Source organism: Massilia sp. BGA-UO-ETr-WB1 (assembly GCF_059567845.1).
Genome location: NZ_JCAQOT010000013.1, coordinates 1 through 55,529, shown reverse-complemented (window position 1 = coordinate 55,529; position 55,529 = coordinate 1). Strand labels below are relative to the sequence as shown.

At 67.4% G+C, this 55,529-nt stretch carries 51 protein-coding genes and 1 pseudogene (1 of these 52 running past the window's edge); 19 read left to right on the top strand and 33 right to left on the bottom strand.

Annotated features, from left to right (window positions below; all coding sequences use genetic code 11):
• The 3 genes from AC56DV_RS01650 to AC56DV_RS01640 form a co-directional block, all read right to left on the bottom strand.
• Positions 1-390: the beginning of a GGDEF domain-containing protein gene (locus tag AC56DV_RS01650; protein ID WP_496312567.1), read on the bottom strand. Its footprint begins 1,206 nt before the window's first position; 390 of the gene's 1,596 nt are visible here — the first part of the coding sequence; the start codon lies at positions 388-390; its stop codon lies off the left edge, out of view.
• Between the two features lie 148 nt (positions 391-538).
• Complete coding sequence (locus AC56DV_RS01645; protein ID WP_057157571.1) at positions 539-1,186, bottom strand: response regulator; 648 nt, start codon at positions 1,184-1,186, stop codon at positions 539-541.
• 43 nt (positions 1,187-1,229) lie between these two features.
• On the bottom strand, positions 1,230-2,348 hold the full coding sequence (locus AC56DV_RS01640) for a sensor histidine kinase (protein ID WP_496312566.1): 1,119 nt from the start codon (positions 2,346-2,348) through the stop codon (positions 1,230-1,232).
• An 81-nt stretch (positions 2,349-2,429) separates the two neighbouring features.
• Here AC56DV_RS01640 and greB point away from each other — a divergent pair, with 81 nt between their 5' ends.
• A complete protein-coding gene (gene greB / locus AC56DV_RS01635) occupies positions 2,430-2,996 on the top strand; it encodes a transcription elongation factor GreB (RefSeq protein WP_496312565.1) in 567 nt (188 codons plus the stop codon).
• A gap of 34 nt (positions 2,997-3,030) precedes the next feature.
• On the top strand, positions 3,031-3,882 hold the full coding sequence (locus tag AC56DV_RS01630) for a transporter substrate-binding domain-containing protein (protein WP_496312564.1): 852 nt from the start codon (positions 3,031-3,033) through the stop codon (positions 3,880-3,882).
• 1 nt (position 3,883) lies between these two features.
• On the opposite strand, the gene AC56DV_RS01625 is transcribed toward AC56DV_RS01630, so the two are convergent.
• On the bottom strand, positions 3,884-4,699 hold the full coding sequence (locus AC56DV_RS01625; RefSeq protein ID WP_496312563.1) for an aminotransferase class IV family protein: 816 nt from the start codon (positions 4,697-4,699) through the stop codon (positions 3,884-3,886).
• Positions 4,700-4,769: 70 nt separating this feature from the next.
• Here AC56DV_RS01625 and AC56DV_RS01620 point away from each other — a divergent pair, with 70 nt between their 5' ends.
• On the top strand, positions 4,770-5,120 hold the full coding sequence (locus AC56DV_RS01620; protein WP_496312562.1) for a MerR family transcriptional regulator: 351 nt from the start codon (positions 4,770-4,772) through the stop codon (positions 5,118-5,120).
• A 51-nt stretch (positions 5,121-5,171) separates the two neighbouring features.
• On the opposite strand, the gene AC56DV_RS01615 is transcribed toward AC56DV_RS01620, so the two are convergent.
• The 4 genes from AC56DV_RS01615 to AC56DV_RS01600 all read right to left on the bottom strand — a co-directional run bounded on the left by AC56DV_RS01615 (position 5,172) and on the right by AC56DV_RS01600 (position 9,325).
• Complete coding sequence (locus tag AC56DV_RS01615; protein WP_496312561.1) at positions 5,172-7,457, bottom strand: RelA/SpoT family protein; 2,286 nt, start codon at positions 7,455-7,457, stop codon at positions 5,172-5,174.
• Positions 7,458-7,527: 70 nt separating this feature from the next.
• Positions 7,528-7,731 carry a DNA-directed RNA polymerase subunit omega gene (gene rpoZ / locus AC56DV_RS01610; RefSeq protein ID WP_093557479.1) on the bottom strand — a complete coding sequence of 68 codons (204 nt, stop codon included), beginning with the start codon at positions 7,729-7,731 and terminating at the stop codon, positions 7,528-7,530.
• Positions 7,732-7,770: 39 nt separating this feature from the next.
• Positions 7,771-8,418 (bottom strand): guanylate kinase, encoded by a 648-nt coding sequence (gene gmk, locus AC56DV_RS01605; RefSeq protein WP_496312560.1) that lies wholly within the window; start codon positions 8,416-8,418, stop codon positions 7,771-7,773.
• Positions 8,419-8,500: 82 nt separating this feature from the next.
• Entirely contained in the window at positions 8,501-9,325 is an 825-nt protein-coding gene (locus tag AC56DV_RS01600) for a DUF72 domain-containing protein (protein ID WP_496312559.1), read from the bottom strand.
• Between the two features lie 74 nt (positions 9,326-9,399).
• Here AC56DV_RS01600 and AC56DV_RS01595 point away from each other — a divergent pair, with 74 nt between their 5' ends.
• From AC56DV_RS01595 to AC56DV_RS01585, 3 genes are all read left to right on the top strand, one after another.
• Positions 9,400-9,990 (top strand): TetR/AcrR family transcriptional regulator, encoded by a 591-nt coding sequence (locus tag AC56DV_RS01595; RefSeq protein WP_496312558.1) that lies wholly within the window; start codon positions 9,400-9,402, stop codon positions 9,988-9,990.
• Positions 9,991-10,007: 17 nt separating this feature from the next.
• Complete coding sequence (locus AC56DV_RS01590; RefSeq protein ID WP_496312557.1) at positions 10,008-10,997, top strand: alpha/beta hydrolase family protein; 990 nt, start codon at positions 10,008-10,010, stop codon at positions 10,995-10,997.
• Positions 10,998-11,090: 93 nt separating this feature from the next.
• Positions 11,091-12,101, top strand: coding sequence for a Fe(3+) ABC transporter substrate-binding protein (locus tag AC56DV_RS01585; RefSeq protein ID WP_496312556.1), 1,011 nt, complete (start codon positions 11,091-11,093; stop codon positions 12,099-12,101).
• Between the two features lie 17 nt (positions 12,102-12,118).
• On the opposite strand, the gene AC56DV_RS01580 is transcribed toward AC56DV_RS01585, so the two are convergent.
• Positions 12,119-13,780, bottom strand: coding sequence for an ABC transporter permease (locus AC56DV_RS01580; RefSeq protein WP_496312555.1), 1,662 nt, complete (start codon positions 13,778-13,780; stop codon positions 12,119-12,121).
• 68 nt (positions 13,781-13,848) lie between these two features.
• Between AC56DV_RS01580 and AC56DV_RS01575 the strand changes: the two genes are divergently transcribed.
• Both AC56DV_RS01575 and AC56DV_RS01570 read left to right on the top strand, forming a co-directional pair.
• Entirely contained in the window at positions 13,849-14,898 is a 1,050-nt protein-coding gene (locus tag AC56DV_RS01575; RefSeq protein ID WP_496312554.1) for an ABC transporter ATP-binding protein, read from the top strand.
• A 2-nt stretch (positions 14,899-14,900) separates the two neighbouring features.
• Entirely contained in the window at positions 14,901-16,076 is a 1,176-nt protein-coding gene (locus tag AC56DV_RS01570; RefSeq protein ID WP_496312553.1) for a serine hydrolase domain-containing protein, read from the top strand.
• A 52-nt stretch (positions 16,077-16,128) separates the two neighbouring features.
• On the opposite strand, the gene AC56DV_RS01565 is transcribed toward AC56DV_RS01570, so the two are convergent.
• The 10 genes and pseudogenes from AC56DV_RS01565 to AC56DV_RS01520 all read right to left on the bottom strand — a co-directional run bounded on the left by AC56DV_RS01565 (position 16,129) and on the right by AC56DV_RS01520 (position 27,575).
• Positions 16,129-16,497, bottom strand: a complete 369-nt coding sequence (locus tag AC56DV_RS01565) for a DUF3325 domain-containing protein (RefSeq protein ID WP_496312552.1) — start codon at positions 16,495-16,497, stop codon at positions 16,129-16,131.
• Positions 16,494-18,245: a PepSY-associated TM helix domain-containing protein gene (locus AC56DV_RS01560; RefSeq protein ID WP_496312551.1), complete on the bottom strand. Its 1,752-nt coding sequence runs from the start codon at positions 18,243-18,245 to the stop codon at positions 16,494-16,496. The genes AC56DV_RS01565 and AC56DV_RS01560 overlap by 4 nt, the downstream gene beginning before the upstream one ends.
• Positions 18,245-20,737 (bottom strand): TonB-dependent siderophore receptor, encoded by a 2,493-nt coding sequence (locus AC56DV_RS01555; RefSeq protein ID WP_496312550.1) that lies wholly within the window; start codon positions 20,735-20,737, stop codon positions 18,245-18,247. The genes AC56DV_RS01560 and AC56DV_RS01555 overlap by 1 nt, the downstream gene beginning before the upstream one ends.
• Before the next feature lie 100 nt (positions 20,738-20,837).
• Positions 20,838-21,821, bottom strand: coding sequence for a FecR domain-containing protein (locus AC56DV_RS01550; protein ID WP_496312549.1), 984 nt, complete (start codon positions 21,819-21,821; stop codon positions 20,838-20,840).
• A gap of 21 nt (positions 21,822-21,842) precedes the next feature.
• Entirely contained in the window at positions 21,843-22,373 is a 531-nt protein-coding gene (locus tag AC56DV_RS01545; protein ID WP_496312548.1) for a sigma-70 family RNA polymerase sigma factor, read from the bottom strand.
• A 25-nt stretch (positions 22,374-22,398) separates the two neighbouring features.
• Positions 22,399-24,498, bottom strand: coding sequence for a TonB-dependent receptor family protein (locus AC56DV_RS01540; RefSeq protein ID WP_496312547.1), 2,100 nt, complete (start codon positions 24,496-24,498; stop codon positions 22,399-22,401).
• 115 nt (positions 24,499-24,613) lie between these two features.
• Positions 24,614-26,107: a ComEC/Rec2 family competence protein gene (locus AC56DV_RS01535; protein ID WP_496312546.1), complete on the bottom strand. Its 1,494-nt coding sequence runs from the start codon at positions 26,105-26,107 to the stop codon at positions 24,614-24,616.
• A gap of 142 nt (positions 26,108-26,249) precedes the next feature.
• The gene (locus AC56DV_RS01530) at positions 26,250-26,381 is read right to left on the bottom strand and encodes a hypothetical protein (RefSeq protein ID WP_496312545.1); all 132 of its coding nucleotides are present in this window, start codon (positions 26,379-26,381) and stop codon (positions 26,250-26,252) included.
• Complete coding sequence (locus AC56DV_RS01525; RefSeq protein WP_496312950.1) at positions 26,369-26,893, bottom strand: alpha-L-rhamnosidase-related protein; 525 nt, start codon at positions 26,891-26,893, stop codon at positions 26,369-26,371. The genes AC56DV_RS01530 and AC56DV_RS01525 overlap by 13 nt, the downstream gene beginning before the upstream one ends.
• Positions 26,836-27,575, bottom strand: a pseudogene (locus AC56DV_RS01520) (family 78 glycoside hydrolase catalytic domain). The gene AC56DV_RS01525 and the pseudogene AC56DV_RS01520 overlap by 58 nt, the downstream one beginning before the upstream one ends.
• Between AC56DV_RS01520 and AC56DV_RS01515 the strand changes: the two are divergent.
• Entirely contained in the window at positions 27,459-28,010 is a 552-nt protein-coding gene (locus tag AC56DV_RS01515; protein WP_496312960.1) for a hypothetical protein, read from the top strand. The pseudogene AC56DV_RS01520 and the gene AC56DV_RS01515 sit on opposite strands and share 117 nt — an antisense overlap.
• On the opposite strand, the gene AC56DV_RS01510 is transcribed toward AC56DV_RS01515, so the two are convergent.
• Positions 27,970-28,860, bottom strand: coding sequence for a YicC/YloC family endoribonuclease (locus AC56DV_RS01510; RefSeq protein WP_496312949.1), 891 nt, complete (start codon positions 28,858-28,860; stop codon positions 27,970-27,972). The two genes, AC56DV_RS01515 and AC56DV_RS01510, sit on opposite strands and share 41 nt — an antisense overlap.
• 89 nt (positions 28,861-28,949) lie before the next feature.
• Here AC56DV_RS01510 and AC56DV_RS01505 point away from each other — a divergent pair, with 89 nt between their 5' ends.
• The 6 genes from AC56DV_RS01505 (at position 28,950) to hemW (ending at position 34,598) form a co-directional block, all read left to right on the top strand.
• Positions 28,950-29,951: a serine/threonine protein kinase gene (locus AC56DV_RS01505; RefSeq protein ID WP_496312544.1), complete on the top strand. Its 1,002-nt coding sequence runs from the start codon at positions 28,950-28,952 to the stop codon at positions 29,949-29,951.
• 26 nt (positions 29,952-29,977) lie between these two features.
• Positions 29,978-30,964 carry a PP2C family protein-serine/threonine phosphatase gene (locus AC56DV_RS01500; RefSeq protein ID WP_496312543.1) on the top strand — a complete coding sequence of 329 codons (987 nt, stop codon included), beginning with the start codon at positions 29,978-29,980 and terminating at the stop codon, positions 30,962-30,964.
• Positions 30,961-31,695, top strand: a complete 735-nt coding sequence (rph, locus tag AC56DV_RS01495) for a ribonuclease PH (RefSeq protein ID WP_496312542.1) — start codon at positions 30,961-30,963, stop codon at positions 31,693-31,695. Before AC56DV_RS01500 ends, rph begins: the two co-directional genes overlap by 4 nt.
• Before the next feature lie 59 nt (positions 31,696-31,754).
• Positions 31,755-32,684 (top strand): ABC transporter substrate-binding protein, encoded by a 930-nt coding sequence (locus tag AC56DV_RS01490; RefSeq protein ID WP_496312541.1) that lies wholly within the window; start codon positions 31,755-31,757, stop codon positions 32,682-32,684.
• A 64-nt stretch (positions 32,685-32,748) separates the two neighbouring features.
• Complete coding sequence (gene rdgB, locus AC56DV_RS01485) at positions 32,749-33,333, top strand: RdgB/HAM1 family non-canonical purine NTP pyrophosphatase (protein WP_496312540.1); 585 nt, start codon at positions 32,749-32,751, stop codon at positions 33,331-33,333.
• Positions 33,330-34,598 (top strand): radical SAM family heme chaperone HemW, encoded by a 1,269-nt coding sequence (gene hemW, locus AC56DV_RS01480; protein ID WP_496312539.1) that lies wholly within the window; start codon positions 33,330-33,332, stop codon positions 34,596-34,598. Before rdgB ends, hemW begins: the two co-directional genes overlap by 4 nt.
• On the opposite strand, the gene AC56DV_RS01475 is transcribed toward hemW, so the two are convergent.
• From AC56DV_RS01475 to AC56DV_RS01445, 7 genes are all read right to left on the bottom strand, one after another.
• Positions 34,534-36,162 carry a methyl-accepting chemotaxis protein gene (locus AC56DV_RS01475; RefSeq protein WP_496312538.1) on the bottom strand — a complete coding sequence of 543 codons (1,629 nt, stop codon included), beginning with the start codon at positions 36,160-36,162 and terminating at the stop codon, positions 34,534-34,536. The two genes, hemW and AC56DV_RS01475, sit on opposite strands and share 65 nt — an antisense overlap.
• A gap of 117 nt (positions 36,163-36,279) precedes the next feature.
• Positions 36,280-37,353, bottom strand: coding sequence for a patatin-like phospholipase family protein (locus AC56DV_RS01470; protein ID WP_496312537.1), 1,074 nt, complete (start codon positions 37,351-37,353; stop codon positions 36,280-36,282).
• Complete coding sequence (locus tag AC56DV_RS01465; RefSeq protein WP_496312536.1) at positions 37,353-38,798, bottom strand: efflux transporter outer membrane subunit; 1,446 nt, start codon at positions 38,796-38,798, stop codon at positions 37,353-37,355. Before AC56DV_RS01465 ends, AC56DV_RS01470 begins: the two co-directional genes overlap by 1 nt.
• The gene (locus tag AC56DV_RS01460) at positions 38,795-41,941 is read right to left on the bottom strand and encodes an efflux RND transporter permease subunit (RefSeq protein ID WP_496312535.1); all 3,147 of its coding nucleotides are present in this window, start codon (positions 41,939-41,941) and stop codon (positions 38,795-38,797) included. The genes AC56DV_RS01465 and AC56DV_RS01460 overlap by 4 nt, the downstream gene beginning before the upstream one ends.
• 12 nt (positions 41,942-41,953) lie before the next feature.
• Positions 41,954-43,237, bottom strand: a complete 1,284-nt coding sequence (locus AC56DV_RS01455) for an efflux RND transporter periplasmic adaptor subunit (protein WP_496312534.1) — start codon at positions 43,235-43,237, stop codon at positions 41,954-41,956.
• A gap of 189 nt (positions 43,238-43,426) precedes the next feature.
• On the bottom strand, positions 43,427-44,362 hold the full coding sequence (gene tal / locus AC56DV_RS01450) for a transaldolase (protein WP_496312533.1): 936 nt from the start codon (positions 44,360-44,362) through the stop codon (positions 43,427-43,429).
• Between the two features lie 99 nt (positions 44,363-44,461).
• Positions 44,462-45,109: a PEP-CTERM sorting domain-containing protein gene (locus AC56DV_RS01445; RefSeq protein WP_496312532.1), complete on the bottom strand. Its 648-nt coding sequence runs from the start codon at positions 45,107-45,109 to the stop codon at positions 44,462-44,464.
• 428 nt (positions 45,110-45,537) lie between these two features.
• On the opposite strand from AC56DV_RS01445, the gene AC56DV_RS01440 reads away from it, so the two are divergent.
• Complete coding sequence (locus AC56DV_RS01440) at positions 45,538-46,731, top strand: RNA ligase RtcB family protein (RefSeq protein ID WP_496312531.1); 1,194 nt, start codon at positions 45,538-45,540, stop codon at positions 46,729-46,731.
• Positions 46,732-46,819: 88 nt separating this feature from the next.
• Positions 46,820-47,269, top strand: a complete 450-nt coding sequence (locus tag AC56DV_RS01435) for a hypothetical protein (RefSeq protein ID WP_496312530.1) — start codon at positions 46,820-46,822, stop codon at positions 47,267-47,269.
• A gap of 5 nt (positions 47,270-47,274) precedes the next feature.
• Here the strand turns inward: AC56DV_RS01435 and AC56DV_RS01430 are convergent, their stop codons facing one another.
• The 4 genes from AC56DV_RS01430 to pgi all read right to left on the bottom strand — a co-directional run bounded on the left by AC56DV_RS01430 (position 47,275) and on the right by pgi (position 52,259).
• Positions 47,275-48,129 (bottom strand): SIS domain-containing protein, encoded by an 855-nt coding sequence (locus tag AC56DV_RS01430; protein ID WP_056394058.1) that lies wholly within the window; start codon positions 48,127-48,129, stop codon positions 47,275-47,277.
• A gap of 13 nt (positions 48,130-48,142) precedes the next feature.
• On the bottom strand, positions 48,143-49,615 hold the full coding sequence (zwf, locus tag AC56DV_RS01425) for a glucose-6-phosphate dehydrogenase (protein WP_496312529.1): 1,473 nt from the start codon (positions 49,613-49,615) through the stop codon (positions 48,143-48,145).
• Between the two features lie 93 nt (positions 49,616-49,708).
• Positions 49,709-50,596 carry an SMP-30/gluconolactonase/LRE family protein gene (locus tag AC56DV_RS01420; RefSeq protein ID WP_496312528.1) on the bottom strand — a complete coding sequence of 296 codons (888 nt, stop codon included), beginning with the start codon at positions 50,594-50,596 and terminating at the stop codon, positions 49,709-49,711.
• Positions 50,597-50,606: 10 nt separating this feature from the next.
• A complete protein-coding gene (pgi, locus tag AC56DV_RS01415; protein WP_496312527.1) occupies positions 50,607-52,259 on the bottom strand; it encodes a glucose-6-phosphate isomerase in 1,653 nt (550 codons plus the stop codon).
• Between the two features lie 203 nt (positions 52,260-52,462).
• On the opposite strand from pgi, the gene edd reads away from it, so the two are divergent.
• Both edd and eda read left to right on the top strand, forming a co-directional pair.
• The gene (gene edd, locus AC56DV_RS01410; protein ID WP_496312526.1) at positions 52,463-54,379 is read left to right on the top strand and encodes a phosphogluconate dehydratase; all 1,917 of its coding nucleotides are present in this window, start codon (positions 52,463-52,465) and stop codon (positions 54,377-54,379) included.
• 2 nt (positions 54,380-54,381) lie between these two features.
• Positions 54,382-54,999 carry a bifunctional 4-hydroxy-2-oxoglutarate aldolase/2-dehydro-3-deoxy-phosphogluconate aldolase gene (eda, locus tag AC56DV_RS01405; RefSeq protein ID WP_496312525.1) on the top strand — a complete coding sequence of 206 codons (618 nt, stop codon included), beginning with the start codon at positions 54,382-54,384 and terminating at the stop codon, positions 54,997-54,999.
• Here eda and AC56DV_RS01400 read toward each other — a convergent pair.
• Together AC56DV_RS01400 and AC56DV_RS01395 are read right to left on the bottom strand one after the other, a co-directional pair.
• Positions 54,996-55,337, bottom strand: coding sequence for a BrnA antitoxin family protein (locus AC56DV_RS01400; RefSeq protein ID WP_496312524.1), 342 nt, complete (start codon positions 55,335-55,337; stop codon positions 54,996-54,998). The two genes, eda and AC56DV_RS01400, sit on opposite strands and share 4 nt — an antisense overlap.
• Before the next feature lie 12 nt (positions 55,338-55,349).
• The coding region (locus AC56DV_RS01395) for a hypothetical protein (RefSeq protein ID WP_496312523.1) at positions 55,350-55,529 on the bottom strand (180 nt) is incomplete at its 5' end.

Below are 55,529 nucleotides of genomic sequence, written 5' to 3'. Positions count from 1 at the left end.
GTCCGGGATGTCGGCCACGTCGATGCCGCGCTTGACCGTGGCGGGCCGCTCGGCCAGCTGGGTCAGGGTTCGGGCGTAGCCTTCCCAGTCGCGCGCCTTGACGGCGCGGCTCAGGCGGCGGCCGTAGTCGGCCAGGTCGCCGGGCTGGTCGCCCAGGCGGGCGGCGAACTGGTACAGCATCAATTCGGGGCCGGGATCGGCCGGCGCGGCGGTGCCGGCCAGCACCGGGGCGGGCGTGGGCACGGGAATCCCGGCGATCTCGTGGTAAATGTCGCGGTAAGCCTCCGGCGTGGGCGCGATGCGGCGCGTGGCCAGGCGGCGGAATGCTTCGCGCGCAATGTCGGCCGGGTTCTGCACGGTCGCTGCGGGAGGGGACGATTTGCTGGGCATGACGCACGGCCTTTTTATCTAGTTTACTGACTGGCTCCATGATAGTTTAGGCCAGCGTCCCCTTATGCGCCAATAAGCGGGCAGAACAGCACTTACTTTTCGGCATGAACCGATAATGAACCAGCAACAACGCCATCGAGCTGTGCTGCTATTCGATCAGCTGGTTCTTGATCGCATAGTGCGTCAGTTCCGCGCTGTTCTTGAGCTTCATTTTGGCCAGCAGGCGGGCGCGGTACTCGCTGACGGTCTTGACCGACAGCGACAGTTCCTTGGCGATGGTGCCCACGGTCTTGCCGGAGGCGATCATGGTCAGGGTCTGGTATTCGCGGTCGGACAGCGTTTCGTGCGGCGGCGCCTCGTGGTCCTCGCCCACGTGGTTGGCCAATTCCTGGGCCAGCGCCGGACTAATGTATTTTAACCCACCGGCGACCTGGCGGATCGCAGTGACTAGCTCTTTAGGAGCGCTTTGCTTGGTCAGGTAGCCGGCCGCGCCCGCCTTGAGCGAGCGGATCGCGTACTGGTCCTCGCGGTGCATGGACAGCATCAGCACGGCCAGCTCGGGCTTGTCCTTTTTCACCTGCTTGAGCACCTCGATGCCGCTGCGGTCGGGCATGGAAATATCGAGCAGCATCACGTGGCAACCCGATTTGCGGAACAGCTTGACGGCGTCGAGGCCGTTTTCCGCTTCGCCGGCCACCACGATGTCGCGGGTGTCGGCCAGGATTTGCTTCAAGCCTTCACGCACAATGGCGTGATCGTCGGCGATGAAGACTTTGATGAGGGCTTTGTCTGTCATTGGGCGTTAGCGCGGCCGAACTATTTCATTGCGGCAATAAGTGTCATTTCCCTATTGTAGCGCCGGCGTGCACATTTTCGCGTTTTATCTTGATGGCGACCACGGTGCCGCCGCCGGGCGCGTGGCCCAGGGTCAAGGTGCCGCCCAGCGCGCGGGCCCGTTCGGCCATGCCGCGCAGGCCGAACGACTGCGGCTTGGCGCGGTCGGCCGGGGCGATGCCGCGCCCGTTGTCGCTGATCTTCAGGCTGATGTACTGGCGCGTGCGGCTCAGGTGCAGCGCCACCTTGCTGGCGCGCGCGTGCTTGGCGATATTGTTGAGCGCCTCCTGCACGATGCGGAACAGGGCGCTGGCGCGGTCCGGGTCCAGTTCGATCTCGCGCAGCGCGCTGTCGAACGTCACCTCGATGCCGGCCTGGGTGCCGAATTCCTTGGCCTGCCATTCCAGCGCCGCCACCAGGCCGAAGTCCAGGATAGACGGGCGCAGGTCGAGCGAAATGCGGTGCACCGCGTCGATGGTGCGGTCCACCAGCGAGTCGACGTAGGCGGCCTTGTCCTGCAGCGCGGCGTCGTCCGGCGGCAGGCGGCGGCTCAGCATGGCCAGCGCCATCTTGATGGCGGTCAGGTTGCCGCCCAGGTCGTCGTGGATTTCACGCGCGATGCGGGTGCGCTCCTGCTCCTTCACGGTTTCGATGTGGGCGGTCAGCTCGGCCAGGCGGGCGCGGCTTTGGCGCACTTCCAGCTGCTCCAGCTTGCTCTCCGTGATATTGGTCATGATGCCTTCCCAGCGCACCGTGTCGGCGCCGGGCAGCAGGTGCGGCGTGCAGCGCAGGTTGATCCATTTGACGTCCTTCCACGCGTCCACCCAGATGCGGCCCTCCCAGTTCCAGCTCCACAGCGAGGCGGCCGAGGCTTGCATGGCGTCCAGGTAGGACTTGCGGTCTTCTTCCAGGATCAGCTCGAAGAAGCGTTGCGGCTGGGCGTGCAGCTCGGCGGCCGTCACGCCCAGCAGGGCCTGGCAGCCGTCGCTCAGGTAGGGGAAGGCCACGCTGCCGTCGCCGCGCCGCTCGAACTGGTACACCAGGCCCGGCATGTTGCGCACGATGGCGTCGAAGCGCGCCTGGGCCAGTTGCAGGGCCGCCGCAATGGCGGGCTGTTCGCTCATGGCGCGCGGCGGCGCGGCAAATGGCGCTTGAGTGTGTACAATCGCTTCATGCAGCAATGATACGTGAAAGTAGTGGAAGTCATGAGTAAAGCATTTACCAAAGAAACCGACAACGACGATGACGACGAAGCGGCCGCACTCGCGCTGGCCATCCCGCCCGGATCCAAGAACTACATCACGCCGGCCGGCTACCAGCGCATCAAGGACGAGCTGCTGCAGCTGATCGACGTCGACCGGCCGGAGGTGGTGCGGGTGGTGCACTGGGCCGCCTCCAACGGCGACCGCTCCGAGAACGGCGACTACATCTACGGCAAGAAGCGGCTGCGCGAAATCGACCGCCGCATCCGCTTCCTGACCAAGCGCATGGACCTGGCCGAGGTGGTCAACCCCAGCGTGCACCACGGCAGCGACCGGGTGTTCTTCGGCGCCACCGTTACGTACAGCAACCCCAGCGGCGAGGAGCGCACCGTCACCATCGTCGGCATCGACGAGCTCGATCCGCTGAAAGGCAAGATCAGCTGGATCTCGCCGGTGGCGCGCACCCTGACCAAGGCGCGCGAAGGCGACGCCGTCACCCTGCACACGCCGAACGGGGTGGAAGAGCTGGACATCCTGAAGGTGAGCTATCCTGCGCCTGCCAGCGAATAGACGGCGCCGCGTACTGGCGGCGGCACTCGGCACGATGCTGCTGCTGCCGCTGCCGTTTGCCCGGGCCCGCCCGCCCGACGTCTACACCATCGACCACAACTTCGGCCGCACCGACCTGCGCGACCGCTATAGCTACCATGTGCTGAAGGCGGCGCTGGAGGCGTCCAGCGCGCAATACGGCCCCTACGAGCTGCGCATCGCGCCGCTGGCCATGGAGCGCGACCGCCTGCTGCAGGAAATGCTGCGTGGCAGGCGCATCAGCGTCAGCGCACAGATCAGCTCGGCCGAATGGGAGCAGAAACTGATCCCGATCCGCATCCCGGTGGACAAGGGGCTGTCCGGCTACCGCATCTCACTGATCGACGGCCGCCGGCAGTCGTTTTTCAGTGCGGTGCGCACGCTGGAGCAGCTGAAGCGGATACCGCTGGGAACCGGACGGCAATGGAGTTCGACTGCGGTGTTCCAGGACGACGGCTTCTCCGTGGCGCTGGGCAACTCGACGGCCGGCCTGCACAGCATGCTGGCGGCCGACCGTTTCCAGCATTTCCCGCGCGCGATGGAGGAGGCAGTGTACGAGCAGGCCGCTTACGTGGGGGCCTTTCCGGAGCTGGCGCTGGAGCGCAGCTTCGTCATCTACATGCCGCTGCCGCGTTACTTTTTCGTGGCGCCCGACCAGCCGCGCCTGGCCGAGCGCATCGAGGCCGGCCTGCGCGCGCTGATCGCCGACGGCAGCTTCGACCGCATCTTCCACGAGTTTTACGACGGCCTGATCGAGAAGGTGGGCCTGCGCAAGCGGCGCCTGTTCAGGCTGGAGAACCGTTTGCTGTCGCCGCAAACGCCGCTGGCCAACAAGGCTTACTGGTACGAGCCGCTGGAGCATCGGTAAGCTAAACAACGCGTGCTGGTTCGGCGTCGTAGGCCTTTCTCAGCATCTCCATGAAAGGCGGGGCTTCCAGGAAGGTATGCGAGCCTAGCGCGGTGACTGCAATGCCGGGTGTCCAGGAGTTCATGATCGCGGCGCCGGAGAAGCGTGCCAGGTCGGCGAGCTTGATTTCGTGATGGCGCTGCGGCACGTCCAGGCGCTGCAATTGCCGCTGAACGATGCCCATCATCGTTCCGGTGAGAATGTCCGCGCGGGGCCAGACAACGGCATGTCCATCCCAGAACACGAGGTTCCAGATGGTCGCCTCGCCCAGCCTGCCGTGCCGGTCGATGAACGCGGCATCGTCGAATCCCTGTTCCTGGGCGCGGTGGAGGTAGTAGGTCTTGGCCCCCTCGCCGACGTGCTTGATCGCGGCCAGGTGGCGCTCATGCTCGGCCACGCCGAGCCGTACCGGGCCGGCGGGGCCGTCGGACGGCAAGCCGGTGCGGATCAGTATGCCCGGCGCCGTCCCCGCGGTCCTGGCGGTGAATTCGCCGTCCGGCCAGTAGACCGTGGCGGTCAGCGACATATCCGGCGGGCCTGCGTCGATCGCCTGCCGGATAGTGTGCAGGACTTGCTCATCGGGCAGGGCGGTCCCGAACAGCTTGAGGGAGGCGGCCCTCAGGCGCGCCAGATGCAGATCGGTCCCCTTGACCCTGCGGTCCCGGACTTGCATCGCGGTAAAATGCGCGAAACCGGAAAAAGCCAGGGGCGCAAGGTCGGCCGTGCGCGCCGGCTGGGCGTTGATCAGTGTCGGATACGTGGCGGATGGAATAGACATGGCGTGCTCCTGCGGTTGGTAAGGAGAATGCAGTCTAGAACCTGACAGCGGTGTCAGAGTCAAGGAGCTTATGAAGATCGGTGAACTATCCAGGCGTTGCGATGTGAGCATCCGCATGCTGCGTTACTACGAAGCGCAAGGCCTGCTCAAGCCGCGCCGCACGGAAGCGGGCTATCGCGATTACGGTCCGGTGGACGAGCAGGCTGTCGAACGGATCAAGCTGCTTGGCTCGGCCGGCATGACACTGGCGACCATCAAGCAGTTCTCGGCTTGCATCAGGGGCGAGGGGCGGATCTTTGAACCCTGCGACGAGCTGCGCGAGACGCTGCGCGAGCAGGTCCGCCTGGTCGATCAAAAGGCTGCGAAGCTGATGCAGAGCAGGCAGGTGCTGGAGAGGTTTATGCAGGACGTCGACGCGTGAGACCAAGCGGCTGAGCCGCCGCGCCGCTTTCCCGGCGGCGCGGCGGGCGGATCAGGAGCGTTCGCGCAGGATGCGGTTGACGCCGGCCACGCGGCGCACGTTGCGCAGCAGCCCGGCCAGGTGCACGCGGTCCTTCACCTGGATGGTGAAGCGCAGCTGGTGCAGCACGTGTTCCTTGTCCTCGTCCATGCCGACGAAGGTGATGTTGCCGTCCGATTCGCCGATCTCGGCCGCCACCCGCGCCAGGATGCCTTTTTCATTGTTGATCAGCAGCTTGATGCGGCTGTCGAAGCGGCGGTTGATGTCCGCGCCCCACTTGACGGCGATCCAGCGCTCCGGCTCCTTCTGGCGCTGGCGCTTGGCCAGCGAGCAGTCCAGCGTGTGCACCAGCAGGCCCTGGTCGCGCCGCAGCTGGCCGATGATGGCGTCGCCCGGGATCGGCAGGCAGCATTGCGCCAGCTGCACCGATACACCCTCGCTGCCGCAGATGGTGACCGGGTCCAGCTCGGCGGCGCTGTTGTGGTCCACCGGCGCGGCCGCCGATTCGCCGCCCAGCAGGCCGAAGATGTGGCGCGCCACCAGCGCGGCCATGCGCTTGCCGATGCCGATGTCGGCGTACAGCTCGTCCATGGATTTGGCGCTCGATTCGTTCAGCAGGCGCTCGGCCAGCGGCTCCGGCAGGTCCGGGTCGATGCTGACGGCGGCCAGCGCCTGCGCCAGCAACTGGCGGCCCAGCGCGATCGATTCGGGCAGGTTGATGGTGCGCAGGTGGTGGCGGATCGCCGAGCGCGCCTTGCCGGTGCGCACGAACGACAGCCAGCTCGGGCTCGGCCGCGACGAGGCGTCGGTGACGATTTCCACGATGTCGCCGTTGCGCAGTTCGCTGCGCAGGGTGGACGGTTCGCCGTTGATGGTGACCGACACCGTGTGGTCGCCGATGCCGGTGTGGATGGCATAGGCGAAGTCGATCGGCGTGGCGCCGCGCGGCAGCGCGATGATCTTCGATTTCGGCGTGAACACGTACACCGAGTCCGGGAACAGGTCGACCTTCACGTGTTCCAGGAACTCGGCCGAGTCGCCGGTCTGCTGCTGGATGTCGAGCAGCGACTGCAGCCAGGCGTGGGTGCGCTGCTGCATGTCGCTCAAGTTGATGTCGCCGGTCTTGTACAGCCAGTGCGCGGCCACGCCGGATTCGGCGGTGCGGTGCATCTCCTGGGTGCGGATCTGGAATTCCACCGGCGTGCCGTACGGGCCGATCAGGGTGGTGTGCAGCGACTGGTAGCCGTTCAGCTTGCGGATCGCGATATAGTCCTTGAACTTGCCCGGCATCGGCTTGTACAGCGAGTGCAGCGTGCCCAGCGCGACGTAGCAGTTGGGGAAGCTGTCGACCACCACGCGGAAGCCGTACACGTCCAGCACCTGCGAGAACGACAAGTGCTTGCTGCGCATTTTCTTGTAGATGCCGTACAGCGTCTTTTCGCGGCCGTACACTTCGGCTTCGATCTCGGCCATCGCCAGGGTGTTCTTGACCGACTCCAGGATCTTCTTGACCACTTCGCGGCGGTTGCCGCGCGCCGCCTTCACGGCCTTGGCCAGCACGTGGTAGCGCAGCGGGTACAGGTGCGAGAAGGAGATTTCCTGCAGCTCGCGGTAGATGTTGTTCAGGCCCAGGCGGTGCGCGATGGGCACGTACACTTCCATCGTCTCGCTGGCGATGCGGCGCTTCTTGGCCGGCGTCATCACGTCCAGCGTGCGCATATTGTGCAGGCGGTCGGCCAGCTTGATGAGGATCACGCGCACGTCCGAGGCCATGGCCAGCAGCATCTTGCGGAAGTTCTCCGCCTGCGCCTCGATCTGGCTCTGGAACTCGATCTTTTCCAGCTTGGACAGGCCGTCCACCAGGTTGGCCACCGGCGCGCCGAAGCGCTCGATCAGCTCGTCCTTCTTGACGTCCTGGTCTTCCATCACGTCGTGCAGCAGCGCAGCCATGATCGCTTGCGCGTCCAGCTTCCAGTCGGCGCAGATCTCGGCCACGGCGATCGGGTGCGAGATGTAGGGCTCGCCGGATTTGCGCACCTGGCCCAGGTGCATCTCGTCCGAGAAGCGGTAGGCTTCCTTGACCTTTTTCAGGTCGGCCGCCGTCATGTAGTCGGACAGTTTTTCGGTCAGGTGCGTGACGGACGCAACGCCCGCCGTCAAAGTAGGAGTAGCGAGTGGCGAAGAGGTCACAGGTGGCGGTGCGGAGGGTGCAGAAGTGGGAACGCCCGGCTCAATCTTGGCCGGGCGCCGGGCCCGGCTGGCGGGCTTGCCTGTAACATCGGTGTCAGTCAGGTCCATACATGTCCAGTGTCGGTGTGCTTGGGCTTGAACCTTGAACTACACTGGGCGGGAAGCGCAGGCTCCCAACTTACATGGGGACCTTTTTCAGCATTTCCAGGCCGACTTTGCCGGCGGCGATTTCGCGCAGTGCAACCACGGTCGGCTTGTCCTTGGCATCCACTTTAGGGGTGTGGCCTTGCAGCAGCTGGCGGGCGCGGTAGGTTGCAGCCAGGGTCAGCTGGAAACGGTTCGGTACATTCTTCAGGCAATCTTCAATCGTAATACGGGCCATCTTAACTCCTAAAAATACGGCTGGTGCGTGCTGCACCGGTTATTCTGCGTGGTCGGCGTGGATGCCCAACTGGGCGAAGAGTGATGCGCTGCGGGCCGCTTGTTGCGCAAACCGGCAACGGGCCGCTCTCACAATCGCGCTCAATTCGGACAAGGCGACCGGAAAATCCTGATTGATAATAACATACTCGAACTCCGGCGCGTGTGCGATTTCGCCGCCGGCCGCCAGCAGGCGGCGCGTGATCACGTGCGGTTCGTCCTGGCCGCGCTTGTGCAGGCGCTCTTCCAGCGCCGCGATCGACGGCGGCAGGATGAAGATGCCGGCCGCCTGCGGGAACTGTTTCTTCACCTGGCGCGCGCCCTGCCAGTCGATCTCGAGCAGGATGTCGGTGCCGGTGCGCATCTGCTCTTCCACGAAGATGCGCGAGGTGCCGTAGTAATTGCCGTGCACTTCGGCCCACTCCAGGAATTCGCCCGCTTGCGCGCGCGCCACGAAGTCTTCCGGCGAAGTGAAGAAGTACTCGCGGCCGTGTTCCTCGCCGGGGCGCGGGGCGCGCGTGGTGGTCGAGATCGACAGCTTGATGGTGGGTTCCTGCGCCAGCAGCGCATTGACCAGCGTCGACTTGCCGGCGCCGGAGGGCGCGGCCACCATGAACAGGCTGCCGGAGAAGGCGGTAGTGTGGCTCATGTTGTTCTTTCGAAAACGAATGCGGGCGGCAAGCAAATTTCAGCGCCCAAAGGCGTATTCTACCAAGACCCGTTGCCATCAGTCACGTTCCGCGTGGGCCGCCGTCCAGGATGGCCAGCAGCTCCATCGCCGCCGCCGGGGCGCGCTCCTTGGCGCCGTTGATGAAGTAGACGAACACGTCGCGCCCGGCGGCCCTGGGCTTGGCCACGGCGCCGCCTGCGCTAACCTGGGGCAGGCCGTCCGCCTGTCCGCCGGCCTGCCATTGCGCCGCGCGCGCCGCCCACTGCTTCAGTTCCGGCTTGCTGTAGCCGGTGGCGATCTCGCTGCGCGCGCACATCAGCCGCGCGTAGACGAAATCGGCCGTTACGTCGGCGTAGGAGGGGAACCTGTCGGAATCGGTGAACACCGTGGCCACCTTGTGCTTGTGCGCCAGCTTCAGGTAGTCCTCGCACATGAAGCTGTCGTGCCGTGTGTCGAGCACGTGGCGCAGCTTGCGCGCGCCCAGCTTGGCCGGCAGCAGCGCGAAGAACGCCGCCATCTCGTCCGGGTCGAAGCGCTTGGTGGGCGCCAGCTGCCACAGGATAGGGCCGAGCTTGGCGCCCAGTTCGCCCAGGCCGCTGTCCATGAAGCGCCCGATGGACTCGCCGGCCTCGCCCAGCGCCTTGCGGTTGGTGCAGTAGCGGCTGGCCTTCACGGCAAACATGAAATCGTCCGGCGTCTGCGCGGCCCAGCTGGCGAAATGCGCCGGCTTGGCGTTGCGGTAGTAGGTGCCGTTGATTTCGATGCTGGTGACCTGGCCGCTGGCGTATTCCAGCGCGCGCTTCTGCGCCAGCCCGGCCGGGTAGAACGTCTCGCGCCACGGCGCGAAGTCCCAGCCGCCTATGCCCACCCTGATCTGTTTAGCCATGCCCGCCTCCTTGTATGGATGATAACAACAGAATTCGCTTGACCACTGGACCGACCGGTCTATAGAATTCATCCATGACCACGCCCACCGCCACCGAGCCACCGAGCACCCGTGAACGCCTGATCGGCGCCATGATCCACACGCTGCAGCACACTGGCCTGCACGGCGCCGGCCTGAGCGACATCCTGGCCAAGGCGCAGGCGCCCAAGGGCGTGCTGTACCACCATTTCCCCGGCGGCAAGAACGAGCTGGCCGTGGCCGCCATTGAAAGCACCGTGTCGTATATGTGCGCCATGCTGGACAAGCTGATGCTCAGCGAGCCGGACGCGCGCTCCGCCATGAAAGCCTGGATCGGGCGCGCGCTGCGCGGCCTGGACGGCAGCGGCTTCGAGCGCGGCTGCCCGCTGGCGGCGGTGGCGCTGGAATCGACGGCGGCCGACGTGGCGCTGCGCCAGGCGCTGGCCGAAGGCTTTGCCGCCATCCGCGCCCGCATCACGGCCGCGCTGGTGGCGGCCGGCCACAACGAGGCGCGCGCGCAAGGCATCGCCGCGCTGATGGTGGCCGCCTACGAGGGCGGGCTGCTGCAGGCGCGCGTGGCGCACGACGCCACGCCCATGCTGCAAGCCACCGAAACCCTGCTGTCCCTGCTCGACGCCCAACCCTGACCGCACCGAGGAACGCCATGAACGCCAGCATCCCCCTGCACGCCAAGCCCACCGCTGTCGCCACCCTGGCCGCTGCACCTGCGGCTGCCGGTGGCCAGCCCGAACGCCTCACCCTGCACGCCGCGGACGGCTATCCGCTGGCGGCGCTGCGCTACCGCAGCCACGGCCCGGAGCGGGCGCGCCTGATCGTGGCCGGCGCCACCGGCGTGCCGCAGGGCTTCTACCGCCGCTTCGCCGAGTACGCGGCCGCCCACGGCTACACCGTGCTGACGCTGGACTACCGCGGCATCGGCCTGTCCAAGCCGCAGACGCTGCGCGGCTTCCGCATGGACTACCTGGACTGGGGCCGGCTCGACCTGGCTGCGGCGGTGGAAGCCGTGGCCGCCAGCGACGGGGAGGGGCGCGGCGCCGGCCCGGGCCAGGCCATGCCGCTGTACATGGTGGGCCACTCCTACGGCGGCCACGCCTTCGGCCTGCTGCCCAACCACGACAAGGTCGACGGCTTGTACACCTTCGCCACCGGCGCCGGCTGGCACGGCTGGATGCCGCTGCTGGAGCGCGTGCGCGTGAAAGTCATGTGGAACATCGTCGGCCCGCTGCTCACGCGCTGGAAGGGCTGCCTGGCCTGGAGCAAGCTGGGCATGGGGGAGGACCTGCCGCTGGACGTGTACCGCCAGTGGAAGCACTGGTGCCGCTACCCGCACTATTTCTTCGACGACCCCGAGATGCGCCAGGTGGCGGCCGGCTACGACGCGGTGCGCGCGCCCATCATCGCGGTCAACGCGGTGGACGACCTGTGGGCGCCGCCCGACTCGCGCGACGCTTTCATGCGCGGCTACCGCAACGCGCCGTGGTTCGGCATCACCATCGACCCGGCCGCATCCGGCCTCGGCAAGATTGGCCACATGGGCTACTTCCGCCCGCAGGCGCAAGCGCTGTGGGGCGCCGCGCTGGACTGGTTCGACGGCATCGGCCGCGAACGTCCTCAGCCGCACCCGCCGGTTTAAATGAGTATCATTTGTATATGGCCAGGCTTTTTGATAGGATCGGCATCCCAATCCTCTTAAGCCGAGTCCGTTATGATGCAGATGAAGACGCATATGAAACCCGCCGCAGTGGCCCTGTTTTGCCTGTTCACCGCCGGCGTCGCTTCGGCTCAGCAGCAGGTGCTGAATTTATACTCCGCGCGGCATTACCAGACCGACCAGGCGCTGTACGACAATTTCACCAAGCAGACCGGCATCAAGATCAACCGCATTGAGGCGGGCGAGAACGAGCTGCTCGAGCGTATCAAGAACGAGGGCGCCAACAGCCCGGCCGACGTGCTGTTGACGGTGGACGCGGCGCGCCTGGCCAAGGCGGACGAGCTGAACCTGTTCGCGCCGCTCGCTTCCAGCGTGCTGACCTCGCGCATCCCGGCCCACCTGCGCACGGCCGACTGGGCTGCGTTCTCGACCCGCGCCCGCGTCATCGTCTACAACAAGAAGACCGTGAACGCCGCCGACGCGCAGAACTACCAGGACCTGGCCGATCCCAAGCTGAAGGGCAAGGTCTGCGTGCGCTCCGGTTCCCATCCGTATAACCTGTCGCTGGGCGCGGCCATGCTGGAACACCACGGCGAAGCCCGGACCGCCGAGTGGGCAAAAGGCATGGTGGCCAATTTCGCGCGCGCGCCCAAGGGCGGCGACACCGACCAGATCAAGGCCGTTGCGGCCGGCGAATGCGGCGTGGCGCTGGCCAATTCCTATTATGTGGCGCGCCTGATGCGCTCGGACAAGCCGGAAGACAAAAAGCTGATGGAAGCGGTGGCGGTGGTGTGGCCCAACCAGGGCGGCACCGGGACCCACGTCAACGTGTCCGGCGCCGGCGTGCTGAAGACGGCGCCGAACAAGGCCAACGCCGTCAAGTTCCTCGACTACCTGGCGTCCGATCAGGCCCAGCTCTATTTCGCCGACGGCAACAACGAGTGGCCGGTGGTGGCTGGCGTCAAGAGCGTCAATCCGGCGCTGGCGGCGCTGGGCACCTTCAAGGCCGACACCATCAACGTCGGCCTGCTGGCCCGGCACCAGGCCGCAGTACAGAAGATTTACGACCGCGCCGGCTGGCAATAAGCCGCCAGCCCCCAGCCTCAGCGCCGCCGGCTGCGGCGGATCTGCCAGGACAGCACCAGCAGCGGCAGCACGCCGACCGCCACGATCATCAGCGAGGCGGTCGACGCTTCGGCCAGGCGCTCGTCCGAGGCCAGCGTGTAGGCCTGGGTCGCCAGCGTGTCGAAATTGAACGGCCGCATCACCAGAGTGGCCGGCAGCTCCTTCATCACATCGACGAACACCAGCAGCGCGGCGGTCAGCATGCTGCCGCTGAGCAGGGGCAGGTGCACCCGGCGCAGCGTGGCCAGCTGGCTGTGGCCGAGCGAACGCGCGGCGTCGTCCATGCTGGCGGTAATCTGGCCAAGGCCGGCCTCCACCGTGCGCAGCGACACCGTCAGGAAGCGCACCAGGTAGGCGTACACCAGCGCCGCCACGCCGCCCGTCAGCAGCAGACCCGGATTGGCGCCGCCGGCCGCCTGCACCAGTTGCGCCAGCCAGTGGTCCAGCCGCGTGACGGGGATCAGCACGCCGACCGCGATCACCGAGCCGGGCACCGCGTAGCCGAGGCTGACGGTGCGGCTGGCCGCGCGCAGCAGCGGGTGGCGCGACAGGCGCCCGGCGTAGGCCAGCAGCACCGCCAGCAGCACCGCGATGCCGGCCGTCAGCGCGGCCAGCAGGAAGCTGTTGCGCGCCAGCTCGGTGAAGCGCGCGCCGAATTCGGCGTCGCCGCCGTTCAGCGCCATCTTCAGCAACACGCCGGCCGGCAGCAAAAAGCCCAGCGCCAACGGCAGCAGGCAGGCCAGCGCGGCTGCCGCGGCGGCGCCGCCGCGCAGGCGCTGGCCGGGCTGCGGCCGGTTGCGGCCGGTGGTGTTGTTGAAGCGGGCACGGCCGCGCGACCAGCGCTCCAGGGACAGCACCAGCGCCACCACGCCGAGCAGGGCGCCGGCCAGTTGCGCGGCGGCCACGCGGTCGCCCAGCGAGAACCAGGCGCGGTAGATGCCGGTCGTGAAGGTGGGCACGCCGAAATACGATACCGCGCCGTAGTCGGCCAGGGTTTCCATCAGCGCCAGCGTGGCGCCGGCGGCGACGGCCGGGCGCGCCAGCGGCAGCGAAATCCGGAAAAAGCTGCGCCATGGCCCGTAGCCCAGCGAGCGCCCCACTTCCAGCATGCCGCTGGCGCGCTCCAGGAAGGCGGCGCGCGCCAGCAGGTAGACGTAGGGGTACAGCACGAAGACGAACATCAGCGCCGCGCCGCCCACCGTGCGCACGTCGGGGAACCAGTAGTCCCCGGCCTGCCAGCCCAGCGCGGCGCGCAACCAGGTCTGCACCGGGCCGACGAATTGCAGCAGGTCGGTGTAGGTATAGGCCATCACATAGGCTGGCATGGCCAGCGGCAACACCAGCGCCCACTCGAACAGGGCCCGGCCGGGGAACTGGTGCATGCTGACCAGCCAGGCGGTGCCGACGCCGATCAGCACCGTGCCGAGTGCCACGCCGGCGCATAGCGCCAGGGTGTTGGCGATGTAGCTGGGCAGCACGGTGGCGGCCAAATGGGACCAGGTGTCCGAGCCGCCGCCGAACAGCAGGTTGGCGCCCACGCTGGCGATCGGCACAGCCACCAGCACGGCGACCGCCAGCGCCCACCAAGCCACAGCCGGCAGCGCAACCGGGAAATTGAAATGGGGCGTCTTGAGGCGCACGTCGCTCCTGCGGCTGTCAATTGAGGAAGGGAATTATAATGGACGCTGGCCAGCAATCCGTTCCGCCCATGCCCCTTCTCGACATTCAGCACATCTCCTGCGCCTTCGGCGACCACATGGTGGTCGACCGCCTGTCCTTCCAGCTGGCGCCCGGCCGCATCGCCTGCCTGCTGGGGCCCTCCGGCTGCGGCAAGACCACGGTGCTGCGCTGTGTCGCCGGCTTCGAGCCGCTCGGCGGCGGCCGCATCCTGCTGCGCGGCAGCGAGGTCAGCGGCCCGGGGCTGCACGTGGCGCCCGAGCGCCGCCAGATCGGCATGGTGTTCCAGGACTACGCGCTGTTTCCGCACTTGAACGTGGAGGACAATGTGGGCTTCGGGCTGCGCGGCGCGAGCCAGGCCGAGCGCGCCGACCGTGTGGCGCAGCTGCTCGCCACCGTGGGCCTGGCGGGGCGGGGCGGCCAGTACCCGCACGAGTTGTCGGGCGGACAGCAGCAACGCGTGGCGCTGGCGCGCGCGCTGGCGCCGCGTCCGCAACTGCTGCTGCTCGACGAGCCATTCTCCAGCCTGGACGTGGATCTGCGCGAGCGGCTGGCGCTGGAAGTGCGCAGCATCTTGCGGGCCGAGGGCGTGACCGCCATCCTGGTCACGCATGACCAGCACGAAGCGTTCGCCCTCGCCGACGAGATTGGCGTGATGCACGACGGCCGCATCGAGCAGTGGGACACGCCCTACAACCTCTACCACCGGCCGTGCAGCCGCTTCGTCGCCGATTTCGTCGGCCAGGGCGTGCTGCTGCCGGGGCGGATGCTGGCGGACGGGCGCATCGACATCGAGCTGGGAAGGCTGACGCCGCGCAGCATGGGGCAACCGGCCGCAGCGCCGGGGCAGTCCGTCAGCGTGCTGCTGCGCCCGGACGACGTGGTGCACGACGACGCCAGCCCGTTGCGCGCGGAGGTGGCGGCCAAGGCCTTCCGTGGCGCCGAATTCCTGTACACCCTCAAGCTGGCCAGCGGCACGCTGGTGCTGGCCCTGGTGCCCAGCCACCACAACCATGCAGTCGGCGAGCGCATCGGCATCGTGCTGGAAGTCGACCACGTGGTGGCGTTTCCCCAGGAGTGACGATGAGCAAACCCTTCCAGCCGGTACACGGCGCCATGCAGAGCTGGGTGGACGCTGGCATTTTGGCGGGAGTTTCCTGCGCGCTGCTGTCCGGCGCCGAGGTGGCGGACCGGCACTGCGCCGGCTGGGCCGACAAGGAGGCCGGCGTCGCGCTGCGCGAGGACCATCTGTTCCGCGTTTTCTCGAACACCAAGCTGGTCACCAGCGTGGCCGTGATGCAGCTGGTGGAGCGGGGCAGCTTGCGGCTGGACGAGCCGTTGGAAACGTATCTGCCCGCGCTGGGCCGGCGCCGCGTGCTGCGGCCCGGCGCCACGCGGCTGGACGACAGCGAACCGGCGCGCCGCGCCATCACCGCGCGCCACCTGCTGTGCCACAGTTCCGGCCTGAGCTACGGTTTCCTCGACCCCGGCAGCCTGATCTACCAGGCCTACAGCGCGCGCCGCGTGATGCACGCCGACAGTTCGCTGGAGGGGCTGATCGAATCGCTGGCGCCGCTGCCGCTGACCTTCCACCCGGGCGAGCAGTGGGAATATTCGATCGCCTCGGACGTGCTGGCGCGGCTGGTGGAAGTGGCCAGCGGCCAGCGCTTCGACCGCTACCTGGCGCAAGCGGTCTTCGCGCCGCTGGGCATGGTGGACACGTATTTCGTCATCCCGCCGGAAAAGCAGGACCGCCTGACCGCCTACTACGCCGGCGCCAGCCGGGGCGACCCCACCGTGCCCGGTTTGCGCCGCCTGGCCGGCTCGCCCTACCCGGGCGCCTACCTGGCGCCGGTGGCGCGCTACTCGGGCGGCGGCGGCCTGGTGTCCAGTCTGCCGGACATGGTGGCCCTGCTGCGCAGCCTGATGCCCGGTTCCGCGTCGGCGCTGCTGCGGCCGGACACGGTGGCCTCCATGATGAGCAACCAGCTGCCGGCCGGCGTCAGCATCGGTTTCCCCACCGTGGGCGCGGTGCCGGGCAAAGGCTACGGCCTGGGCGGCGCCGTCACGCTGCGTCCGGGCCTGGGTGATCCGCCGGACAGCGAAGGCGAATTCGAATGGGGCGGCATCGCCGGCACCCAGTGGTGGATCAACCCGCGCCACAACATCGCCGGTGTGCTGATGGCGCAGCGCCAGATGGGCTTCTGGAATCCCTACACCTTCGAGTTCAAGCGCTTGGCCTACCAGGCCTTGCTCTGAAATCCGCGCGCGCGGAGCACCGCAAGCCGCTGCCGGCGGCGCGGCTGTGCAACTAACCGGCCGGCAGTTGCAGTCCCGCCAGCGATCCACAGACGGCCAGTAACAGCGCCATGCGCGGTGCAGCGCGGGGCGCGAGCCATAGCAGCAGCGTGTGCGCCATGGCTGCGGCAAACAGCAGGCTGCACCACAGTACCGGTCCCAGGTGCCAGCCGGCGGCGGCGATGGCGGCGGCGAAGGAGCACGCCAGCGACAGCCATCCGGCCGACGCCAGCGCGTGCTGCCGCCCTCGCGGCGCGGCGGCGCGGCCGTACACGTCGGCATGGTGGCGGGCAATGGTCAGGCTGAGCGCGGCCAGGCCCGAATAGGCCAGCGCGGCGGCGCACAGCGAGGCGGCGGAGGCGGGGGAGAGGATGGCGCTCATGCGCTTGCTCCCCAGCCCCGCCGTCCGGCGTCCCCCCGGTATGCCAGCCTCCATGCGGCGTAGCCCAGCAGCGCGCCAAGCGCGGCCAGCACGGCGTCGAACAGCGGCATGATGCGCGGTGCGGTGGCGGCGTCCAGCAGCGGGATGGCGCACAGCAGCGCGGCCGCGCAGCCGAGCTGCCAGCGCCACATGCGCCGGCTGGGACTGATCTGCGCGCACACGGCGGCAGCGGCCCAGGCGCCGAAGAAGCACAGTACTTCCAGTTCCGCGCGGCCGGCCAGCCCGGCGGGCAGCAGGCGGTTGGACCACAGGCAGGCGCCGAACGCGAGCGGCAGGCCGGCGATGGCGCCCAGGTTCAGCGCGTCGACCAGGCGCAGGCCGAAGTGGCCGCTGTTGGCAGCCTTCGCCGCAGCGGCGTCGCGGCGGCGCTTCACGCCCCACAGCAGCGCGCCGGTGGCCACCATGGCGCAGCCGGCCAGCGAGCAGGCGAACAGCAGGGCGCGCAGCAGCGGGTCGGCGAAACGCCCCGCGTGCAGGCCGTACAGCGCGCGCCGCGTTTCCGAGGCGCCGGCGGCGCTGTAGTCTTCCTGCGCCAGCAGGCGGCCGTCGGCGCCGCTGAAGTACATGGCCGGTTCGGTGTTGGACAGCTGCGTGCCGCCGCTGCGCGCGATGGCCACCATGCTGTTTGCCTTGCCGGGATGCTGGATGTCGATGCGAGCCGGGCTTGCGCCGTGCCAGTGCATGCTGGCGCTGGCGAGCAGCGGCGCGAGCGGCACCATTGCCGCCGTCCCGCCGGGTGCTTGGACACGGTGGCGCGTGCCGGGGTAAGCCTCCGCCAGCCAGGTTTTCTGGTCCGCGCCGTACAGCGCTTGCTTCGGGAAGGGCATATACATGAACATCAGCGTGACCAGGCCGGTGTAGGTGATCACAAGATGGAAGGGCAGGGCCAGCACGGCCAGCGCGTTGTGCGCGTCGAGCCAGGAACGCTGGCCTTTGCGCGGGCGGAAGGTGAAGAAGTCGGCGAAGATGCGACGGTGCGTCACCACGCCGCTGAGGATGGCCACCAGCATGAGCATGGCGCACACGCCGACGATCCAGCGGCCCCATTCCTTGGGCATGTAATGCAGGTCGAAGTGCAGGCGGAAGAAGAAATCGCCACCCACCGTTTCGCGCGGTTTGGGCAGCGCGGCGCCGCTGGCTGGGTCGAGCAAGGCGGTTTGCGGGCGTTTGCCGGCGCTGTCGCTCCAGCTGATGACGGTGTAGGGATTGCGCGCGTCGGGCAGTTCGATGCTCCAGCGCGCAGCGCCGGGGGCCCGCTCTTGCAGGGCCCGCAGGGCGGTAGCGGCCATGGCCGCGTTGGTGGTTTGCGCCGCATCCGGAACGGCGGCGCGCAGCTCCGGGCGCATCCAGGCGGAGATCTCGTCGCGGTAGTAGGACGCGGTGCCGGACGCGAACACCAGCAGCAGCACCCAGCAAGCCAGCAGGCCGGTCCAGGCGTGCAGCCACGCCATGGCCTGGCGCACGCCTTGCCGTATGCCGGCGAAGCAGGCCATGGCGATCAGCGCGTAGCACAGGAAGGACAGCAGCGTGGCCGCGATGACGGCCTCCACCCGCGAGACCGGCAGCGTGCGCGCCAGCAGCGCCATGCCGGCCGCCGTCAGGGCATAGCCGCCGGCAACGGCCAGCACTGCGCGCAGCGCGACGCCGGCGATGCTGCCTGCGCCAGGACCGGACGGCGGCGCCCGCATCAGTAACTGCCCCGCACGGTCAGCATGACGGTGCGCGGCGGCCCGTAGTAGTAGCCGGGGCCGGACTCGCGCACCTTCTCGTAGTACACGCGGTCCAGCAGGTTGCTGATGTTGAGCTGCACGCTCACCGCCGGCGTCACGCGGTAGGTGGCGTGCGCCGCCAGCAGGGCATAGCCGCCCTGGCGCGCGAACGCGGCGCCGCTGCGGCTGGTGATCTCGCTTTGCAGGTTCACGCCGCCGCCCAGCGACAGCTGGCGCAGCTCGCCCGGCAAGGTATAGCTGGAGTACAGCCGCACCAGGTGCCTGGGCGTGGTGGTGCGCAGCGTGTTGCCGGTGTTGGCGGACGCGTCGCGCAGGTAGCGCGTGCTGGTGTACACGTAGCCGGCCGACACCTGCCACGACGGCAGCAGCTGGCCCGACGCCTCGGCCTCGAAGCCGCGGCTGCGCTGCTTGCCGTCCGCCACTTGGCAGTAGCCGCTCGGGTAATCCGGCAGGCAGGGGAAGGGGCCGCTCAGGTCGTCCACCGCCTTGCCGTTCTGTTCCAGCTGGTAGATGGCTAGGTTGGTATTGAGCTTGCGGTCGTGGTACTCGCCCTTCAGGCCCAGTTCGATATTGCGGCCGGTGATGGGCGGCAGCGCGCCGCCATTGGCGCCGAAGGCGCGCTGCGGCGTGAACACGTCGGCGTAGCTGCCGTACCAGCGCAGGTTGGGGCTGAGCTTGTACAGCGCGGCCAGGTAAGGCGTGAATTCGGCGTCCACGCTGTAGGCGTTGGCCACGGCGTCCGGGCGGTAGTCCCACCAGCTCATGCGCGCGCCCGTGATGACGGTCAGCGCGTCCGTCACGTTGAAGCGCGCGGTGGCGTAGGCGCCCTGCTGCGCGGTGACGTTCTTGATGTACTTGCCGGTGAAGGCGGGCATCACCGGTTCGGGTATCGCGTACGGGTCCCACTTGTAGGGATCGAGGCCGGTCATGGATGGCAGGCCGCTGAGCGTGACGCAGGAGCCGGCCACCGGCTGCGCGTTGTCGCGCGCGCCGTTCGCGCCCACCACCAGTTCATGCGTGCGGCCCAGGAACTGGAACGGGCCGCTGGCGTACAGGTCCCAGCTGGTCTGCTCGGCGGTGTAATCCTTCTCGCCGCATTTGCTGACCTGGTAGTTGATCTTGTTCGGGTCTTTTGCGTTGCGCGAGATCAGCGTCTGCACGTAGCCGTCGGCGCCGTCGCGGCGCTTCATGTTGATGAAGTACAGGCTGGCCTTGGCGCTCCAACCGTTGCCGAACTGGTGTTCCAGGCTGGTGAAGGCTTGCCGGTTTTCGCGGTTCCAGCGGTTCCAGGCCGCGCCCAGGTAGGTCTCGCGGGGGAAGTTCATCGGGCTGCCGTCCACGTTGGCCATCAGGTTGCCCCAGGCGCCGTTGGTGTCCAGCTGCGCATACTCCACGCCGCCGGTCCACACGGTGCGCGCGCCCAGGTCGGCTTCCAGCACGCCGTACACCACGCTCTTGTCCGAATAGCGCGCGCGCTGGAAATGGTGGCGCTTGTCGCGCACCGCCACGGCCCGGCCGCGCACGGTGCCTGCCGCGTTCAGCGCGCCGGACACGTCGCCCTCCACGCGCACCGTGTCCCAGCTGCCACCGGTCGCCGCCAGCGACACGGCCGGCGTGGCGCCGGGGCGCTTGCGCACCAGGTTGACGGCGCCGGACGGGCTGCCCGCGCCGCGCATCAGGCCGGCCGCACCGCGCAGTACTTCCACGTGGTCGAGCACCGCCGCGTCGGGCTGGATGTAGAAGCCGTTGCCGCTGCCGGGCGTGATAGCGGCGTTGCCGTCGAACTGCACCGAGGCGATCTCCTGGCCGCGCGCGAAGAAGCTCACGCGTTCCGAGTCGGTGTTGAAGACTTCGATGCCGGGCGTGGCGCGCATCATGTCGGGCAGATCGAGCAGCACCTGGTCTTCCAGCTGCTGGCGCGAGATGATGGTGACGCTGTGCGGCGTCTCGGCCACCGAGGCATTGGTCTTGCCCAGCGAGAGCGCGCCGGCGGTGTAGGAGCCGCTGCCTTCGGTCATGGGGCTGCGCGCGCCGACGATGGTGACGGCGGGCATGGTGTGCACTTCCGCAGCGCTGGCCGGGGCGGCAGGGGCGGCGGCGGGCGCCTGCTGGCGCACGGCGTACTGGCCTGCGCCCGTGCGCACCGCTTCCAGCCCGCTGCCGGCCAGCAGCAGCGCCAGCCCGCGTTCGGCGCTGTGGCTGCCCTGCAGGCCGGGGCTGTTCTTGCCGCGCGTGATGTCGCTGCCCGCCGCCAGCAGGATGCCGGATTCGCCGATGAAGCGGGTGAGGGCGGCCGCCAGCGGGCCGGGTGGAATGCTGTAAGGGCGCGCGGCGTCGGGGGCGGCCGGGGATTGTGCGGCAGCCTGCGCGGCGGCATGCGGTGCTGCGGCGGCAAAGGCCAGCGCCAGGGACAGGCTGATGGCGGTGCGGGTAAGCGTGTGGGACGGCATGGCAATCTTAGGTGAGCGGTTGATAGGGTGGCTTCACCTGATGAATCGAACGAGGATGGGAAAAGCGGAACCGCGCCGCGAAACTATTTTCTGCGCGGCCTCAGCGCGGCTCGATGGAGACCCACCACGGCAGCGTGCGGCGCACGCGCACCGGCAGCGCCGTCTCCAGCATGGCCAGCGCCTGGTCGGTGTCGCGCAGCGGGTAGGCGCCCAGCACGCGCAGCTGCGCCACTTCCGGCGCCACCGCGAGGCGGCCGTGGCGGTAGCGCCCCAGCTCGGCCGCCAGCTCCCCCAGCGTGATGTCGTCTGCCAGCAGCACGCCGCGCGTCCAGGCGTCGCGCGCGCCGCGGGCCGGCTGCGGCGCGCCCACGGCGGCGCTGTCGAGCTGCACCTGCTGGCCAGCCTGCAGCACGCGCGGCGCGCCGCGCAACGGCCGCGCTTCGACGGCGCCGTGGAACACGCCGAGGTAGGTGGCGGCCGGCGCCAGCCGCACGGTGAAGCGCGTGCCCAGCGCGCGCAGGCGGCCGTGCGGCGTGTCCACCACCAGCGGGCGCCGATCGCCGTGCGCGGTCTGTATCGACAGTTCGCCGCGCAGCAGGACGATGCGGCGCAGCGCGCCGTCGAAATGGACGCCGGCCGCGCTGGCGGTGTTGAGCCACAGGGTGCTGCCGTCGGCCAGCGCCAGCCGGCGGATTTCGCCGCTGCCGGTGCGGTGGCCGGCGCCGGCGGCAAGCAGCGAATCGTTTAGTTCGCCGAGTGCGCCGGTGCGCCACGCGCCCCAGCCCAGCAGGCCGCCGCCGGCCAGCAGCGCCAAGCCGGCCAGCACCTGGCGCCGCCCACGGCTGGCGGCGCGCGCCGCTTGCAGCGCGCTGGCGGCGGCCTGCTGCTGGCCCGCTGCCTGCACCGGCTCGAAGCGGCTGCTGATGCGTTCGACCATGGCCCAGGCCGCGCGCTGGGCGGTCCCTGAATCGAGCCAGCGCTGCCAGGCGGCGCGGTCCTGCGCGCCGGCCTCGGGCGAACGCAGCAGGGCGAACCAGGCGGCGGCCTGTTCGAGCACGTCGTGGGAGGGGACGCTGTTGTCCATCAGTGGGCCATCATTTCGCCATCATTGCGCCGCAGGACCGAAAGCCTGGCCGGCTTCCAGCAGCACGCAGTGCAGCATGGCTTGCGCCATGTATTTGCGCACCATGCGGTCGGACACGCCCAGTTCGGCGGCCACTTCCTTGTCCGTCATGCCGCAGGCCATGGCCAGCACGAAGGCGCGCGCAGCCTTGTCCGGCAGGCGCGCCAGCATGGCGTCGATTTCGCACAGCGCCTGGATCACCAGCGCGCTGTGCTCGGCCGAGCACATATGCTGTTCCGGCTGCGCCGCCAGCGTGTCCAGCCAGGCTTGCTCCACGGCGCGGCGGCGCCACAGGTCGGCGCACAGGCCGCGCGCCATGGTGCTCAGATAGGCGCGTGCGCCGGCGCCGCTGTCGAACTGGCGCGGCTTGGCCAGCAGGCGGACAAAGGCGTCGTGCGCCAGGTCGGCCGCATCGGCCGCGTCGCCCAGGCGCCGCTTCAGCAGCGCCACCAGCCAGCCGTGGTGCTCGCTGTACAGCAGGGCGACTGGCGGGGGCGGGGAGGCGGCCGGCATGGCGATCGGTCAGCGCATGCGGCGCTTAGTAGGCCACGCGCAGCTGCACGTAGGCCATGCGCGGCGCGCCCACCATGCGGCCCAGGTTGCCGTCCACGTTGCGGGTGTAGTAGCGCTTGTCGGCCAGGTTGTTTACGCCGGCCAGCACTTCATAGCCCGGCTTGTCCGCCATCTTCCAGTTCAGCTGCGCGTTCCACAGGCGGAAGCCCGGGATCCGGCCGACGCCGGCGTTGGCCGCTTCGGCCACGGTGTTGGCCGCGTCCGAGAACTGCTTGCCCTGGTGGGTGCTGGACAAATTCATGGTCCAGGCGCCGATGCGGTAGCGCGCGCCCACGGTGTCCGTGTTGCGCGAGTAGAACGGCACGTCCTTGCCGGCGGTGCTGCCCGATTCTTGGATCGCCTTGGTGTAGCTGTAGTTGGCGAACAGGTTCAGGCCGGCCAGCGCGCCGGCGTCGTCGAAGGTGTAGTCGACGGCGGTTTCCACGCCGTCGTGCTTGGTGGCGCCGATGTTCTGGAACACCGCCGGCGTGGAGCCGGGCACCTGGATGATCTGGTTGTCGAACTTCAGGCGGAAGGCGGTCAGCTCGGCGCTCATGGCGCCGGTTTTCCAGCGGGCGCCCAGTTCGGAAGTCTTGGCTTCTTCCGGCTTGAGCGGGTTGGCGGCGGTCTGCGAGTTGAGCTGGGTGTTCTGCACCGAACCGAAGGAGGTCTGGTAGTTGGCGAACACGGTCAGCGCGCGGTTGACCAGGTAGGCCACGTTCAGCGACGGCAGCGCCTTGTCGTTGTCGGTGACGAAGCTGCGCTTGGCGCTCACGTCCAGGCGGTCCGAGCTGATGCGCTCGAAGCGCACGCCCGGCGTCACGCGCCAGGCGCCGTAGGCGATGCGGTCATCGATGTAGAACGAGTGCGCGTCGGTGGCGTTGACAAAGGTGGAAGTGGCGCCGTTGGCGCCGCTGGCCACGGTCTGGATATAGTTGTTGTCGTCGCCGCGCTCGCGCAGGAAGCGGTAGCCCACGGTCAGGTCGTGCGTCAGGCCGGTGCCGATCGATTGCGCGATGCGCTGCGTGTAGCGCGGCTCGATGCCCAGCACCTGGTAGTTGCGCGGCTGGTAGGTGATCTGGGTCCTGGCCGCGTTGATCAGCGCGCTCTGGCGGAAGCTCTCGTTGTAGTAGGCCTTGACCTCGAATTCCCGGGTGGCCGACAGCGTGTTCAGGTAGCCCACGTCGGCGCTCTTGCGGTCGCCGTTCCAGAAGTCGGTGGGGCGGGTGTTCTGGAAGGGATTGGCGTTGTACTGCGCCACGGTGAGGCCGCCCGGGGTGTAGGACTTGACGTCGAAGTAGGACAGCTTGCCGTACACCTCGCTGTGCGCGTCGATCTTGTAGCGCAGCTTGAGCGCCACGTCGTTTACCTTCTCATCGCTGCCCTGGCGCCATTCGGTGCCGTCCATGCCGGAGTACAGCAGGGCCACGCCCAGGCCGTTGTCCAGCTGGGAGCCGACGAAGGCGCTGTACTGGGTGTTGTCGCCGCCTTCGCCGAAGTGGTTGTAGCGCACCGAGGCGTCGCCGCTCAGGCCGGGGGTGTCCGGCACCGCGCGGCTGCGGAAGTTGATGATGCCGCCCACGTTCTGCGGGCCGTAGCGCACCGCGCCGCCGCCGCGCACCACGTCCACCGATTCAATGTTGTTCAGGCTCACCGGCGCGAACGACAGCTGCGGCTGGCCGTACGGGGCCACCGCCAGCGGAATGCCGTCCAGCAGCACGGTGGAGCGCGGCGAATAGCGCCCGGTCAGGCCGCGCACGCCGATGTTCAGGGAGATGGTGCTGCCGGCGGTGCCGGAGTTGTCGCTGCTCTGCACGCCGGGAATGCGGCGCAGCACGTCGCCGATATTGGCCGCGCCGGTGTTGTCGATGTCTTCCTTCTGCAGCACGGTGCGCGCGCCGGCAAAGTTTTTCACGCTGTTCTGCAGGCCGGAACCGAGCCAGCTGCCGGTGATCTGGATGGTTTCGAGCGGCGCCGATTCGGTCGTGCCGGCTTGCTGCGCGTGGGCGGCCATCGACAGCGAAGCCGCAGCGGCGGCGATCAGGGAACGGCGGAAGGGGAGGGCGGAACAGGAAGAATTGGACATGGTGGAAGCCGGCACGAGCGCCAATAGTAAGCAAATAAATGAGAATGATAACACTTCTCATTTGCAAGTGCTGACTTCCAGTTACCGAAATCCGCCGCAGCGCGGCGGCCCGGGTTCAAAACCGCGCTTCGAGGACCTTCACCTGCCACGAGTTCTTGTTTTCGTTCAGCGTGGCGCACAGGATGCGCTTGCCGTCCGTCCTGACATTGACCAGGCCGTAAATCAGCCCGGCCACCACCTGCGTCCGGTCCAGCTTGCGCGTCACCGTGGTGGGGTTCAGGTCGCCCGCCTTGACCACCTTGGACTTGACCTGCACGCCGGCCAGCTGCGCGCCCTGCAGCGACTGCGGGCCGTCCGCGCCGGTCCAGCTCAGCTCGGACACCGTGCCCAGGTTCAGGCTGCGCGACAGCTCGGTGGAGTAGACCAGGGGCGTGACCAGGCGGTCGTCCTTGACCTCCTTGTGGCCGGCGAGGGCGCTGGCGGCCACGATCGACGGCCGGGGGTGGTCGTGCTGTTCGTTGTCGCCGGACGAGATCACCGTCACCGAGGCCTTCATTGCCTCCAGGAAGCGGTAGGACACGTCGTCGCTGCCGTGGTGGCAAGCCTTGGCGACGTCGCAGGCGAACTCGCCGTGGTGGTCCTGGTAGTCTTCCAGCAGGGCGCGCTGGCTGAAAGTGTTCAGGTCGCCGGTCAGCAGGATGCGCGCGTGGCCGTAGTCCAGCCGGAACAGCAGGCTGTTGCCGTTGGTGTTGTGGCTGGCGCTCGAGCCGTAGCTGCGCACCCCGGGCTGGCCGGCCACGTCGAACGCCACCGGCGCCAGCACATGCATGGCGACCGGACCGTCGTCCGGGCTGAATCCGGGCAGGTACTGGTCGGCGTGGCTGAGGCGGGTGATCGGCGTCGGCGCGCCATGTCCGGTCCTGGTCTCGCTCACCTTGCCCATCAGTTCGCCCCATTCGCCCTGCAGCGCGGGCTGCGCGTCTGCCACCAGGGCGGCCAGCACCTCGTCGCGGTCGCCCATCAGCTGGGTCAGGAAATCGCCGTCCGGCGTCTCGGTCACCGGGCCCAGCCAGCGGCCGCCGGCCGGCTTCTTCCACCACGCCACGCCGGCGTGGTAGAAGCCGTCCACCGTGACCTTGGCGGCGTCCAGCTCGGCGGTCTGCTTCACGTCCAGCAGGTCCGACAGGCCGCCGTAGTGGTCGGCGTCGTTGTGCGAGGCGACCATGGCGTCGAGGTGGATGGTGTCGGCGCCATAATCCCTGGCGAACTTCCAGTCGACGAAATCGGCCGCGTTCTTGCCGGTGGGCTGGCTGGCCCGCTTGTAGCCGCCGTCGATCATGATGTGGCGGTGGTCCGGCGTGCGCACCAGCACGCCGTCGCCCTGGCCCACGTCGATGAAGTAGACCTCCAGCAGCGACTGGTCGCCGACGGCGTCCTGCTCCACGTAGCCGGTGCGGCCGCGCGCGCGCACCTTGTGCCGGCCTTCTCCCCCGGCCGCCGCCTCCACGACCAGCAGGCGGTCGCCCCACAGCAGCTCGGTGATCAGTTCCTTGCCGACGGCTTCCCGGTACAGCGGACTGGTGTCCTTGGACAGATAGCGCACGTTCATGGCTTCACTCTCCTCCTGTTTAAATGCACAAAACATCGGCAACAGACTTGAGAAAAATCAAACACCCGAACGGAATCATAGAACCAAAAGTTGTCTATATTCTCACGAATAATCACTGTCACGAAAATGTCATCAGGCGGCGTCACGGCTGGGCCGCATAGTCGATGATGTGCCGGCTGCGCGGCTGGAGCGCGATTTCGTAGCGGCCGCCGCCCAGGCTGCGCACGGCGGCGTTGCCGGCGCGCGGCCGCTGCGCGCTGGCTATGCGCAGCACGCCCTGGCCGACAGCGCCGCCAGCTCGTAGAAACGCATGTAGGGCGTGGTGATTTTGGCCGCCTGGTCGCCCATCAGCAGGCGCTTGACGGCGGCTTCCTGCTGCGGGTCCAGGTAGCCCAGCATCAGCGCGAACATGTTCGGGTGGCGCGTGTCCAGGCGGTTGGGCTGGCCGTTCACGCGGCTGTGGATGAAGGCCTGCTGTTCCTTGTCCCAGAAGGCGGCCATGATTTTCGCCTTCAAGTCCGTGGCCAGCTGGCGGTAGCCGGCCGCCTTCTGCGGGTCGCCCGCGATGTCCGCGCTGGCGGCCATGGCCTCCAGGCTGCGCGCGAACAGCAGCTGGATCACGCTCAGTTCGCCGTCCTTCGGCATGTCGGCCCAGTCGACGAAGACCCAGTCGCCCGGCAGGCCTTCCAGCATGCCGCTGGCGTTCCTGCGCGCCAGCACGAAGTCCATCAGGCTGACCATGCGCGGGTAGATGCTTTTGACGAAATCCCGGTCGCCGCTGTACAGGTAGTAGTCCTGGATGCCGATGAACCAGTAAACACGTCCCAGATGCGGTTCAGTTCCGGGTCCGAACTGGAGAAGCGGCCGCGCCGGGTCAATGGCAGGTACTCGTACATCAGCGTCACGTCGCCGGCCGTCATGCCCGGGGCCAGCTGGATGTTCACGTAGCGCATGGCGCGCGAGCGGGCGGAGGTGAAGTCGCCCTCGTTGCCGGCCAGCGTGTAGTGGTCCAGCACCTCGCAGGTTTCGGGCGAGCGCGCCTCTTCCAGCGATTCGCCGTAGTAGAAGCTGACCTTGCCCTTGCCGCGCAGGTTCTTCAGCTTGACGAAGCCGATGGTCTCTGCGCCGAAATCGACCAGCATGGAGTGCGGCCCGCGTTCGATGCTGCTGGCCGGGATTTCTCGGGTGGGCAGCTGGAAGCGCGACGGCGGCGCCTCGGGCGAGTCCAGGTTCCAGCCGTCCGCCAGCAGCGCGCCGCTGCCTTCCGCGCCGGGATGCGGGCGGGCGCCCACCGCCCATGCGCCGTCCGAACGGATGGTCCGGCCCTGCGCGAGGATGGCGGCGGCGAGGCTTGGTTGTAGACCTGGATGTTGATGTGGTGCTTGCCGGCCGGGACGGTGATGCGCTGCTGGTCGCCCTGCACGAACTTGCCGTCGATGGTGACGGCGTGCCTGCCTTCGGCGTGCACCGCGATCTCCTCGGCGGCGTCCAGTTCCACCCGGCGCGCGAAGTGCATTTGCGGCTGGTGGCTGTACAGGCGCCAGAAGGGCAGGAAGTAGGCGACGCGCTCGGTGCGCGTGGCTTGCACCTGGTTGCTGAGCCAGATCTCGAAATCGCCGGGATACCAGATCCATTTCGCCCGCTCCTGGGCGGCGGCGATGTTGCAGAAAAGGAACAGCAGGAAGGCGAGGGCGGTGGCGCAAGGGCGTGGCGTCATGGTCTCGGGCTGGCTGGGGGCTGCCCGATGCGCGGGCCGCGCCGGCCGGATGTCCCGATGGGAACCGGCCGCGCGGCTATTGTACGGCTATCGCAACAGGATCGTTATCGATATCATGAAACGCTCATTGCGTTGAGCGGAGGCTTTACTCCAGGTTCTGGACCTGCTCGCGCATCTGTTCGATGAGCAGTTTCAGTTCCATCGAGGCGTCCGCCAGTTCCTTCACCGAGGCCTTGGCGCCCAGCGTGTTCGCTTCGCGGTTCAGTTCCTGCATCATGAAGTCCAGGCGCTTGCCGACCTGGCCGCCTTTTTTCAGGATGTGGCGGGTTTCGGTCAGGTGCGCCGACAGGCGCCCCAGTTCCTCGGCCACGTCGATGCGGATGCCGTACAGGATCACTTCCTGGCGGATGCGCTCCATCGCGTCCTGGCGCGACAGGCTGGTGTTGGAGCCCTGGCAGGCCAGGCCCAGCGCTTCCTGCATGCGCTCGACGGCTTTCTGCTGGAAGGCCGCCACCACCTGCGGGATCAGCGGCGTGATGCGTTTGACGATGGCTTCCATGGCTTCGATACGGGACACCAGCATCGCTTCCAGCGCCGCGCCTTCGCGCTGGCGGCTGGTGACGAAGGCGGCCACGGTGCGCGCGGTGAGCGCGGCCACGTCGGCCTGCAGGGTTTCCTGGCCGATCTGGGCTTCTTCCACCACGCCCGGCCAGCGCAGCAATTCGGCCACACTCATCACCGGGGCAGCGACGAAATGTTTGCCGACTTCGGCTTGCAAACGGGACAATTCTTCCAGCAGCGTGGTGTTCAGGGCGGTGGCGCCGGCGCCGGCGGCCTTGCGGCCAAAGCTCAGCCGCAGTTCCACCTTGCCTCGGGTGATGGCCGCCATGATGGCAGTGCGCAAATCGGGTTCCAGCGCGCGCAAATCGTCGTTTATTCGAAACTGCAAGTCAAGAAAACGCGAATTGACGCTCTTGATTTCTATTGTCAGTGTCCCGGCCGCGCTTTCGCTGGTGGCAACCGCGTAGCCTGTCATGCTGGAAATGCTCAATGGATGTCCCCGATTTAAACTTTACAAAACAGTGATTTATCCACACAATCCGGATGTTGAAGCAAGGAAATCCTATGGCTGCACAGAACAACGCTCCACTGCCGGATGGGCTGGAAATTGCTGGATATCGCATTGTAAAGAAAATTGCGTCCGGTGGGTTCAGTATTGTTTACCTGGCGTATGACGCGGAAGGCAATGCGGTGGCGGTGAAAGAGTACTTGCCGAGCGCGCTGGCGCTGCGCCAGCCCGGGGAACTGGCTCCCTCCATAGCGAAAGCCAATCTGCCGGTGTTCCGCATCGGCCTGAAATGCTTCTTCGAGGAGGGGCGGGCGCTGGCACGGATTTCGCATCCGAATGTTGTAAGAGTGTTGAATTTCTTCCGTGCCAACGAGACCGTCTACATGGTCATGGCCTACGAATCGGGCCATTCGCTGCAGGAACACATCCAGCGGCAGCGCGCCAAGGGCAGCAAGGCGGGCGAAGCCTTCATCCGCCAGATCTTCATCCAGGTGCTCAAGGGGCTGCGCGAAGTGCACGCCAACCAACTGCTGCACCTGGACTTGAAACCGGCCAATATCTACTTGCGCACCGACGGCACGCCCATGCTGCTGGATTTCGGCGCGGCGCGCCAGACCGTCAACAGCGACCTGCCCAAGCTGACCCCGATGTACACGCCCGGCTTCGCGCCGCCCGAGCTGTACGTCAAGACCGAGCCGCTGGGGCCGTGGACCGACGTCTACAGCATCGGCGCGTCGATCTTCGCCTGCATGGTCGGCTCGCCGCCGCAGCCGGCCGACCAGCGCCGCAAGGAGGATAAAATGGAGGGGCATTTCGCCAAGCTGGACGGCTTGTACACCCCGGAACTGGTGGCGCTGGTGCGCCGCGCGCTGCTGCTGGACCCGCTGGCGCGGCCGCAAAGCCTGTTCGAAATGCAGAAAGTGCTGCAAACTCCGGTGCTGCCGCCGGCCGCTCCGGGCGCGCTGGAAAAGCTGGGCGGGCAGGTGCGCGGCCTGCTGGGGCAGTTCGGCCGCTTCGGGCGCGGCAGCAAAGACGCGCCGCAGACCACGCAATCCTGACCGACAAGGACGATCCAGGGACCACCATGCAATTCTCCGTATATCAGGAAAGCCATATCGGCGGCCGCAAGGTCAACCAGGACCGCATGGGCTACAGCTTCACGCGCGACGCCTTGCTGCTGGTGCTGGCCGACGGCATGGGCGGCCATATGCGCGGCGAGGTGGCCGCCACCATCGCCATGCAGACCATTTCCACCCTGTTCCAGCAGCAGGCCACGCCCTATGTGAAGAAGCCGGAGCGCTTCCTGGAGGAGGCCTTCATGGCCGCGCACCAGGAGATCCACCGCTACAAGGCCATGCACAACCTGCCGGAGACGCCGCGCACCACCGTGGTGGCCTGCCTGATCCAGCACAATATCGCGGTGTGGGCGCATTGCGGCGATTCGCGCCTGTACTGGATGCGCGGCGGCCAGGTGCTGGCGCGCACGCGCGACCATTCGCACGTGGAGAACCTGATCGCCAAGGGCCTGGTGCCGGCCTCCGAGCGCGCCACCCACCCGGACCGCAACAAGCTGTACAACTGCCTGGGCGCGACCAGCCTGCCCCGGGTGGAGCTGTCGCGCCGCGCCAGCATGCTGCCGGGCGACGTGATGCTGCTGTGTTCCGACGGCCTGTGGTCGGTGCTGGGCGACGCCGACCTGGCGCAGCGCCTGGCCACCCAGACCGTGGTGCGGGCGGTGCCGGACATGCTGCAGACGGCGGTGGCCATCGCCGGCGCCAGCGGCGACAACGCCACCGCGCTGGCCATCATGTGGCAGGGCAGTTCGGTGGCCGACGCGGCGCCCACCACGGCGGCCGGCATGTCCAGTATCATCTCGACCGAAATGCTGCCGGAAGACCAGGTCAACACCACCATCGGCCGCGACGCGCCGCTTGACGCTGCTGCCGGCGCGGCCGCTGCCGCCGGTCCGGTGGACGCCTTCGACGACGACGAGATCGAGCGCGCCATTGCCGAGATACGCGGCGCGATCGAGAAATCCTCCCAACACTTACCCAGAAAGACCGACCCATGACTTTTGCATCCCGCCCCAGCGGCCGCCCCGTCGACGCGCTGCGCGCCATCCGCCTGACGCGCCAGTACACCAAGCACGCCGAAGGTTCGGTGCTGATCGAATGCGGCGACACCAAGGTGATCTGCACCGCCAGCATCGAGGAGAAGGTGCCTGGCTTCCTGAAGGGCAAGGGCCAGGGCTGGCTGACGGCCGAATACGGCATGCTGCCGCGTTCGACCCACAGCCGCATGGACCGCGAAGCGGCGCGCGGCAAGCAAAGCGGCCGCACGCAGGAGATCCAGCGCCTGATCGGCCGTTCGCTGCGCGCCGCCTTCGACCTGGCAGCGTTCGGCGAGCGCACCCTGAACCTGGACTGCGACGTGATCCAGGCCGACGGCGGCACCCGCACCGCCGCCATCACCGGCGCCATGGTGGCCGCCTACGACGCCTTCTCCACCCTGGTGGCGCGCGGCGCCATCCCGGCCGTGCCGGTCAAGCACTTCGTGGCCGCCATTTCGGTCGGCGTGTACCAGGGCATGCCGGTGCTGGACCTGGACTACCTGGAAGACTCCGACTGCGGCACCGACATGAACGTGGTGATGACCGACGCCGGCCACTTCATCGAAGTGCAGGGCACGGCCGAAGGCGCCGCTTTCGACCGCGCCGGCATGAACCGCCTGCTGGACCTGGCCGAGGGCGGCATCCGGGAACTGGTGACGCTGCAGAAGCAGGCGCTCGGCCTGTCCGCCTGACAAGTAAGCGGGCGGGACGCGCCGGCCAGGCATACAATGGCCCTACTATGAAAAAATGGATGTCGCTCCTGCTGGTGTGCATCGTGTTTTCGGTATGCCCCGTGTATGCCAGGGACCTGAACGTGGTCTTTATTCCGAAGTCGCGCGACCAGGATTTCTGGACCTTCATGCGGCAAGGCGTCGACCGCGCCGTGCAGGAGGTGGGCCAGGTCCAGCTGACTTGGCGCGGACCGGCCCACAACGACGACATCGACTCGCAGATCCAGATCCTGCGCATCTACTCCAGGCCCGAGATCGACGCCATCATCATCGCCCCGACCGACCGCGCGCGGCTGCTCGATCCCGTCAGGCAGGCGGTGGCGCAGGGGATCAAGGTGGTGGTGGTGGACTCCGGGCTGGACGGCAACGCGCACGCCAGCTTTGTCACCACCGACAATGTTGCCGCCGGCCGGCTGGCGGCGGAACGGCTGTCCGGCCTGTTGAACAGGCAGGGAACGGTGGCCGTGCTGCGCACCATCCCCGGCAGCGGCTCGACCGAGGACCGCGCCAACGGATTCATCGACTACCTGAAGAAAAACGCGCCGCAGATGACCGTCGTCGCCGACGAGTACGGCGGCGGCACGCGCGGCAAGGCCGCCCGCAGCGCCGGCATGCTGCTGGAGAAGTTTCCCGACCTCGACGGCATCTTCGCCGTCAACGAATCGACCAGCGACGGCATGCTGCGCGCGCTGCGGCAAGCCGGCCTGGCCGGCAAGAAGAAATTCATCGGCTTCGACGCCACCGAGTTCCTGCTGGACGGCCTGCGCAGGCAGGAAGTCCATGGCCTGGTGGTGCAGGACCCGCGCCAGATGGGCTATCTGGCGATGAAAGCCGCCGTGGCCGCCGCGCGGGGCGCGTCCGCCAAGAATTCCGTCATCCTGACGAACGCGGTCATGGCCACGCTGGAAAACCACCAGAAGCCGGACATCCAGGCCTTGCTGACCCCGTAGCGGGGGCGCGGCGCGCAAAAGGTTTACAATGGCGCGCTGTCACCAACGCTACACCAGAATATCCATGACCCAACGCCTGATCCTCGCCTCCAACAACGCCGGCAAGCTGAAAGAATTCAACGAGCTGCTGTCCACGGTGGGCTTTTCCGTCCATGCCCAGGGCGAGTACAACGTCCCCGAGGCGGATGAACCGCACCATACTTTTGTCGAAAATGCACTGGAAAAGGCGCGCCACGCGGCCCGCCTGACCGGCCTGCCGGCGCTGGCCGACGATTCCGGCGTGTGCGTGACGGCGCTGGGCAACGCGCCCGGCGTGTATTCGGCGCGCTACGCCGGCGAGCCGAAATCGGACGCCGCCAACAGCGCCAAGCTGATCGCCGACCTGGCTCCCCACGCCGACAAATCGGCGTACTATTACTGCGTGCTGGTGTTCGTGCGCCATGCGGACGATCCGCAACCGGTGATCGCGGACGGCCGCTGGAACGGCCAGATCATCGCCGAGGCGCGCGGCAACGGCGGCTTCGGCTACGACCCGCATTTCTTCATCCCCGAACTGGGCAAGTGCGCAGCCGAGCTCACGGCCGATGAAAAGAACAAGCTGTCCCACCGTGGCCAGGCCCTGCGCGCGCTGGTAGAGAAACTGAAATGATCCCGATCAAGGTCGTCGGCGCCAAGCCGGCATCCACGGCGGCTGCCAAGCCGGCCGTTTCCAACAACGAAGCGGCCGCCGGCACCGCGCTGCACTACCTGCAGCCCGGCGCGCTGAACCTGACGGCGCTGCCGCCGCTGTCGCTGTACATCCACTTCCCCTGGTGCGTGCGCAAGTGCCCTTACTGCGACTTCAATTCGCACGAGGCCAAGGGCGGCGGCTTCCCGGAAGAGGAGTACCTGGCTTCGCTGCGCAGCGACCTGGAAATGGCGCTGCCGCTGATCTGGGGCCGCCGCATCCACACCATCTTCATCGGCGGCGGAACGCCCAGCCTGATGTCGGCGGCGGGCCTGGACCGCTTGCTGTCGGACGTGCGCACCCTGCTGCCGATGGACGCGGACACCGAGATCACGATGGAGGCCAACCCCGGCACTTTCGAGGCCGAAAAGTTCAAGTCCTACCGCGCCAGCGGCATCAACCGCCTGTCGATCGGCATCCAGAGCTTCAACGCGGAGCACCTGTCGGCGCTGGGCCGCATCCACGACGGCGGCGAGGCGCGCCGCGCGGTGGAGATCGCGCTGGCCAACTTCGACAACTTCAACCTGGATTTGATGTACGCGCTGCCGACGCAGACGCTGGAGCAGGCGCGCCAGGATATCGAAACGGCGATGTCGTTCAAGCCGCCGCACCTGTCGCTGTACCACCTGACGATGGAGCCGAACACGCTGTTCGCCAAGTACCCGCCGGTGCTGCCGGACGACGACGCCAGCGCGGACATGCAGGACATGATCGCCGAGCTGACCGCCGCCAACGGCTACGGCCAGTACGAGGTGTCGGCCTATGCGCAGCCGGGCCACCGCGCCAGACACAATCTGAACTACTGGCACTTCGGCGACTACCTCGGCATCGGCGCCGGCGCGCACTCGAAGATCTCGTTCCCGCACCGCGTGCTGCGCCAGGCGCGCTTCAAGCAGCCCAAGGCCTATATGGAGGCGGTCAAGGCCGGCAACCCGGTGCAGGAAGAGTACGAGATCGGGCGCGACGAGATGGGCTTCGAGTTCATGCTCAACACCCTGCGCCTGCACGAAGGCTTCGAGCCCAACCTGTTCGCCGAGCGCACCGGCCTGTCCATCAACGCCATCGACAAGCAGCTCAACGCGGCAGAGGCCAAGGGCCTGCTGTACCGCGACTACAAGCTGATCAAGCCGACGGAATTAGGGCAGCGCTTCTTGAACGACCTGCAGCAGATGTTCCTGGCATCCTGAGGCGGGGCTGCTCGTTGCCCAGCTTGAAGGAGGCCGCCACGCCGGCCAGGCTGGCGGCCTGCTCCTGCATGCTGGCCGCCGCCGCCGCTGCCTGCTCCACCAGCGCCGCGTTCTGCTGCGTCACCTGGTCCATCTGCGTGATGGCGCGGTTCACTTGTTCGATGCCGTCGCTTTGCTCGCTGCTCGCTGAGCTCATCTCGGCCATGATGTCGTTCACGCGGCGCACGCTGGACACCACGTCGTCCATGCTGGCGCCGGCCCGCTGAACCAGCGCGGTGCCGGCGTTCACCTGCTGCACCGAGTTGCCGATCAATTCCTTGATTTCCTTGGCCGCCGCCGCGCTGCGCTGCGCCAGCTGCCGCACCTCGGACGCCACCACCGCGAAGCCGCGTCCCTGCTCGCCGGCGCGCGCCGCCTCCACCGCCGCGTTCAGCGCCAGGATGTTGGTCTGGAAGGCGATGCCGTCGATGACGCCGATGATGTCCACGATCTTGCGCGCCGAGGCGTCGATGGCGCCCATGGTGTCGACTACCTGGCCGACGATGGCGCCGCTCTTGACCGCCACTTCGGAGGCGGCCTGCGCCAGCTGGTTGGCCTGGCGCGCGCTGTCGGCGTTCTGGCGCACGGTGGCGGTCAGTTCCTCCATCGAGGACGCGGTTTCCTCCAGCGAGCTGGCCTGCTCCTCGGTGCGGGTGGACAGGTCCATATTGCCGGAGGCGATTTCGCTGGACGCGCTGGCGATGGCGTTGGTGCCGGTCTGCACCTGGCTCACCACGTTGCGCAGCGCGTCGTTCATGGTGTGCAGCGCCGTCATCAGCTCGCCGATTTCGTCGCGCGCCTTGTCCTGGCTGAAGCTGGTGGTGAGGTCGCCCTGCGCCACGGTGGAGGCCACCGCCAGCGCCGAGCGCAGCGGCCGCGTGATGCTGCGCGAGATGATGTAGGCGGCCACCGCGCCGGCCGCCACCAGCAGCACGCCCATCAGGGACATCAGCATGGTGCTGCGGCTGTTGGCCGCGTCGATTGCTTGGGCGGTGTCGTCGATGTCCTTGCGCTGGTGCTCCAGCAGGAACAGCACGCGCTTCTGGTAGGCGTCGGCCGCCGGCGTGAACACTTCCTTGAAGACGCGCTCGGATTCGGCGGCGTTGCCGGCCTTCTTGGCGTCCATCACCTTGTTCTTGGCGTCCTGGTACTGGTTGCGCAGGCCGACGATGGTCTTCATGATTTCCCGCTCTTCGTCGGTGTCGAGGAGCTCTTCGATTTTCTTGATCAGGGCCGAGCCGCGCTTGGTGCTGTCGGCCACCACGTCGGCGAACACCACCGGCAGCTGCTCGTCGGTGGTGCGGGAGAACAGCGCGGTGCGCGCAATGGCCGAGTAGATCAGCACATACCAGTCCGACACCAGGCGCTCGGTGGCCAGTGGGTTGGCCATCATCTGCTTGGTGGCTTCGGCGTTGGCGCGGGCGTGCACCAGGGCGTAGCCGGTGGCGACCACCGACAGCGCCAGCACGATGGTGAAGCCGGCCGCGAGCCGGGTGGCGATACGCATATTGGACAGAAAATTCATTGGATGCTCCCATCAAGTAGTGCCTGCAGGCACCGACGAGTATGCGCCGATAGCCGGGCCGGGGGCAACTGTTACGGGGGAGCGCTGCGGCTTTTTACAACAGCGCGCGTGGCCTTTTTAGAATGCTGATGTTTGCGACAAGTCCGGCTTTTCGCTCCAGCGCGCGAAGGCCTCGGCCATGCGCTCGCTCTCGCCGATGGCGCGGGTCCAGTCGCGGATGCGGGTGTCGTGGTTCTGGCCATAGAACTTGAAGTCGGCGCGGTCGGGCATTTTCCGGTTCGGCAGTTTCGCCAGGAAGTCCGGCGAGGGCGAGACCAGGATCACGTTGTCCAAAGCAGCGTCGCGGGCGCGGCGCCACGGCATCGACTTGTCCAGCCAGCCGGGCACGATGTAGTCGCTGAAGTGCGGGTACAGCACCAGGCCGGGGTCGCGCTGGTAGGGCAGGTGCAGGTGGTAGTCGATCAGGCCGCCGTCCCAGTAGGCGCCTGCCGGCGCGCCGGCGATGCCGGACACCGCCTGCAGCACCATGGGGATGGAGCCGGAGGCCAGCAGCGCGTCGCGCAGGTTGTGTTCGGACAGGCCGACGAAGTGGTTGGCGAAGGCGTCGAACTGCTGGCGCAGCCAGTCCTGGCTGTCGCGCGCGTCGTGAAAGACCACGCGTTCCATGGCGCCTGCCAGGCGGCTGCGCGAGACGGCGTTGCCGGCGGCGGCGCGCAGGAAGCCGGCCAGTTCGCGCCAGCGGCTGCCGGCCGCCTGCGCCAGCGGGCCGGCGCCGCGCGCGGTGATGATGGACAGCGCGTAGTGCGGACTGGCCAGCGCTTCGGCGCCGCGTCCGTCCAGCAGTTCGTCGAGCAGGGCGCGGCAGGTGTTGCTGACGTAGGCCGCGTCCACCTTGGCCGGGTAGCGCTGGTGCGTGTACAGGTGGGCCAGGCGCTTGTGCGCCGTGTCCGGATCGTCGAAGGCGGCGGCGGCCATGCGCCAGGCCCCGATGGAGGCGCCGATCAGGCGGCGCTGGCGCGGCGCCTGCTTCAGGAAGCTGCCGAACAGCCAGCGGTCCAGGCCATGCAGGATCAGGCCTTTCGGCCCGCCCGCCGCAGCCGGGACGATGGCCACGTCGGCTGCCTGCATGCCCTCGGCGGCGATGCGCTGGCGCGCCCGCTGGCCGAGGCGGATGATGATGGGCGAGGCCATTATTTCAGCCCGCCTCCCAGCGCGCGGTACAGGTCGATGGCGCTGGTGGTGCGCAGCAGGCGCGCCTGCACCAGCGACTGCTCGGCGCTGAACAGTTCGCGCTGCGCGTCCAGCACGTCGAGCGAGCTGGCCACGCCGTTGTCGAAGCGCAGCTGCAGCAGCTTCAGGCGGTCGGCCTGCGCGTCCTGCACGGCGCGCTGCGCGGCCACCTGGTCGCCCAGGTAGGTGCGCGCGGCCAGCGCGTCGGCCACTTCGCGGAAGGCGGTCTGGATGGTCTTCTCGTAGTCGGCCACGGCGATGTTCTTGCGCACTTCGCTCAGGCTCAGGTTGGCGCGGTTGCGGCCGGCGTCGAAGATGGGCAGCACCAGTTGCGGCACGAAGGACCAGCTGCCGGTGCCGCTGTCGAACAGGCCGGAGAAGTCCGGGCTGCTGCTGCCGATGGCGGCCGTCAGGCTGATGCGCGGGAAGAAGGCCGCGCGCGCGGCGCCGATGTTGGCGTTGGCCGCCTTCAGGCGCTGCTCGGCGGCGCGGATGTCGGGCCGGCGCGCCAGCAGTTCGGACGGCAGGCCTGCCGGCACCGCGCTCATGGCGTCGATGGCGGCGTCGCTGGCCATGGCGGCGGAGGCATCGGTGGCGGGGGGCGGGGCCTGGCCCACCAGCAAGGTCAGCGCGTTTTCGGCCTGCGCGCGCTGGCGCGCCAGCGTGAGCGCGGCCACGCGCGCCGTTTCCATCAGCGTTTCGTTCGAGCGCAGGTCGAGGCGCGAGGACGCGCCCACTTCCATGCGCTGCTGCGTGAGCTTGTAGGTGCGCGCGCGCGCTTCATAGGTCTGCTGCGCCAGCCGGTACTGCTCGGCGAAAGCGCGCTCGGTGAAGTAGGCCTTCGCCACTTCGGCCACCACGCTGATGTGCGCCGCCTGGCGCGCTTCGTCGCTGGCCAGGTAGGTGGCCAGGGCGGCGTCGTTCAGGCTTTTCACGCGGCCGAAGAAGTCCAGCTCGAAGGAGGAAATCGCCAGGCCCGCGTCGAAGCGGGTGCCGGTGATGTCGGCGCCGGTGGCGGACACGGAGCGCGGCGTGCGGGCGCGGGTGCCGCCCAGCGTGCCGTTCAGGTTGGGCAGGCGGTCGGCCGACTGGATGTTGTAGGCCGCGCGCGCTTCCTCGATGCGCAGCGCCGCCGCGCGCAGGTCGCGGTTGTATTCCAGCGCGGCGGCGATCAGCTGCTGCAGGCGCTGGTCGGGGAAGAACTCGCGCCAGCCGGTGTCGGTGGCGGCTTTGCCGGCGGGAGCAAGGCCGCCGGTGCCGCGGGCGGTGGCCGGCACGGCTGGATAGGCCCCCGCCACGGGCGCCTCGGGGCGCTGGTAGGTCGGCGCCAGCGAGCAGCCGGCCAGCAGCAGGACCGCCGCGGCCGACGCGGTGAGCGCGATGTGCTTGTGCTTGGTTTTCATCATACTTTCTTCTCCGGAAGGTCGAGTTCATGCGCGGCCAGGCGGCGCTGGCGTTCGCTTCCCTTGAATATCTTGCGCACCACGACAAAGAACACCGGCACCAGGAACACCGCCAGCACGGTGGCGGTGATCATGCCGCCCATCACGCCGGTGCCGATGGCGCGCTGGCTGGCCGAACCGGCGCCGGAGGCCACCACCAGCGGCAGCACGCCGAGGATGAAGGCCAGCGAGGTCATGATGATGGGGCGGAAGCGCAGGTGCACCGCCTCCAGCGTGGACTCCACCAGGCCCTTGCCCTGCGCCTGCAGGTCCTTGGCGAACTCGATGATCAGGATCGCGTTCTTGGCCGAGAGCCCGATAATCGCTATCAGCCCCACCTTGAAGTACACGTCGTTCGGCAGGTCGCGGATGGTGGCGCCCAGCAGCGCGCCCAGCACGCCCAGCGGCACCACCAGCAGCACCGCCACCGGGATCGATTCGCTCTCGTACAGCGCGGCCAGCACCAGGAAGGCCGCCAGCATGGACAGCGCGAACAGCGCCGGCGCCTGCGAGCCGGAGGTCTTTTCCTCCAGCGACTGGCCGGTCCATTCGATGCCGAAGCCGGGCGGCAGCTGCTGCGCCAATCGCTCCAGCTCGTCCATCGCCTCGCCGGTGCTGCGGCCCGGGGCCGCGTTGCCGGTCAGCTTGATGGCGGGATAGCCGTTGTAGCGCACCAGCTGCACCGGACCGTTGATCCAGCGCGAGCTGGCGAACGAGGACAGCGGCACCATGGAGCCGGACGCCGAGCGCACGTTCAGGCGCAGCAGGTCTTCCGGCTGCAGGCGCTGCGGCGCGTCGGCCTGCACCACCACGCGCTGCTGGCGCCCGCTGCTGGTGAAGTCGTTCACGTAGCTCGAGCCGAAGGCCACCGACATGGCGCTGTTGATGTCGGCGAAGGACACGCCCAGCGCGTTGGCCTTGTCGCGGTCGACGTCGATCTGCAGCTGCGGCGCGTCCTCCAGGCCCTCGGGGCGCACGCCGGCCAGGACCGGGCTCTTGGCGGCCAGGCCGAGCAGCTGGTTGCGCGCGGCCACCAGCGCCGCGTGGCCCTGCGAGCTGCGGTCCTGCAGGCGCGCCGTGATGCCGGTGGCGTTACCCAGCTCGCGGATCGGCGGAGGGCTGAGCGGGAAGATGATGGCGTCGGCGATGCCTGACAACGCTCCGAAAGCGCGGCCGGCGATCTTCTCGGCCGAGTCTTCCGCGCCGCGCTCGCTCCAGTCCTTCAGCGGCACGAACACCAGGCCGGCGTTCTGGCCGTTGCCCGAGAAGCTGAAGCCGGCCACGGCGATGGTGCGCGCCACGCCGGGCTGCTTGGCCATGTACTCTTCCACCTTGCTCAGCACCGCCTCGGTGCGGCTCTTGGAAGCGCCCGGCGGCAGCTGCACGTTGGTGATGATGTAGCCCTGGTCTTCGTTCGGCAGGAAGGACGACGGCAGGCGCGCGTACAGCCAGCCCACCACGCCGCAGATCAGCAGGAAGATCACCATGTAGCGGCCGGTGCGGGTCAGCATGCGCGCGATTACGCCCTGGTAGCCGGTGGCGGTTTTGGCGAAGCCGCGGTTGAACCAGCCGAAGAAGCCCTTCTTCTCGTGGTGGTGGCCGGCTTCCACCGGTTTCAGGATGGTGGCGCACAGCGCCGGCGTGAGGGTCAGCGCCATCAGTGCCGAGAACACCATGGACGACACCATGGACAGCGAGAACTGGCGGTAGATCGCGCCCACGGCGCCGCCGAAGAACGCCATCGGGATGAACACGGCGATCAGCACCAGCGTGATGCCGATGATCGCGCCGGTAATCTGCGACATGGCCTTGCGGGTCGCTTCGCGCGGCGACAGGCCTTCCTCGCTCATGATGCGCTCGACGTTCTCCACCACCACGATGGCGTCGTCGACCAGGATGCCGATCGCCAGCACCATGCCGAACATGGTCAGCACGTTGATGGAGAAGCCGGCCAGCTGCATCACGGCGAAGGTGCCCAGCAGCGCCACCGGCACCACGATGGTGGGGATCAAGGTGTAGCGGAAGTTCTGCAGGAACACGTACATCACGATGAACACCAGCAGCACCGCTTCCAGCAGCGTTTTCACCACTTCCTCGATCGAGATCTTGACGAACAGCGAGGTGTCGTAAGGCACGGTGTAGGTCAGTCCGGGCGGGAAGAACTTGGACAGCTCCTCCATCTTGTTGCGCACCAGTTCAGCGGTGGCCAGCGCGTTGCCGGTCAGCGACTGCTGCACGGCGATGGCGACGAAGGGCTTGCCGTTCAGGCGCGCGCTGATGTTGAAGTTGGCGCCGGCCATTTCGATGCGGGCCACGTCCGACAGGCGCACGGTGGCGCCGGTGCCGCTGGCGCGCAGCACCACCTTGCCGAATTCCTCGGGCGAGGTGAGCTGGCCCTGCACCACCACGGGCGCGGAGTAGGTCTGGAAGCGCGGCGCGGGCAGGTCGCCGAGCGTGCCGGCGGTAACCTGCGCGTTCTGCGCGCGGATGGCGGCGGTGACGTCGGCCATGGTGAGCTTGTAGCCCACCAGCTTGGCCGGGTCGACCCACACGCGCATGGCGCGCTCGGTGCCGAACAGCTGGGCCTGGCCCACGCCCGGCAGGCGCTTGATCTCGTTGACCACGTTGCGCGCCAGGTAGTCGCCGATGGCGGCGGTGTCCATCTTGCCGTCGCTGGACGAGGCGCCCACGAACATCAGGATGTTGGAGCGCGACTTGTTGACCTGCACGCCCTGCTGCGTGACAGCCTGCGGCAGGCGCGATTCGACGCGCTTGATGCGGTTCTGCACGTCCACGGCGGCCAGGTCGGGATTGGTGCCGGGCAGGAAGGTGACGGTGATCGAGACCGAGCCGTTGGCCTCGCTCTGCGATTCGACGTACTGCAAGCCGTCGGCGCCGTTCATTTCCTGTTCGATCACGCTGGTGACCGCGTCGTCCAGCACCTGGGCGGTGGCGCCCGGGTAGTTGGCGCTGATGACGATGGACGGCGGCGCGATGGTGGGGTACTGCGCCACCGGCAGCATGGTAATCGCCAGCGAGCCACCCAGCAGGATGAACAGGGCGATCACCCACGCGAAGACGGGGCGGTCGATGAAGAATTTTGCCATCTGAGCTCCCGGTTACTTGCCGGCGGCCGGCGCTGCTGCAGCCGGTGCGGGGGCGGCGGGTGCAGGGGCGGCAGGTGCTGCGGCCGCAGCCGGAGCTGCCGGAGCGGATGCCGGCGCTGCTGGCGCGCCGCCCGGCGCGGCTGCAACCGGACCTTGCCACGGCGCCGGCGTGACGGTGCCGCCCGGCTTGGTCTTCTGGAAGCCTTCCACGATCACGCGCTCGCCGCCTTTCAGGCCGGAGCTGACGATCCAGCTGCCGTTCTGCGCCGCGTCGGCTTTCACCGGCACGGCGGTGACCTTGTTGTCCGAACCGACCACCATCACGGTGGCGCCTTCCGGGCCGCGCACCACGGCCTGTTGCGGCACTTGCAGCGCGGCTTCGTTGACCGCCTGTTCCAGGCGCGCGCGCACGTACATGCCCGGCAGCAGGGTGCGGTTGGGGTTCGGGAACTCGGCGCGCATGGCCACCGAGCCGGTGGTTTCATCGACCGCCACGTCCGAGAACAGCAGCTTGCCGGACTGCGGATAGGGCTGGCTGTCCTCCGTTACCAGCGTGACTTTGGCGGCGCCGTTGCCTGCACCTTTCAGCTTGCCGGCGGCCAGCGCGCGCTGCAGGCGCAGCACTTCGGTGGACGACTGGGTGATGGTGACATAGATCGGATCGAGCGTCTGCACGGTGGCCATCGGCGTCGCTTCGCCCTGGCCCACCAGCGCGCCCTCGGTCACCAGCGCGCGGCCCACGCGGCCGGAAATCGGCGAGGTCACGGTGGCGTAGCCCAGCGTGAGGCCGGCGGTGGTGCGGGCGGCGCGGGTGGTGGCCAGGTCGGCTGCGGCCTGCTTCTGGGCCGTCACCGCGTCGTCGTATTCCTGGTTGCTGACGGCTTGCGCGGCCAGCAGCGGCTTGTAGCGCTTCACTTTCAGCTCGGCCTGCGCCAGGTTGGCTTCGGCCTTGGCCACGGCCGCTTGCGCGCTGTCGTAGGAAGCCTGGAACTGCGCCGGATCGATGCGGAACAGGATCTCGCCGGCCTTCACGTCCGAGCCCTCCTTGTACACGCGCTGCAGCACGATGCCGGGCGTGCGCGCGCGCACTTGCGCGACGCGCGACGCTTCGAGGCGGCCTGGCAGTTCGGTGGAGAGGGTGAGGGTGGCGGGAGCGACTGTGTAGACGGCGACTTGCGGTGGCGGCGGGGCGGCGCCGGCTTTGTCATCTTTCTTTCCGCAGGCAGCCAGCATCGAGAGGGTGGTGAGGGTGATGATGGCGGCGGCGACGGGAGTGCAGCGTGGGACTGATCTCATAGATGTCTCTGGAGGTAATGTTGAGGTTTTCTAGGTGCTTGCCCTTAGCTTGTTCTATTTACAAAGGCAGTGCCGGCCATTGTATAACAGTGTTAAATGTAACGTTTTGTACAGATTTCCGAACTGAAAGTAAAACCGGCCAGGCGCACGTCGGTGGGCCTGGCCGGTTTGCTTACGCGTTGCGGCGTATCAGCGCATGCCGGAAATGATTTGCTTCAGCTTGCCCGAGTCGGCGCAGAAGGCGCGGATGCCTTCGGCCAGCTTCTCGGTGGCCATCGCGTCTTCGTTCATCATGAAGCGGAAGGTTTTCTCGTCCACGGCGATCTTGCCGACGGTGGAGTTGGCGCTGGCGTCCGCGCTCAGCTTGCGCTCCACCGGCGCGTTGGCGTCGGCCAGCGCCTGCAGCAGGTCCGGGCTGATGGTCAGCAGGTCGCAGCCGGCCAGTTCCAGGATCTGGCCGGTGTTGCGGAAGCTCGCGCCCATCACTTCGGTGTCGTAGCCGAACTTGCGGTAGTAGTTGTAGATGCGCTTGACCGACTGCACGCCCGGATCTTCCGCGCCCACGTAGTCGATGCCGGTGCTCTTCTTGTACCAGTCGTAGATGCGGCCGACGAACGGGGAAATCAGCTGGGCGCCCGCTTCGGCGCAAGCGATGGCCTGGCTCAGCGAGAACAGCAGCGTCATGTTGCAGCGGATGCCTTCCTGTTCCAGGATGCGGGCGGCCTGGATGCCTTCCCAGGTGGAGGCGATCTTGATCAGCACGCGCTCGCGCGGGATGCCGGCTTTCTCGTACAGCGCGATCAGCTCGCGGCCCTTGGCCACGTTGCCTTCGGTGTCGAAGGACAGCTTGGCGTCGATCTCGGTGGACACGCGGCCCGGGATGATCTTCAGGATCTCGGTGCCGAAGGCGATCAGCAGGTGGTCGATGATGTCGCCGGTGGCGGCGTTCGGATTGTCCTGCACGGCCTTTTGCAGCAGCGGCTTGTACTCGTCCTTCTGCACTGCCTTCAGGATCAGCGAGGGATTGGTGGTGGCGTCGCGCGGGGTGTAGGCCTGGATCGACTGGAAATCGCCGGTGTCGGCAACAACGGTGGTGTATTGCTTGAGCTGTTCGAGTTGGTTCATGGTTGCGCGCAGGGCTGCTGCTGAGGTTGAGGACTGGGTAGCATATTGTACACAATCCTCTTCCCGCGCAGCAGCCGTGCGCGCTGAAGCTTTGCGCGCTTAAGCCTTGCGGCGGCGCTGCGCCAGCAGGGCGCCGGCCAGGCCCAGGCCGAACAGCGCGGCGGTGCCCGGCTCCGGCACGGCGTTGGCGCCACCGCCGCCGCCGCCGCCGCCACCGCCCGGGTTGTTATTGGTGTTGTTGGCGATGTCGCTGAATGTCAGGCTCACGCGCGCATATTCCAGCGTCAGCGCCTTGTTGGCAGGCGAGGCCGGCTGCACGTAGCTCAGCTGCATGGCCAGCGACAGCGCATTGCTGGCGGACCAGATGGCGCTGGTGTTGAACAGCGACAGCAGGTTGTATTCGGTCTCGATCGGATTGTTGCCGGTGCCTGCGAGCAACGCGCCGACCAGCGGCGAACTGTTGACCGACATGATGTCGTTGGCGCCGGTGGCCTGGCGCGCCGAGACGAACAGTTTGGCTTCGCTGATGCTGCTGCCGGGCAGGCTGAAGCTTGGATCGAACAGGAAGGTCCAGTCCAGCAAGCCGCTGCCGAGGAAGGCGTGGTTGCCGACGTTAAAGGTCAGCGTCTTGTCGTAAGTGGTGTTGGTGGAGGTGAACGAGCTGGTGTAGGCGATCGGCGTGGCCGAGGCGGGCAGGGCGGCCAACAAGCCGATGGCGGCCAATACGGTGGTGGTAAGTTTTTTCATATTCCGTTCCATTAACAGTTGTTGGAGGTACGGAATGCAATGCAATCACCGTGCCAGAAATAAATAGGTATTGATAATCATCAAGTTAAGTTCATACAGGGAAAATTCGATGGCGATTGGTGTAAAGAAATCCGGCACTCATAGGGGAAACTTTGCAAAAATGCCCAGCCGCTGTCGACATGAAAGTGTTAAATATTCTTTGCTGCGGCGTGTCAAGCTGATGTAACTGCGGTAATATTGTCTCCCCTTTAACCAGTGCCGTATCCACGAAAGGAGTTTTTTATGATTCACGCACAACTCAATACTTTCCCGATGGGCCTGGCATCCCCGAGCTTGAAGCACTAGTCTCCAAGCCCGGCGTGCTGCTGCATAGCGACGCCGGCGCTGCCAGCAGCCCATTTCCTGAGCATCTTTTATGGAAATACAGAATGGGCAAATACATTCGTGTGGTATCCGACCGCGCCGCCGTGGTCGCGTCGGACAAACTGTGGCTGGACGATGCTGCGTTGCAGCAACTGGCCATCACTTCCCAGCTGCCCGGCATGCGCCGCGCGGTGGGCCTGCCGGACTTGCATCCTGGGCGCGGCTACCCGGTCGGCGCGGCGTTTTTCTCGGTGGGCCGGTTCTATCCGGCCCTGTGCGGCGGCGATATCGGCTGCGGCGTGGGACTGTGGCAGACCGATCTGGCCGTCGGCAAGGTCAGCCTGGACAAGCTCGACAAGCAGATCGGCAACCTTGACGCGTCGCCCGCTGCGGACGAGCTGGAGCGGCTGCTAGTGCTGGCGCCCTGGCTGGGCGCCGAGCTGGCCGTGCTGGAGGCCCGGCTGCGGCAGGCCGGACTGGACCCGGCCAGCCTGCGCGCGCTGGGCACCATCGGCCTGGGCAACCATTTCGTCGAACTGCAGGCGGTGGTGCAGGTGGACGAGCCGGCGCTGTTCGAGGGCGCCGGGCTGGAGGGCCGGACCTTGCAGCTGGTGGTGCACAGCGGTTCGCGCGGCCTGGGCGGCGCGCTGCTGCGCGCCCACGTGGAGGCGCACGGCCATGCCGGCCTGGCCGAAGGCACGCCGGCAGCGCAAGCCTACCTGCTGCAGCACGACGCGGCGCTGGCGTTCGCCCGGCTCAACCGCAAAATGATCGTGCTGCGCATGCGGCAGCGCCTGCGCTGCGAGGCGGCGCCGGTACTGGACGTGCATCACAACCTGATTACGCCGGACGTGATCGAAGGCGAGCAGGGCTGGCTGCACCGCAAGGGCGCCAACCCGGCCGACGCGGGACCGGTGCTGCTGCCGGGCTCGCGCGACGACCATAGCTATCTGATCCGGCCGCTGCCGGTGGCCGACAGCGTCAGCCTGCAATCGCTGGCGCACGGCGCGGGCCGCAAATGGGCGCGCGGCGATTGCAAGGACAGGCTGGCGCGCAAGGCCACGCCGGAGCAGCTGGCGCGCACCTCGTTCGGCGGCCGCGTGATCTGCGCCGACCTCGGCCTGATCTACGAGGAGGCGCCACCAGCCTACAAGGACGCCGGCTCGGTGCTGGCCAGCATGGAGGGCGCCGGGCTGGTGCGCGTGATGGCGAAGAGCCGGCCGGTGCTGACCTACAAGACCCGTGGCGAGTGCTGCTGAAGGCTGGGTTGCGCGCGTTTGCGCTTTGTCAAAGCGCGGTTCCGGGTGGGGAGCAAGATGGAAGAATCCCCCCGGACAGGAGCGCAAAATGAATGCCTCGCCGCTTGACATGGGTGCAGCCAGTGACGAACATGGACATGAGGCCCGTATCGTCAGGCTGGAGGTCAACATGGACAATGTCGTCACCGCGCTGGGCTCGCTGCAGCGCTCGGTAGATACGATGCGAAGTGAATTCACGCAGGCGCTGGACGCCCAGCGCATGCACTTCGACCAGGCTTTGCGCGAGCAGCGTGCGTACATCGAGCAGGGTTTACGGGACAATCGTGCCGAGTTTAGCCAGGCGTTGCGGGAGCAACGTGCCGAGTTCAGCCAGGCATTGCAAGCGCAGCGTATGGATTTTCAGCACGGTATCAGCAAGCAGACCGAGCGGATTGACACCCTGATCTACGAAATGGCCCGCGAGCGGCGCTGGATCATCGCCTACATCATGGCCAACAGCGGTTTGCTGTTGGGCGTGCTGCTGCGCAACCACTTCTAGCTTATTCAGCCGATAAACGAGTCGAACTGCAGGTCGAATTCCTGCAGCGCCTTTTGCGCGTTCTGCATTTTCTTGCGAAATTCGGGGCCGCGCTGCAGCGCCAGGCCCACGGCCAGCACGTCGATCACCACCAGGTAGGCCAGGCGCGCCGAGATCGGCGTGTAGGGGTCGATGTTGAAGATCAGGTCGATCGGGATCAGCACCGTGGCCAGTTCGGCCAGCGGCGTGCCGGACGGCGCCAGCACGATCACGTCCGCGCCGCCGCGCCGGGCCAGCTTCACCGAGCGCACCAGCGCCGGGCTGTTGCCGCGCTGCGAAATGGCCACCAGCGCGTCGCCGGTGCGCAGCAGGGCCGCGGCGATGCTGTGGATCGACGGGTCGGCGTAGGCCACGGTGGGCACGCCGGAGCGGAAGAACTTGTGCTGCGCGTCCGCCGCCACGATGCCGGACGTGCCCTGGCCGTAGAACTCGATCTTGTTGGCGCGCTTGAGGATGTCGAGCGCCTGCTGGATCGCTTCCGGCTTGAGGTTGTTGCGCAGGTCGAGCAGGGTGTTGATGGAGCGGCTGCAGATCTTGTTGACCAGGTCCGCCGCCAGGTCGTCCTGGGCCGGCTGCTCGTTCAGGCCGGGCAGGGCCAGGGCCAGGCCCTGCGCCAGCTTCAGCTTGAACTCGTGCCAGCCGTCGTAGCCCAGGGTGCGGCAAAAGCGCACCACGGTCGGCTCGGACACCTGCGCGGCGCGCGCCAGCGCGGTGATGTTCTGGTCGACGATCAGGTCCGGGTGGTCCAGCACCGCGAGCGCGACCTTGCGCTCCGACTTGGAGAGCGAGTCGAGCTGGGTGCGGATGGAATCGAGTAGCACGCTTAATCCTCGGTTAGTCTTCAGGCAGCGCTTCTTCGCGCCACTGCAGGCCGTCGCGGCCTATCAGTGCGCTGGCGGCGGCCGGGCCCCAGGTGCCCGAGGCGTACGGCGTCGGCGCGCCTTCATCCTGTTCCCAGTGGTTCAGGATCGGCTCCACCCATTCCCACGCCGCTTCCAGCTCGTCGCCGCGCATGAACAGGGTCAGCTGGCCGCGCAGCACGTCGAGCAGCAGGCGCTCGTAGGCGTCCATGCGCGGCGACTTGAAGGTTTCGCGGAAGTCCAGTTCCAGTTCGGCGGGCTTGAGCCGCATGCCTTCGCCCGGCGTTTTGGCCATCAGGTTCATGCGCAGGCCTTCGTCCGGCTGCAAACGGATCACCAGGCAGTTCGGCTGGAAGCTGTTGGTCGGCTGGTTGAAGATGGAGTGCGGAATCTGCTTGAAGCGCACCACGATCTCGGCCAGCGAATCGGCCATGCGCTTGCCGGTGCGCAGGTAGAACGGCACGCCGGCCCAGCGCCAGGTGTCGATTTCGGCCTTCATGGCGACAAAGGTCTCGGTGCGCGATTTCTGCGGCGCGTCCGGCTCGTCGCGGTAGCCCGGCACGGCCTGGCCGTCCACGTGGCCGGCGCGGTACTGGCCGCGCACGATGTTCTGCGCCAGCGTGGCGGGGGTGAACTTTTTCAGCGAACGCAGTACCTGCAGCTTCTCGTCGCGCACGGCGTCCGGCGCGATCGAAGTCGGCGGCTCCATGGCCACGATGCACAGCAGCTGCAGCAGGTGGTTCTGCAGCATGTCGCGCAGCGCGCCGGAGGTGTCGTAGTAGCCGATGCGGTTGCCCACGCCGAGCTTCTCGGCGATGGTGATCTGCACGTCCGAAATCCATTCGCGGCGCCACAGCGGCTCGAACAGGATGTTGCCGAAGCGCAGGGCCAGCAGATTCTGCACGGTCTCCTTGCCCAGGTAGTGGTCGATACGGTAGATCTGCGATTCCTCGAACACCTGGCCCACTTCGGCGTTGATCTGCTTGGCCGAGGCCAGGTCGCGGCCGAGCGGCTTTTCCAGCACCACGCGCGAGTTCTTGGTGACCAGGCCGTTGTCCTTCAGGTTGTCGCAGATCTGCGAGAAGATGGCGGGCGGCGTGGCCAGGTAGTAGACGCGGGTGACGGCGGGGTCTTCGCGCAGCGACTCCACCAGCGCGCCGTAGGTGCCGGCGTCGGTGGCGTTGAGCGACACGTAGACGATGCGGGCGGTGAAGCGCTCCCACGCTTCCGGCGTGACGGCCGGCGCCTTGATCAGCGGCTTGGACGTGGTGTTGACCACATTGATGAACTCTTCCTGGCTGGACTCCTGGCGGCCCACGCAGATGATGCGCGCAGTCGGGGGCAGGTCGCCGCAGACGTCGCGGGAGTACATTGCGGGCAGAAGTTTACGCATCGACAGGTCGCCGCTGCCGCCAAACAGAACCAGGTCAAAATCGGTAAGAGCCATAATATGTGTGGGATCGCAAAAGTGGTATCGAAACAGGTTTTTGAAAATTTACTACACAAAAACCTATAAATCAAGAAAATTTACTACATTTGGCTACGCGATGTAGGCGGGCGCGGGCAGGCCGGCCACTTCCATCCGCACTTGCAGCACGTGCCCGCTGAGCGGGTGCTGCGCCAGCTCTTCGGCGGGACGCTTGCCGGCGCTGGTGATGTACAGCGTCTTCAGGTCGGCGCCGCCGAAGGCCACCATGGTCGGGCAGCGCACCGGCAGCGGGATCTCGCCCAGCAGCTGGCCCGAGGGCGACAGCTTGGCGATGCGCCCGCCTTCGAACATCGCCACCCAGTAGTTGCCTTCGCTGTCCACCGCTGCGCCGTCCGGGCGGCCGCCGTAGTTGTTGGCCTTGTCGGCCGAGAACTGGTGCAGCACTTGCGGGTTGGACGGCGTGCCGCTGGCCAGGTCGTAGTCGTAGCGGGTGACGCGGTGCGCGGCCGTGTCGGCGTGGTACATGGCGCCGCCGTCCGGGCTGAAGGCCAGGCCGTTGGAGTTGGTCATGCCGCCCGACCAGGCGGTGCGCACGGCGCCGCGTTCCAGCACGAACATCTCGGCGGCCTGCTTGTCGCGCGGTTCGTAGATGGTGCCGACCCAGAAGCGGCCGGCCGCGTCCACCTTGCCGTCGTTGAAGCGGGTGGTGGCGGTGTCGTACGGCGCGGGGGCGATGGCGCTCAAGGTGCCGTCTTCGGTGTCCAGGTGCATGAAGCCGGCGCGGGTGGATACGGCCAGGCCGCCGCCGGCGGCTATCGCCAGCGCCGAGGGCTCGCTGGCCATCGGCCATTTGCGGTGCTCTTCGGTGGCCGGCTTCAGGCTGTGGATGGCGAAGCCTTCGATGTCCACCCAGTACAGGGTCTGTTCGCCGTGGTGCCACAGCGGGCTTTCGCCCACCAGCATGGCGCCGGCGCTGAATGCTTCTACGTGGTAGCTCATGGCGCCGTCCTTAGCGCAGGTTCTGCGCGGCTTTGGCCAGCGCGATCAGGCCGTTGGTGGAGCTGTCGTGACGCGCGGGCTGCGCTTCGCCGGTGAGCTCGGACTGGATGTTCTTGGCCAGCACCTTGCCCAGCTCCACGCCCCACTGGTCGAAGCTGTTCACGTCCCACAGCACGCCCTGCACGAAGGTCTTGTGCTCGTACAGCGCGATCAGCGCGCCCAGCGCGGCAGGACTCAGCACGTCCACCAGGATGGTGTTGGACGGGCGGTTGCCGGGGAAGGTCTTGTGCGGCGCCAGTTCGTCGATCTGCTCGGGAGCCATGCCCTGCGCTTTCAGTTCGGCGCGCACTTCGTCCTCGGTCTTGCCGGTCATGAAGGCTTCCGATTGCGCGAAACAGTTGGCCAGCAGCGCGTCGTGGTGGTCGGGCAGGTCGTGGGTCGGGCGCAGCGCGGCGATGAAGTCCATCGGCACGATGTCGGTGCCCTGGTGCAGCAGCTGGAAGTAGGCGTGCTGCGCGTTGGTGCCGCATTCGCCCCACACCACTGGGCAGGTCGGCGTGTCCAGCGCGGCGCCGTTGCGCGTGACGCGCTTGCCGTTGCTTTCCATGTCGAGCTGCTGCAGGTAGGCCGGGAAGCGGTTCAGGTCCTGGTGGTAGGGCGCGATGGAGAGCGAGGCGCAGCCCAGGAACTGGCGGTTCCAGAAGCCGATCATGGCCAGCAGCACCGGCAGGTTCTGGTCCAGCGGCGCGCTGCGGAAGTGTTCATCCAGCTCGTGCGCGCCGGCCAGGAAGTCGCTGAAGTAGCCGAAGCCCACGGCCAGCGCCACCGGCAGGCCGATGGCCGACCACACGGAGTAGCGGCCGCCCACCCAGTCCCAGAACGGGAACATGTTCTCGGCGTCGATGCCGAAGGCGGTGACGGCTTGCGTGTTGGTGGACACGGCCACGAAGTGCTTGGCCAGCGCCGCTTCGGTGCCGTGCCGCAGGAACCAGCTGCGCGCGGTCTGCGCGTTGAGCATGGTCTCGGCGGTGGTGAAGGTCTTGGAGGCGACGATGAACAGCGTGCTGTCCGGGTTCACCTGGGCCAGCGTGGCTTCCATGTCGTGGCCGTCCACGTTGGACACGAAGTGCATCTTCAGGCGCGGGTGCGCGTAGGAGCGCAGCGCCAGGCAGGCCATTTTCGGGCCCAGGTCCGAGCCGCCGATGCCGATGTTGACGATGTCGGTGATGGCTTTGCCGTTGTGGCCCAGCCAGGAGCCGTTGCGCACCTTGTCGGTGAACACGCGGATGCGGTCCAGCACCGCGTGCACGTCGGCCGCCACGTCCTGGCCTGCCACATTCAATGCCTTGCCGCGCGGCATACGCAGCGCCGTATGCAGCACGGCCCGGCCTTCGGTAGTATTGATTTTTTCCCCGGCGAACATGGCGTCGCGGCGCTGCTCAACACCGCGCGTACGCGCCAGGTTGGCCAGCAGGGCGATGGTGTCGACCGTCAGGCGGTTTTTCGAATAGTCCAGGTACAGGCCGGCGGCGTCCAGCGACATGCTTTCGAAGCGCTTGGGATCGGCGGCGAACAGCTGGCGCAGCGTCTTGTCCTGGATGTCGATGTGGTGGGCGGCGAGGGCCTGGTAGGCGGCGGTGGTGGTGAGGGCGGGCTGGCGCATAATGTGTCGGCTCTGGTTTGGGGATATTGTTCATAATACAGGAAAAACAGGTAAATTCACTACAAATGTTCAAGCGGACGGGCTACGGAGGGGTCTTTCAGCCCCTCGGGACGGCATGCGAAAGGCGTGTTGCGATAAGAAAGGGCGTGCGCCCGGCGATTTTTGTAGTAAAATTTCACGCAATTACTTCATAAGGAACGATCATGGCGGTGCATCCTGTACTTGAAACCGTAACAGCACGGATAATCCAGCGCTCCCGGCCTTCGCGCGGCGCTTACCTGGCCCACCTGGAAGCGGCGCGCGTCAAAGGCCCGCAGCGCGGCGTGCTGGCCTGTACCAACCTGGCGCATGGATTCGCCGCCTTCCCGGCCAACGACAAGCTGGCGCTGAAAGAGCTGAAGAAGCCCAGCGTGGCCATCGTTTCGGCCTATAACGACATGCTGTCGGCGCACCAGCCGTTCGAAGGCTTCCCGGCCATCATCAAGGACGCGGTGCGCAAGGCCGGCGCGGTGGCGCAGTTCGCCGGCGGCGTGCCCGCCATGTGCGACGGCGTGACCCAGGGCCAGCCGGGCATGGAACTGTCGCTGTTCTCGCGCGACGCCATCGCCATGTCGACCGGCATCGCCCTGTCGCACAATATGTTCGACTCCGCCGTCTACCTGGGCGTGTGCGACAAGATCGTGCCGGGCCTGCTGATCGGCGCGCTGCACTTCGGCCACCTGCCGGCGGTGTTCGTGCCGGCCGGCCCGATGACCACCGGCTTGTCCAACAAGGAAAAAGCGTCCATCCGCCAGCGTTATGCGCAAGGCAAGGCCACCCGCGACGAACTGCTGGAAGGCGAATCCCAGTCCTACCACGGCGCCGGCACCTGTACCTTCTACGGCACCGCGAACAGCAACCAGATGCTGATGGAAGTGATGGGCCTGCACCTGCCGGGCGCCGCCTTCATCACCCCGGGCACGCCGCTGCGCGACGCGCTGACCGCGGCCGCCGCCCGGCGCGCCGCGCAAATCACCGAGCAGGGCGAGTACCTGCCGGTGGGCCGCATCGTCGATGAAAAATGTATCGTCAACGCCGTGGTCGGCCTGCTGGCCACCGGCGGCTCCACCAACCACACGCTGCATCTGGTGGCCATCGCCAAGGCGGCCGGCATCGTGATCGACTGGAACGACTTCGACGAACTGTCGGCCGTGGTGCCGCTGCTGACCCGCATCTACCCGAACGGCGACGCCGACGTGAACCACTTCCACGCCGCCGGCGGCACCGGCTTCGTGATCCGCGAACTGCTGGACGCCGGCCTGCTGCACGACGACGTGACCACCATCCTGGGCAAGGGCCTGCGCGCGCACTGCGCCGAGCCGTTCCTGAACGAGACCAACGACGGTGTTGTCTGGAAAGACGCCGTGGCCGAATCGGGCGACGAGAAAGTGCTGCGCAAGCACGCCAACGCCTTCTCGCCGGACGGCGGCATGGTGCTGGTGCAGGGCAACCTGGGCCGCGCCGTGATGAAGGTGTCGGCCGTGAAGGAAGAGCACCGCACGGTGGAAGCGCCGGCGCTGGTGTTCAACTCGCAGGAAGACTTCATGGCCGCCTACAAGGCCGGCAGCCTGGACCGCGACTTCGTGGCCGTGCTGCGCTTCCAGGGCCCGCGCGCCAACGGCATGCCGGAACTGCACGCGCTGACCCCGGCGCTGGCCAACCTGCAGGACGCCGGCCGCAAGGTGGCGCTGGTGACGGACGGCCGCATGTCGGGCGCTTCCGGCAAGGTGCCGGCGGCCATCCACGTGTCGCCCGAGATCCTGGCCGGCGGCCCGCTCGGCCTGGTACGCGACGGCGATATGATCCGCGTGGACGCCTTCACCGGCACGCTGGAAGCGCTGGTGCCGACCGACGTGTGGCATGCGCGTTCGCTGGCCACGGCCGACCTGTCGCCGAACGGCGTGGGCATGGGCCGCGAGCTGTTCGCCATGTTCCGCAACAGCGTGTGCGAAGCCGAGAAGGGCGCCACCACCTTCCCGCTGCCGTCGCCGATCCCGACCACTGTCTCCCTGCATGACGGCAACACGGTGGGCAACACCGTGCCCGGCTCCGATGAAGATTTCTCGATGAAGAAGGACTGACCATGACCCTGCTGGACATTATGCGCACCTCCGCCGTGATCCCCGTGATCGCGATCGACGATCCCGACCACGCCGTGCCGCTGGCCAAGGCGCTGGTGGCGGGCGGCATCCGCGTGCTGGAAGTCACCTTGCGCACCAAGCACGGCCTGGGTGCGATCAAGGCCATGTCGGCGGTGGAAGGCGCGATTGTCGGCGTCGGCACCCTGACGCAGCCGGAAGAATTCGCCGCCGCGCGCGACGCGGGCGCGGTGTTCGGCGTGTCGCCGGGCCTGACCCCGGCGCTGATCGCCGCCGCCAAGAGCAGCGGCCTGCCGCTGCTGCCGGGCGTGATGACGCCGTCCGAAGTGATGGCCGCGCGCGAGCAGGGCTTCCAGCAGCTGAAGCTGTTCCCGGCGGTGCCGGCGGGCGGCGTGGGCATGCTGAACGCGCTGGCCGGTCCGCTGGGCGACATCACCTTCTGCCCTACCGGCGGCATCTCCATCGACACCGCGCCGCAGTTCCTGAAGCTGAAGAACGTGGCCTGCGTGGGCGGCTCCTGGCTGACCCCGAAAGACCTGATGCAAGCCGGCGACTGGGACGGCATCACCGCCCTGGCCAAGGCCGCCAGCGCACTGCGTTAAGCTTGCCCGATGGCCCGCGCCGGATTGGCTTCTCCGGCGGGGCCATCGCTGCATATGCATGCCTCGTGCATGGCATCCCGCAGGGCTTTGTTAATCAAGCCCTGATAGCCTATTCCCCGTTTCCCGGCCAGCTTGCGAAAGTGGCTCAGGACGTCGCTGTCCAGCCGGAGCGGGAAGCGCTCCTTGCCGGTATCAATGATCGGCCCGCTCGTTCCATGGTGACGATTGTCATCCGTCTCTATGGCGGAGCGCAGCGCGGCGTCGATCAGGCCTTGATAGCCTCTTCCTTGCTTTTCAGCTTGAGAGCCGAAGTATTGATTGTCAAGCAGGCTGGGCAATCTTAATTTTCCTCAAGCATCAACTGTAGTAGCTGAAGTTGACTCGACGCGCGCCCCATGCCTGGCGGCTCCCGCCCCAGGCTGTGTGAAAACACGCTCCCAATGTAAACGAGATTTTTTCTGAAGCGTTAATAGCTCATCTGACGCAATCAGGAGAGCAGGATGAAGCGTTTTGTCGAAGGAACCGACCGC

What these genes read in the sequence shown, in the direction of transcription:
- AC56DV_RS01490 (WP_496312541.1), top strand. Translation starts at nt 31,755, where the DNA reads ATGTCGCTCCTGCTGGTGTGCATCGTGTTTTCGGTATGCCCCGTGTAT.
- pgi (WP_496312527.1), bottom strand. Translation starts at nt 52,259, where the DNA reads ATGCGCCAGCCCGCCCTCACCACCACCGCCGCCTACCAGGCCCTCGCC.
- rph (WP_496312542.1), top strand. Translation starts at nt 30,961, where the DNA reads ATGACTTTTGCATCCCGCCCCAGCGGCCGCCCCGTCGACGCGCTGCGC.
- AC56DV_RS01600 (WP_496312559.1), bottom strand. Translation starts at nt 9,325, where the DNA reads ATGGCTAAACAGATCAGGGTGGGCATAGGCGGCTGGGACTTCGCGCCG.
- rpoZ (WP_093557479.1), bottom strand. Translation starts at nt 7,731, where the DNA reads ATGGCCCGTATTACGATTGAAGATTGCCTGAAGAATGTACCGAACCGT.
- AC56DV_RS01595 (WP_496312558.1), top strand. Translation starts at nt 9,400, where the DNA reads ATGACCACGCCCACCGCCACCGAGCCACCGAGCACCCGTGAACGCCTG.
- AC56DV_RS01440 (WP_496312531.1), top strand. Translation starts at nt 45,538, where the DNA reads ATGGGCAAATACATTCGTGTGGTATCCGACCGCGCCGCCGTGGTCGCG.
- AC56DV_RS01645 (WP_057157571.1), bottom strand. Translation starts at nt 1,186, where the DNA reads ATGACAGACAAAGCCCTCATCAAAGTCTTCATCGCCGACGATCACGCC.
- AC56DV_RS01460 (WP_496312535.1), bottom strand. Translation starts at nt 41,941, where the DNA reads ATGGCAAAATTCTTCATCGACCGCCCCGTCTTCGCGTGGGTGATCGCC.
- hemW (WP_496312539.1), top strand. Translation starts at nt 33,330, where the DNA reads ATGATCCCGATCAAGGTCGTCGGCGCCAAGCCGGCATCCACGGCGGCT.
- AC56DV_RS01630 (WP_496312564.1), top strand. Translation starts at nt 3,031, where the DNA reads ATGCTGCTGCTGCCGCTGCCGTTTGCCCGGGCCCGCCCGCCCGACGTC.
- AC56DV_RS01500 (WP_496312543.1), top strand. Translation starts at nt 29,978, where the DNA reads ATGCAATTCTCCGTATATCAGGAAAGCCATATCGGCGGCCGCAAGGTC.
- AC56DV_RS01560 (WP_496312551.1), bottom strand. Translation starts at nt 18,245, where the DNA reads ATGCGGGCGCCGCCGTCCGGTCCTGGCGCAGGCAGCATCGCCGGCGTC.
- AC56DV_RS01615 (WP_496312561.1), bottom strand. Translation starts at nt 7,457, where the DNA reads ATGGACCTGACTGACACCGATGTTACAGGCAAGCCCGCCAGCCGGGCC.
- tal (WP_496312533.1), bottom strand. Translation starts at nt 44,362, where the DNA reads ATGAACCAACTCGAACAGCTCAAGCAATACACCACCGTTGTTGCCGAC.
- AC56DV_RS01445 (WP_496312532.1), bottom strand. Translation starts at nt 45,109, where the DNA reads ATGAAAAAACTTACCACCACCGTATTGGCCGCCATCGGCTTGTTGGCC.
- AC56DV_RS01475 (WP_496312538.1), bottom strand. Translation starts at nt 36,162, where the DNA reads ATGAATTTTCTGTCCAATATGCGTATCGCCACCCGGCTCGCGGCCGGC.
- AC56DV_RS01455 (WP_496312534.1), bottom strand. Translation starts at nt 43,237, where the DNA reads ATGAGATCAGTCCCACGCTGCACTCCCGTCGCCGCCGCCATCATCACC.
- AC56DV_RS01570 (WP_496312553.1), top strand. Translation starts at nt 14,901, where the DNA reads ATGAGCAAACCCTTCCAGCCGGTACACGGCGCCATGCAGAGCTGGGTG.
- AC56DV_RS01545 (WP_496312548.1), bottom strand. Translation starts at nt 22,373, where the DNA reads ATGCCGGCCGCCTCCCCGCCCCCGCCAGTCGCCCTGCTGTACAGCGAG.
- AC56DV_RS01535 (WP_496312546.1), bottom strand. Translation starts at nt 26,107, where the DNA reads ATGAACGTGCGCTATCTGTCCAAGGACACCAGTCCGCTGTACCGGGAA.
- AC56DV_RS01590 (WP_496312557.1), top strand. Translation starts at nt 10,008, where the DNA reads ATGAACGCCAGCATCCCCCTGCACGCCAAGCCCACCGCTGTCGCCACC.
- rdgB (WP_496312540.1), top strand. Translation starts at nt 32,749, where the DNA reads ATGACCCAACGCCTGATCCTCGCCTCCAACAACGCCGGCAAGCTGAAA.
- AC56DV_RS01435 (WP_496312530.1), top strand. Translation starts at nt 46,820, where the DNA reads ATGAATGCCTCGCCGCTTGACATGGGTGCAGCCAGTGACGAACATGGA.
- AC56DV_RS01540 (WP_496312547.1), bottom strand. Translation starts at nt 24,498, where the DNA reads ATGTCCAATTCTTCCTGTTCCGCCCTCCCCTTCCGCCGTTCCCTGATC.
- AC56DV_RS01510 (WP_496312949.1), bottom strand. Translation starts at nt 28,860, where the DNA reads ATGACAGGCTACGCGGTTGCCACCAGCGAAAGCGCGGCCGGGACACTG.
- AC56DV_RS01465 (WP_496312536.1), bottom strand. Translation starts at nt 38,798, where the DNA reads ATGATGAAAACCAAGCACAAGCACATCGCGCTCACCGCGTCGGCCGCG.
- AC56DV_RS01470 (WP_496312537.1), bottom strand. Translation starts at nt 37,353, where the DNA reads ATGGCCTCGCCCATCATCATCCGCCTCGGCCAGCGGGCGCGCCAGCGC.
- AC56DV_RS01550 (WP_496312549.1), bottom strand. Translation starts at nt 21,821, where the DNA reads ATGGACAACAGCGTCCCCTCCCACGACGTGCTCGAACAGGCCGCCGCC.
- eda (WP_496312525.1), top strand. Translation starts at nt 54,382, where the DNA reads ATGACCCTGCTGGACATTATGCGCACCTCCGCCGTGATCCCCGTGATC.
- zwf (WP_496312529.1), bottom strand. Translation starts at nt 49,615, where the DNA reads ATGGCTCTTACCGATTTTGACCTGGTTCTGTTTGGCGGCAGCGGCGAC.
- AC56DV_RS01640 (WP_496312566.1), bottom strand. Translation starts at nt 2,348, where the DNA reads ATGAGCGAACAGCCCGCCATTGCGGCGGCCCTGCAACTGGCCCAGGCG.
- edd (WP_496312526.1), top strand. Translation starts at nt 52,463, where the DNA reads ATGGCGGTGCATCCTGTACTTGAAACCGTAACAGCACGGATAATCCAG.
- AC56DV_RS01625 (WP_496312563.1), bottom strand. Translation starts at nt 4,699, where the DNA reads ATGTCTATTCCATCCGCCACGTATCCGACACTGATCAACGCCCAGCCG.
- AC56DV_RS01420 (WP_496312528.1), bottom strand. Translation starts at nt 50,596, where the DNA reads ATGAGCTACCACGTAGAAGCATTCAGCGCCGGCGCCATGCTGGTGGGC.
- AC56DV_RS01575 (WP_496312554.1), top strand. Translation starts at nt 13,849, where the DNA reads ATGCCCCTTCTCGACATTCAGCACATCTCCTGCGCCTTCGGCGACCAC.
- AC56DV_RS01585 (WP_496312556.1), top strand. Translation starts at nt 11,091, where the DNA reads ATGAAACCCGCCGCAGTGGCCCTGTTTTGCCTGTTCACCGCCGGCGTC.
- greB (WP_496312565.1), top strand. Translation starts at nt 2,430, where the DNA reads ATGAGTAAAGCATTTACCAAAGAAACCGACAACGACGATGACGACGAA.
- AC56DV_RS01620 (WP_496312562.1), top strand. Translation starts at nt 4,770, where the DNA reads ATGAAGATCGGTGAACTATCCAGGCGTTGCGATGTGAGCATCCGCATG.
- AC56DV_RS01505 (WP_496312544.1), top strand. Translation starts at nt 28,950, where the DNA reads ATGGCTGCACAGAACAACGCTCCACTGCCGGATGGGCTGGAAATTGCT.
- AC56DV_RS01555 (WP_496312550.1), bottom strand. Translation starts at nt 20,737, where the DNA reads ATGCCGTCCCACACGCTTACCCGCACCGCCATCAGCCTGTCCCTGGCG.
- AC56DV_RS01565 (WP_496312552.1), bottom strand. Translation starts at nt 16,497, where the DNA reads ATGAGCGCCATCCTCTCCCCCGCCTCCGCCGCCTCGCTGTGCGCCGCC.
- gmk (WP_496312560.1), bottom strand. Translation starts at nt 8,418, where the DNA reads ATGAGCCACACTACCGCCTTCTCCGGCAGCCTGTTCATGGTGGCCGCG.